Raw genomic sequence first — 57,671 nt, 5'->3', positions numbered from 1 at the left:
AATGGTATTCGCCCCGGTAAACGCCCCTTTTTCATGGCCGAACAGCTCGGATTCAATCAAATCTTTTGGAATGGCCGCCATGTTCAGGGCGATGAAAGGCGATTTTGCGCGCGGGCTATGGCGATGCAGCGCATGCGCGACCAGCTCTTTACCCGTTCCCGATTCACCGTTAATCAGAACGCTGATGGACGATCGCGACAGGCGGCCAATAATGCGAAACACATCCTGCATGGCAGGCGCTTCACCGATAATATCCGCCGTCGGGCCAAAAACGGGCGCGTTGCGGGGCTGCTGCTGCTCCTGATAGTGGCTGATGGCGCGCTCAACCAGCGCAACCGCTTCGTCAATATCAAACGGCTTAGGCAGATAATCAAATGCCCCTTGCTGGTAGGCGCTGACGGCTGCATCCAGATCGGAGTGCGCCGTCATTATGATGACCGGAAGCATAGGATGGCGCTGCTTGATCTGCTTTAACAGCGCCAGACCGTCCATACCCGGCATGCGAATATCGGAGAGCAGCACGTCCGGCGTTTTTGTGGTCAGGGCATCAAGCACGTCGCTGCCGCTTTCAAACGTCGTACAGGTTAATCCTGCCCCCGTGAGTGCGCGTTCAAGCACCCAACGGATGGAGCTATCGTCATCGACTACCCAGACTATCCCTCGTTGCATAAACGTCACCTTTATTTTTTAATCGGCAGGAAAACCGAAAACTCGGTATGTCCCGGCCAACTGGTAAATTCAATTTTGCCGGAGTGTTGGTCGATCAGATTACGGGCAATGGATAACCCTAAACCGGTGCCGCCCTCGCGGCCGCTGACCATCGGGTAGAACAGGGTGTCCTGCAAATGCGGTGGAATACCCGGCCCGTTATCTTCAACGTCGATACGCGCCGCCAGACGATAGCGTTCGCCGTGAAGCGTCAGCTGGAACGCGGTGCGGGTGCGCAGAATGATTTCGCCGCCCTCCGGGCCTAACGCCTGGAGCGCGTTGCGTACAATATTCAGCAGAACCTGTTCAATCTGGTCCGGATCGTGCGCCAGCTCCGGCAGGCTTGGGTCGTAATCACGCACCAGCGTGACGTTCTTCGGCAGCTCCATCGAGACCAGCTTCACGACGCGCTCAGCCACTTTGTGGATGCTTTCAGAGATATGCATGCCAGGCTGTTGCGGCCCGAGCAGGCGGTCAACCAGATTACGCAGGCGGTCTGCCTGCTCAATGATGACGTTGGTGTACTCGGCAAGCTCCGGGTCCGGCAGCGCTTTGGTTAACAGCTGCGCTGCGCCCCGTAATCCGCCCAGCGGGTTTTTGATTTCATGTGCCAGGCCGCGCACCAGATCGCGAGCGGCAATTTGCTGAGCGTGCTGGAGCTGCTCCTGACTCAGGCGTCGTTGGTTATCCATCGGGGCCATTTCCAGCAGGATAAGGCCATCAGGCAGGCGCTGCGCCGTCAGCGATAGAATGTGCGAGCGCCCGTCGATCACCAGCGTCACTTCATTATCGGTAAACCCCTGACCCGCCAGCAGGCTTTCCTGCATCAGTGCGATGTTCAGCGAAAAATAGCTCAGCAGTTCAGGAAGCGGGGTACCAAACAGTTTGCGCGCGCTTTGGGCGAGCAATTGCTGCGCCGCCGGGTTGGCGTAATGCACCGCCAGCTCGTCGTCGACCAGCAAAATACTGTTAATCAAAGAATTGAGGATCTGCCCAGCATCGGGCAGCGTGCCAGTTGCCATTCAGCAGTCTCCTGGAGTTGGCTGCACTAATTTAGTGCAGTATAGCGTTTTAGACGAAAAAAGCGCGTGAGATCAGTTTGTTGGTGGAGAAAAAAGCCCATCCGAAGATGGGCTGAAAGTTTCCACGGCAACTAAAACCTGCGTCTTTCTCGCGACAGCTGCGTTGGCTGCTTTCGTTCACCCCGATCACTTACTGATGTAAGCTCCCGGGGACTCACTCAATTGCCGCCTTGCTGTAGCAAGAAATCCATTGGTTTTTAAACTCTCACGACACATCGTGCAGAGTTTTCATTCTTCATTAAACGCTGTAGTACAGTTCGAACTCAACCGGGTGTGGCGTCATGCGTACGCGGTCGTTTTCTTCGGTGCGCAGTGCGATGTAAGCGTCGATAGCTTCGTCGGTGAACACGCCACCCGCGGTCAGGAACTCACGGTCTGCGTCCAGCGCCTGCAGGGCTTCTTCCAGAGAGCCTGCAACCTGTGGGATCTCTTTCGCTTCTTCTGGCGGCAGGTCGTACAGGTTTTTGTCCATGGCTTCGCCAGGGTGGATCTTGTTCTTGATACCGTCCAGGCCGGCCATCAGCAGCGCGGCGAAGCACAGGTACGGGTTAGCCGCTGGATCCGGGAAGCGCACTTCGATACGACGCGCTTTCGGAGACGCAACAACCGGGATACGGATAGACGCAGAACGGTTACGGGCAGAGTAGGCCAGCATGACCGGCGCTTCGTAGCCTGGGACCAGACGCTTGTAGGAGTTAGTGGTTGGGTTCGCCAGGGCGTTGATGGCTTTAGCGTGTTTGATCACACCGCCAATGTAGTGCAGCGCCTGCTCGGACAGACCGGCATACTTGTCACCAGCGAACAGGTTGGTGCCGTTCTTGGACAGAGACATGTGGCAGTGCATACCGGAACCGTTATCGCCAAACATCGGTTTTGGCATGAAGGTCGCGGTTTTACCGAAACGGTGCGCCACATTGTGAACAACGTATTTGTAGATCTGAATCTCGTCCGCTTTTTTGGTCATGGTGTTGAAGCGGGTCGCGATTTCGTTCTGGCCAGCGGTCGCCACTTCGTGGTGATGCGCTTCAACGACCAGGCCCATCTCTTCCATGATCAGACACATGGTAGAGCGGATGTCCTGTGAAGAATCGACCGGAGGAACCGGGAAGTAACCGCCTTTCACGCCAGGACGGTGACCTTTGTTACCACCTTCGTATTTGGTGGAAGAGTTCCATGCGCCTTCGATGTCATCGATAGCCACGTGGGAACCCGAAATGGTCGCGCCGAAACGAATGTCGTCAAACAGGAAGAACTCTGGCTCTGGCCCAAACAGAACGGTGTCTGCAATACCGGTAGAACGCAGGTACTCTTCAGCACGTTTCGCGATGGAACGCGGGTCGCGGTCATAGCCCTGCAGCGTGCCTGGCTCAAGGATATCGCAACGGATGATCAGCGTAGACTCTTCGAAGAACGGGTCAATGAGCGCAGTCGTGGCATCTGGCATCAGAACCATGTCGGATTCGTTAATACCTTTCCAGCCACCAATGGAGGAGCCGTCAAACATTTTGCCTTCTTCAAAGAATTCGGCGTTTACCTGATGAGCAGGAATTGTGACGTGCTGTTCTTTACCTTTGGTATCGGTGAAGCGCAGATCAACAAACTTCACTTCATGTTCGTTCAGCATCGTCAAAACGTGTTCAGCGGACATACTTAACTCTCCAGATTGGTCATTGTCGTCGTGGTAACGAGGTCTTCAAATTCTGCTTTGGCCTGGCTGCGAGCCATTTTTTTGGCGTATTTTTGTAAAGCGAAATCTGTGCCAACTTTTAAAACACCCCCAAAAGGCGTTATCATGCGCACCATAGTGCAAAAGACCTGCACTACAATGGATTTGTTGCACCAGTATAGTGCTTCAATGTGAACATTGAGCACCATATTGGTGCAATTTACGTTAAAGTGCCCTGTTACCGCTCCGTGAAAGCGATCACAAAGCATCTCTGCAATACTTGTTTGCGGGGGATGTTTGTGATCCTGTTTTGTAGTGCGATTAATCCGTGTACAATAACGCGCTATTTCTAAATGCCTGAGGCAAAGTTGTGATCGAAAAATTGCGTAACATCGCCATCATCGCGCACGTTGACCATGGTAAAACTACCCTGGTTGATAAGCTGCTGCAGCAGTCCGGTACGTTTGATGCTCGTGCCGAAACTCAAGAGCGTGTGATGGACTCCAACGATTTGGAGAAAGAGCGTGGGATTACCATCCTCGCCAAAAACACCGCCATCAAATGGAATGACTACCGTATCAACATCGTTGATACCCCAGGCCACGCCGACTTCGGTGGTGAAGTTGAACGTGTAATGTCCATGGTAGACTCCGTTCTGCTGGTCGTTGACGCAATGGATGGCCCAATGCCGCAGACGCGCTTTGTGACCAAAAAGGCGTTTGCCCATGGTCTGAAGCCAATCGTCGTTATCAACAAAGTTGACCGTCCGGGCGCGCGTCCTGACTGGGTTGTAGACCAGGTATTCGACCTGTTCGTTAACCTCGACGCGACCGACGAGCAGCTCGACTTCCCTATCGTTTACGCGTCTGCGCTGAACGGTATTGCAGGTCTGGACCACGAAGATATGGCGGAAGACATGACCCCGCTGTATCAGACGATTGTTGACCGTGTTCCTGCACCAAACGTTGATCTCGACGGCACCCTGCAGATGCAGATCTCTCAGCTCGATTACAACAACTACGTTGGTGTTATCGGCATCGGTCGTATCAAGCGCGGTAAAGTTAAGCCTAACCAGCAGGTCACTATCATCGATAGCGAAGGCAAAACCCGTAACGGTAAAGTGGGCAAAGTGCTGACTCACCTGGGTCTTGAGCGTATCGATAGCGACATCGCTGAAGCGGGCGACATCATTGCCATCACCGGTCTGGGTGAGCTGAACATCTCCGACACCATCTGCGACCCGCAGAATGTTGAAGCGCTGCCAGCCCTGTCCGTTGATGAACCAACCGTATCCATGTTCTTCAACGTCAACACCTCTCCGTTCTGTGGTAAAGAAGGTAAGTTCGTTACCTCTCGTCAGATCCTTGACCGCCTGAACAAAGAGCTGGTGCACAACGTTGCGCTGCGCGTTGAAGAAACCCCAGATGCGGACGCTTTCCGCGTTTCCGGTCGTGGTGAGCTGCACCTGTCAGTTCTGATCGAAAACATGCGTCGTGAAGGTTTCGAGATGGCGGTTTCCCGTCCGAAAGTTATCTTCCGCGAAATCGATGGCCGTAAACAAGAGCCGTTCGAGAACGTAACGCTGGACGTTGAAGAGCAGCATCAGGGTTCTGTCATGCAGGCTCTGGGTGAGCGTAAAGGCGACCTGAAAAATATGAATCCAGATGGCAAAGGCCGCGTACGTCTCGACTACGTGATCCCAAGCCGTGGCCTGATCGGCTTCCGTTCTGAGTTCATGACCATGACCTCTGGTACCGGTCTGCTGTACTCCACCTTCAGCCACTACGACGACGTTCGTCCAGGCGAAGTTGGTCAGCGTAACAACGGCGTTCTGATCTCCAACGGTCAGGGTAAAGCGGTTGCGTTCGCCCTGTTCAGCCTGCAGGACCGCGGTAAGCTGTTCCTGGGCCACGGTGCAGAAGTTTACGAAGGCCAGATCATCGGTATTCACAGTCGTTCTAACGACCTGACTGTAAACTGCCTGACCGGTAAGAAACTGACTAACATGCGTGCGTCCGGTACTGACGAAGCGACGGTTCTGGTTCCACCGATCAAGATGACGCTGGAGCAAGCGCTGGAATTCATCGATGACGACGAACTGGTAGAAGTGACCCCACTGTCTATCCGTATCCGTAAACGTCACCTGACCGAGAACGATCGTAAACGTGCTATGCGCGGTGCGAAAGAAGAGTAATACGGTCTTCCGTAGGCCGGGTTAAGCGTACGCGCCACCCGGCAAGTAAAAAGCCGCTGATCCCTCAGCGGCTTTTTTTATGGCTAAACGCTGGTGGCGGAAACCCGCTTTTCCGGACCGTACGCGGCCATAACTTCCGCTGTTTTTTTCCGTTTGCCGATCTCCTCGATAATAAACGCGAAGCGCGCTTCGTTGAGTTTATAGAAGAGTCCCATGGTCACGACGGCGATAATCGCCAGGCCGCACGGCCAGAGGAAAATTAGCTGGCGCAAGCCGAGCAGCGTACTGGCGCTCTGCACGGCATGAGGAATATACCCAATCTGCGTCAGCATTATGCCCGGCAGGAATCCGGCGAGGGCGGCGGAGATTTTGCGCGAGAAGGTATAGCCGGTATACACCGACCCTTCGGCGCGAATGCCCGTTTTCCATTCGCCGTAATCTACCGTATCCGGCACCAGCGCCCAGTTCAGGCTGTTCACAAACGCCGTGCCGAAAAAGGCCATACAGGAAAAGAGCACGAACAGCAGCGAGCTGGTCCCCCAGAAGAAGTTCAGCACATCGCCTATCGCCCACAGCGCCAGCCCGCCCAGATAGACCGGCTTCTTGCCAAAACGCTTCACCGCACCGGGCACCAGAAACACGCCAATCAGAATGCAGCCCATGCTGAAAAAACCCATCCACGACAGCAAATGCAGATCGTTGAGCACGTACTGGGTGTAATAGACCTGAATCGCCAGCTTGATGTTAAACGCCGCCAGGGTGCAGAGGTTCGCGATGCACAGCACCAGCAGCGGTGGGTTGCGGAAGATAGCGCAGAATGACTTCAGGATGCCGGGCTTATGGTGATCGGGCGAGATCTCGACATACCGCTCTTTTACGCCGCTGTAGCACCACCACATGCAGAATAAGCCGCCGGTGACAAATACCAGCGCGGCCACCAGATAGCCGAGAGAGGGCTGGCTGACGAACAGCGCCTGAATGGGCATAAAGCCGACGGTGCAGAGTAACAGCCCCACCGTCGCGCCGCCCTGACGCCAGGCCGCAAGCTGCGCACGTTCGTTCGGGTTTTTGGTGATGGCCGGCACCATCGCACCGTAAGAGCAGTTCATCAGGCTATAGCACAGGCCGAACATCATAAAGAGCACGGTGGCGAGGGCCGTTTTCACCGTCAGGCTAAAATCGTTGGCCATAAACTGCGCCGTGGCAACCAGCGCCACCGGTACGGAGGCATACAGAATGAATGGCCGGAACTTTCCCCTCGCGCCGATATGACGCCGGGAGTCCAGCAGCACCCCGGTCAGCATGTCGGTAAAGGCGGTAAAAAACTTCGCAACCAGAAAAATAATGCCGCCGTAAAAGGCGGGCATACCCAGCTCGTCGGTATAAAACTTCAGCAGATACAGCGTGCCGATACAGAGCATCAGGTTCGAGCCAAAATCGCCCATCCCATAGGCGCACTTCTCGCGCAGGCTCAGCTTCAGGGTTAACGGATCAGGAGTGTGTGTCATGGTCGATCCTCAACGCGCCCCGCAGGGCGCGCACTCAAGTCATTCAGGCCGTACGTTTGCGCAGTTCAATTTCTTCCACGATGCGCACATACATCTTCTCGTTGAGGTTGTAGAAGCAGCCCATCGCCACGATGGTGATGACCGCCAGCAGGCTCGGGTAGATAAATATCAGCTGCCGTAGCCCTTCAACCGTTCCGTCAGACTGCACCACGTTGGGCACATAGCCGATTTGCGTCAGCATGATCCCCGGGAAAAAGCCCGCCAGCGCCTGGGAAACCTTACGGAAGAAGGTAAACCCGGTATAGACCGTCCCTTCGGAGCGCACGCCGGTGCGCCACTCGCCGTACTCCACGGTATCGGACACCAGCGCCCAGTTCAGGCTGTTCACAAACGCGGAGCCGAAGAACGCCAGGCATGAGAACGCCACAAAGCTCACCGAGCCGCCGCCGAAGAAGTAGTTGAGCAGATCGCCGGCCACCCAAATCATCAGCCCGCTGATGTAGACCTTTTTCTTACCGAAGCGACGCACCGCGCCGGGCATCATAAACACGCCGATAAAAATACAGCCCATGCTGAAGAAGCCCATGTACGACAGCAGGATCGGGTCGTTCAAAACGTACTGCGTGTAGTAGACCTGGATGGCGAGTTTGACGTTAAAGGCCCCCAGCGTGCAGAGGTTGGCAATGCAGAGGATAAACAGCGGGCGGTTGCCGGCGATGGCGCGAAATGACTGCAGCAGGCCCGGTTTTTGAGCGGGGTTAGCGGGCTGCGCCTCGACGTAGCGCTCGGTCACGCCCTTATAGCACCACCACATAAAGAACAGCCCGAACAACGAGAACAGGGTGGCGGCAAAGATATAGCCCAGCTGATCATTGCCTTCAATCAGGTTCATCACCGGGACAAAGCCGACGGTACACAGCAGCAGGCCCAGCGTCGCGCCACCCTGACGCCAGGCCGCCAGCGCGGCGCGCTCGTCCGGGTTTTTGGTAATGGCGGGCACCATGGCGCCGTAAGAGCAGTTCATCATGCTGAAGAACAGGCCGTACAGCATGAACAGCACCGTCGCCATCACCGTTTTGCCGGTCATCTCAAACGGTGTGCCGACGAAGTTTGCAATCGCCAGCAGCGTGACCGGAAACGCCGCATACAGCACGAACGGGCGGAATTTGCCCTTCGGCCCAATCTTGCGCCGGGAATCAAGCATGATCCCGGTACCCATATCGGTAAAGGCGGTAAAGAACTTGGCGATGAGGAAGATAATGCCGCCGTAGGTGCCCGGCAGGCCCAGCACGTCGGTGTAAAATTTCAGCAGGTACAGCGTGCCGATATCCAGCAGGATGTTAGAGCCGAGATCGCCCATCCCGTAGGCGAGTTTTTCTTTAAACGGCAGGCGTAGGGTTGCCGGATCAGAAGTATGTTGACTCATTATTGTTCTCCGTCTGCCCGCAGGTCTCCCTGCGGGCGAGCCTTATCAGATATGACGTAAGGTGCTAAACAGATCTGCCCATTCGCTTTGCTGGCGATAGAACACCGGCGGTTTGCCGAGCGGGGCTTCAACGGTCACGTCACCGCCCTGACAGGTTTCTCCCGTCCAGGCATTCACCCAGGTGTCCTGTGGCAGGTACAGGGTCCAGTCGGTGCGGCCCTCTTCGTGAACGGGTGCCACCAGCAGATCGCGGCCAAACAGGTACTGATACTTCAGCGTGTAGGCGCGCGCGTCGTCTTCGTAGTGCAGGAACAGCGGGCGCATCACCGGCAGGCCCGTTTTAGCGTTCTGCGCAACCGCGGCTTTGATATACGGCTTCAGCGTGGTGAAAACCCTGGTCATCCGCGCGAAGTGGGCGATGGTTTCGGCGTCGGCGTCGAACTGCCAGTTATCGCCAGGGCGATTGCCTTCGTGGGTACGCATCATCGGCGTGAAGGCGCTGAAATCGCACCAGCGCAGCAGCAGCTCTTTGCTGCGCTTCATCCCGAACAGCGTGGTATAACCGCCGATATCGCTGTGGTGCAGGCCGTGGCCGGTCATCGCCAGCGAGAGCGCCGCGGGAACAACCGAGGCCAGGCCGTCGTCGAGGCTCCAGTCGACGTTCTGATCGCCAGCCCACATCATCACCGAGTGCTTCTGGCTGCCGGTATAGCCCGCGCGCATAAAGAACAGGATCTCACCGAGCTTGCCGGTCTCCTCCAGCGCCTCGTAGTTACATTTCGCCCACAGCGCAGGCCAGGCGTTATGCATAATTTCCGCGCTTACGCCGTTATGCAGGAATGTGTCGGTCGGCAGATACTCGCCGAAATCGGCCATCCAGCCGCCGCAGCCCAGTTCGATCAGGTTCTTTTTGATGACCTCTTTGTACCAGTCATAGGCTTCGGGGTTGGTCAGGTCGATAACGCCCGCGTAAAACTCGCCGAATTCGACGTGGTAATCCTTACCCTCGGCGTTTTTGGTCAGATAGCCGCGTTTCGCTGCTTCTTCGCACAGGTCGCGATCGCTGGCGACGTACGGGTTGATGTAGGAGAGGAACTGCACGCCCTCCTGCTTCCATTGCGGAATGTGGGTATCCAGCTGCGGATAAAGCTCGCTGTTCCACTTCCAGTTCCACATCACGCGTTTGCCGAAGGAGGTCATGCGAATGCCGGACCAGTCCTGCGCCCAGATACCGTTCACCTTCACGCCACCGTTACGCATGGCGTCGAGCTTCTGCTGACACACGTCGGTGCCGCCCTGAATGCCGAGCGTCACGCCATCATAAACCCAGTCCGGCAGTTCCGGCTGACGGCCCAGCAGGGCGGTGAGTTTTTCCAGCAGATCGACATAGGTTTCTGCACATTCGAAGCGCAGCGTGGCGTTATCTTCCCAGAAGGCCAGCTCATGGTAGCCCGGCGCGCTGAAGTCGAAATTCATGTAGCAGCTGTTATCGACGTGGCAGTAGTACTTTTGGGTGCTCACAAAGGTGGGCTGCGGGAAGAAGGTCCAGTAGTAGTCGCCCCCGGCGTTCTCTTTACAGTCGGCCTGCCAGGTCACGTAAGTTTGCTTGTTACGGCCCACGCCTTGCTCGCTGGTCCACAGCGGGAACGGCTTGCCGCGCAGGTCAAAGTAGGAGAACTGCTCCCCGCAGCCGTAGATATGATCCTCCGGCTGCGCTGCCAGCCGCAGCCAGATGCGGTTATGGCTGGTGGCGTCGTTTTGCAGCTTTAGCTCCAGACGACCTTCTGCATCCACACCGATCCGCAGCGTGGCGCTCACCGCGTCGCCGCGGGTGAAGCGGATCGCCCAGCCCGCGTCTTGCTGCGTAACCGTAGCCTCGGTCAGCGCGATCTTCTCATTGAGGTTATCTTTGATGCTGAAGTTGCCGCGAAACATCTCAATGTCCGCCTCACCCGCACCGATCCACAGGCAGGGCGCATCGGCGGAGTGGGACACAATCAGGCGATCCTGCCAGCGCAGGGTGAAACCTGTTTCAGTATTCTTTAAATCAATATCATGTAGGGTACGCATATAAACTCCGTTTTTATTATTTAGCCAGGCTGTCCAGCAAACCGGCGGCTACGGCAGGGGCTAAGCCCGGTGCCAGCGGCAGGCGGGGGATCACCAGGCAGTGCAGCAGATGATAGATATCCTGCTTGCCGTCCCAGACTTTGGTGGTCACTTCGTTATGGATGTCCAGCTCCTGCCACCAAGACCCGTTTTCGTAATCCATCAGGTATTTGATGCAGTAATCCCACCACGTCTGATACCACGTCTCGTACTGCGCCTCGCCGGTGACCGTATAGAGCGCATAGGCCGTGCCCATCGCCTCGACGATCGGCCAGCGCACGCGTTCGCGCACGATAGGCTTGCCGTCCCAGCCCACGGAGTAGACAAAACCATCGGCCCCGTCGGGCGCCCAGGCGTCGCGGATGGTGGCGTGGAACAAGCCTTTCGCATCTTCCAGCAGCCACGCTGGCGGTGTTTCAAAGCGCGCTTCCAGCGCGGCACGCAGGTGCAGCATCAGGCGGCCCCACTCGATCCAGTGGCCCGGCGTGCCGCCGTAGGCGCGGAAGCGGTGGGCGGGGTTATCGATGTTGTAATCGCGGATCGGGTTCCAGTGAGTGTCGAAATGCTCGTTAACGCGATAATCTCCCTTGCGCGCCACGTCGTGAATAATCACCGAGGCAATGCGCAGGGCGCGGTCGAGCCATTTACGATCGTGCGTCACGTCATAGACGATCAGGAAGGCTTCCACGGCGTGCATATTGGCGTTACCGCCGCGGTAATCTTCGGTCTTGCTGAATGCTTCATCCCAGGATTCGAGGCACATCTGCTCCTCTTCGCTCCAGAAATAGCGCTCGATCACTGCAATCGCCTCGTCGAGAAGCGGGCGCGCCTGCGGGTGGCCGGTGGTTACGGCGCTTGCCGCACCCAGCAACACGAAGAAGTGCTGATAACCCTGCTTGGAGGCGTCGACCACGCCCTCGTCGTTAACGCAGGCGTACCAGCCGCCGTGCTGGCTGTCGCGCAGCGGGCCGTTAAGGGCGTTGATGCCGTGCTCAACCAGCGCATACGCGCCGGGACGCCCCATGTTGGCGGCTACGGCGTAAACGTGCAGCATGCGGGCAGTGATCCACAGGTGGGTGCCCATATCGCTACGCACCTGGCCGTTATTGCCCAGCCAGCCGAAGCCGGTCGGCACGGCGGCGTTTTTACCGAAATCGAGAATGCGGTCAGTCTCTTGCTCAAGCCAGCGGTTGTGGCTCAGGGTGTTAAACCATTTCATGTTCAGGTCCTTTCTTAACGGCGAGCCATCATTTCGTCGACGATCTCACCCAAACGCTGCAATTTCGGTACAGAAATATCGCGAAGCATCATTTCGGTGTCCGGCAGACCCACCACCGATGACCAGACGGCCCGACCAGCGAGGAAACCGGATGCGCCCGCCTGCATGGCAACCTGTACCGCGCGGGGGAAGAGTTTGTCGTCCACGCCGGAGGAGAGGATCACCCACGGCATGGCGATGTTCTCGTTCAGCTTCTGCGAGGCGGTCAGCAGCGCCTGCTGAGAACCCTTGCCGAACAGGGGCATCTCCACCTTGTAGAGATCGGCACCGCTGTCGCCGAGCTCTTTTGCCGCCTCGATAATCGCCTGTTCGCGATTAAAGGTGGCCCCGCGACGCGGCGGGCGAACAACGGGCTCGATAATGCTCAGCAATCCGTTGTCGTGACACAGCTGGTTAAACGCCTTCACCATCTCCAGACGCTGCTGCGCATCTTCGTCGCTGCGCCAGAGCACCAGCAGTTTCAGCGCCTTACCGCCGTCGCGTTTAACCGCCTGTGCGTCGATATTTTTATCAATCACCACGCTGTCGACCGGAATACCGTTCCCCGGAATAAACTCGTCGGCGGCCACAATCATTGCGCAGCTTTTGGCCACCGCCTGCTGCTCGATAATCTGGCGATAGCAAAACTGCTGGTCGACCAGGATCGCAGAGGCATACGGCGAGAGAATTTTGGCCGCGTTGACCTTAAAATCGGTCAGGTGTTGGTCGCTGACCGGCACCGGGGCACCCGCCGCGGCAAACATCAGGCGCATCGCCTCGCGCTGGTCAACGGCCAGCATTGCAAAACCGCCGGAAGGCCGGGTGATATCGTTCAGGGTGTACGTCGTCATTTCTCAATCCTTTCCTGTCAGTGTGTTTTTTTCAGCCCGGCGGATGCGCGAACCTGTTCAAGAATGGCCGTCCAGTCTTCGCGCCCGCGTCCGGCGGCGCGCGCCTGGTTATAGACCTCACGCGAGGCGGCACCCAGCGGCATCGGGACGTGCAGCTGGTTTGCGACATCCAGGGCGATCCCCAGATCTTTATGCGCCAGGTCGATCATGAAGGCGGGCGTAAGATCGCCTTTCAGCACCTTGTTCGGCCAGGAGGTGGTGAAGTGGCCTTTACCCGCTGGCGTACCGCTCATCACCTTCAGCGCGACATCGAAGGAGAGGCCGAGCGCTTCACACAGCACGGCCGCCTCGGCGGAAAGCGCATTGAGGGCGATGCTCATGTAGTTGTTGATAAGCTTCACGCGGATCCCCATGCCCGGGCCGCCCGCGTTGACCAGTTCGTTGCCCATCGCCATCAGCACCGGGGTGGCGCGCTCAACCTGCTGCGCCGTGCCGCCCGCCAGCAGGAGTAATGTCCCGGCGATGGCATGGTCGGAGGTACGTCCGACGGGAACATCCATCATGCTGAAACCTAACTCAGCCATTTCGCCGATCAGGGCGTCGGTCTGCAGCGGGTGAATAGTGGACATATCAATGACCAGCGCGTCGCGGGATAATCCTTCACACACGCCCAGCTCGCCAAACAACACCGAGCGCACCAGGTCGCCATTTGGCAGCATGGTGATGACAAACTCGGCCCCTCTTGCTGCCTGTTCAGGCGTTTCTGCTGCCTGCGCGCCGCAGTCCACCAGCGCCTGTACGGCCTGCGGGTTCACGTCGAAGACGCGAAGCGAATGGTCGTGCTTCAGCAGATTCTTCGCCATTGGCGCGCCCATCTGCCCTAAACCGATAAATGCGATTGCTGACATCTCTCTCTCCTGTCACATCGTGTCAAGTATTGCGCGTTTTTGTTGTCTGTTTTTGATCGTATTTGTAATTTATGGTCAAAAAATTGACACGGGTCACTTTTTAAACATTTGGTGAAATTAAAATGAGAGCATCAAAAACGCATAAGGATTGACCATGACTCGCATCGTTTGTGTCGGCATTACCGTGCTGGATCGCATCTGGTATCTCGATGATTTGCCGAAAGAAGGGGGGAAATATGTCGCTCAAAACTATACGGAAGTGGGCGGTGGCCCGGCGGCTACGGCGGCGGTGGCGGCAGCGAAACTCGGGGCAAGCGTGGACTTTATTGGCCGGGTGGGTGATGACGATACCGGCAACCGACTGCTCGCGGAGCTGGAGTCCCTGGGGGTGAAGACGCGTTTTACCCGCGTGGTGAAGGGGGCGCGTTCTTCGCAGTCGGCGGTTCTGGTGGATGCGAAAGGGGAGCGGATTATCGCTAACTACCCCAGCCCTGACCTTCCGCCAGACGCAGACTGGCTTGCGGATATCGATTTTTCACAGTGGGATATGGTGCTGGCGGACGTGCGCTGGCACGACGGCGCAAAGCAGGCGTTCACCCTTGCGCGCCAGCAGGGGGTGCCAACCCTGCTTGATGCGGATATCACGCCGCAGGACATTGCTGAGCTGATTGCGCTAAGCGACCATGCGGCCTTTTCCGCACCGGGCCTGCGGCGTTTAGCGCAGCGGGAGGAGACGGAGGAGGCGCTCAATAAAGCACAAACGCTCACAAACGGTCACGTCTACGTTACGCAGGGCAGTGAAGGGTGCTACTGGCTGGAGAACGGACAGCTTTGCCATCAGCCAGGATTCAGCGTGGACGTTGTGGATACCACGGGCGCGGGGGATGTTTTTCACGGTGCGCTGGCGGTCAGCCTGGCGCAGCGCGCGCCTGTACAGGACGCCGTGCGCTTTGCCAGCGCGGTCGCGGCGCTGAAGTGTACCCGCCCCGGCGGACGTGCGGGGATCCCTGACTGTGATCAAACCCGCTCTTTCTTGTCACTTTTTGTATAAAATGCTCAATGTGATGGTTTTCAAAGGACAACCCATGAGCCTTACCGAATTGACCGGTAACCCGCGTCACGATCGGCTGCTTACGCTTATCGCCGAACGTGGCTATATGAACATCGATGAACTGGCGCAGCTGCTGGATGTCTCGACGCAGACGATACGACGGGATATTCGTAAGCTGAGCGAGCAGGGGCTGATCACGCGTCATCACGGTGGCGCGGGGCGGGCGTCAAGCGTGGTCAACACGGCCTTTGAACAGCGCGAAGTCTCCCTGACGGAAGAGAAGCGGGCCATTGCCGAAGCCATAGCTGATTACATTCCCGATGGGTCTACCGTGTTTATCACCATTGGTACAACGGTGGAGCACGTTGCGCGGGCGTTGTTAAACCATAACCACCTGCGCATCATCACCAACAGCCTGCGGGTGGCGCACATTCTCTACAAAAATCCGCGCTTTGAGGTGATGGTGCCGGGCGGGACGTTACGCCCGCATAACGGGGGCATCATCGGCGCTGCCGCCACGGCGTTCGTCTCGGGCTTTCGGGCTGATTACCTGGTCACCAGCGTCGGGGCGATTGAGCAGGACGGTGCGATGATGGAGTTTGATGTCAACGAGGCCAGTGTGGTGAAAACGATGATGGCCCACGCCCGACACATTTTGCTGGCGGCCGATCACACCAAGTACCACGCCTCGGCTGCGGTCGAGATTGGCAACGTGGCGCAGGCGACGGCGCTCTTCACCGACGAAGGTCCGGGTGCCGCGCTGCAAAACTATCTCAAATCCAGCAAAGTCGAGGTGGTGGTCGTTAACGACCACGTGCCGGGTTAATTCCTTTCACGGCCCGACGGTGTGGTCGGGTTGTGCCTTTCCCGAAGCTGAATCTGGCGCATAGCCAAACCTTATCTTTCCCGCTACAGTTACTTTTCCACGGCGAAAAGGAGATAAACATGCTTTATATCTTTGACTTAGGAAATGTAATCGTCGATATCGATTTTAATCGAGTGCTGGGCGCATGGAGCGATTTTAGCCGTGTACCGCTGGCGACGATAAAACAGAATTTTAAGATGGGTGAGACTTTCCATCAGCACGAGCGCGGTGAAATCAGCGACGAAGAGTTCGCTGAGCGTCTCAGCCATGAAATGGATCTGCCGTTAAGCTATGAGCAGTTTTCTCACGGCTGGCAGGCGGTATTTGTGGCGATCCGCCCGGAAGTGATCGCGATCATGCAAAAACTGCGCGAGCAGGGGCACCGTGTGGTGGTCCTGTCGAACACCAACCGCCTGCATACCACGTTCTGGCCTGATGAGTACCCTGAGATCCAGACTGCTGCAGACAAAATCTACCTGTCTCAGGAGATGGGCATGCGCAAACCGGAAGCGCGGATCTATCAGGCCGTGCTGCAATCGGAAGGTTTCACTGCCGCCGATGCGGTCTTTTTCGACGACAATGCCGATAATATAGAAGGCGCTAACCAGCTAGGCATCACCTCTATTCTGGTGACCGGAAAAGAGACGATACCGGACTACTTTGCGAAGCAGTTATGCTAAAAACCGTTCATCAAAAAGCCACGCACCACACGCGTCCGCTGCGTGCGTGGCTGAAACTCCTCTGGCACCGCATTGATGAGGACAACATGACCACGCTGGCGGGTAATCTCGCCTATGTGTCATTGCTTTCGCTCGTGCCGCTGGTGGCCGTTATTTTTGCGCTGTTTTCCGCCTTCCCCATGTTTTCGGACGTCAGCCTGCAGCTTCGCCATTTCGTGTTTGCGAACTTCATTCCGGCAACGGGCGATGTGATTCAGAACTACATCGAGCAGTTCGTTGCCAACTCCAGCAAAATGACCGCCGTCGGCGCATGCGGGCTAATCGTCACGGCGCTGCTGCTGATGTACTCCATTGATAGCGCGCTTAACGCGATCTGGCGCAGCAAAAAGGTTCGCCCCAAGGTTTACTCCTTTGCCGTGTACTGGATGATTTTGACGCTGGGTCCGCTGCTGGCGGGGGCCAGTCTGGCCATCAGCTCGTATCTCCTTTCACTGCGCTGGGCGAGCGATCTCAACACCGTGATTGATAACGTTTTGCGCATCTTCCCGCTGATTTTGTCGTGGCTGTCGTTCTGGCTGCTTTACAGTGTCGTTCCCACGACGCGCGTGCCAAATCGCGATGCGGTTGTTGGGGCGCTGGTGGCGGCAGTGCTCTTTGAATTGGGCAAAAAAGGCTTTGCCCTTTACATCACGATGTTCCCGTCTTACCAGCTGATTTACGGCGTGCTGGCGGTGATCCCCATTTTGTTTGTCTGGGTTTACTGGACCTGGTGTATCGTCTTGCTAGGCGCCGAAATAACTGTCACTCTCGGGGTCTACCGCGAACTCAAACAAGAAGCACTGGCTGAAAAACAACGAGAAGCAGACCAACCATGATTGCATTGATTCAACGCGTAACCCGTGCCAGCGTCACCGTGGAGGATGAGGTGACGGGTGAAATTGGCCCGGGACTTTTGGTGTTGTTAGGTGTCGAAAAGGATGACGACGAACAAAAGGCTAATCGCCTGTGCGAGCGCGTGCTGGGCTACCGCATCTTCAGCGATGCCGAAGGTAAGATGAACCTGAACGTTCAGCAGGCGGGTGGCAGCGTGCTGGTCGTTTCCCAGTTTACGCTGGCAGCTGATACCGAACGCGGCATGCGCCCGGGCTTTTCCAGAGGCGCTGCGCCCGATCGTGCTGAAGCGCTTTATGAATACTTTGTTGAACGTTGTCGCCAACAGGATATGCATACGCAAACCGGACGATTCGCTGCAGATATGCAGGTCTCGCTGGTGAACGATGGCCCCGTCACCTTCTGGCTGCAGGTATGAGCCAGCTGGCGGCGTGGCCGCGGTTAACAAGAGAGAGTACACCTATGTATCACCTTCGAGTACCGCAAACGGAAGAAGAGTTAGAGGTCTACTACCAGTTCCGCTGGGAAATGCTGCGCAAGCCGTTACATCAACCGAAAGGTTCAGAGCGCGACGCCTGGGACGCCATGGCGCACCATCAGATGGTGGTTGATGAAGAGGGCAACCTGGTCGCTGTCGGACGTTTGTATATCAATGCTGATAACGAGGCCTCCATCCGGTTTATGGCGGTACATCCCTCCGTTCAGGACAAGGGGCTGGGAACGCTGATGGCGATGACCCTGGAGTCCGTCGCGCGTCAGGAAGGGGTAAAGCGCGTGACCTGTAGCGCCCGCGAAGACGCCGTGGAGTTCTTCGCCAAGCTCGGTTTTGTTAATCAGGGCGAAATCGCCGCGCCGCAAACCACGCCAATCCGCCACTTTCTGATGATCAAACCTATCGCCACCCTGGACGATATTCTGCACCGTGCCGACTGGTGCGGACAGCTGCAGCAGGCCTGGTATCAACACATTCCGCTCAGCGAAAAGATGGGCGTGCGTATCCAGCAGTACACCGGACAAAAATTCATCACCACCATGCCGGAAACCGGCAACCAGAACCCACACCACACGCTGTTTGCCGGCAGCTTGTTCTCGCTGGCGACGCTCACCGGCTGGGGGCTGATCTGGCTGATGCTGCGCGAGCGTCATCTCGGCGGCACCATCATCCTGGCGGATGCCCATATTCGCTACAGCGCCCCTATCAGCGGTAAGCCAGGCGCGGTGGCCGACCTGGGTGCCCTCGGCGGCGATCTCGACCGCCTGGCGCGAGGCCGCAAGGCGCGCGTGCAGATGCAGGTCGAGCTCTTCGGCGATGATACGCCGGGAGCGGTGTTTGAAGGGACGTATATCGTTCTGCCCGCCAGGCCCTATGGCGCGTTTGAAGAGGGCGGGAACGAGGAAGAGTAGTCGTTTTATGGCTAACGCCCGGCGGTTTTGGTCCGCCAGGCGATATCCCGAATTACGTCTCGGGCTGAAGGGCTAATGCCGCCAAGCTGAAAGAAACCATGTATTACACCCAACCAGCGCTGAGCCGTACACTCTACGCCCTGTTCCGTCATGCGCTGATGGAGCGCCTCACCCTCATCGCATAATGGATCACACTCAGCCGTAATAATGTGTACAGGCGGCAGACCGCTGAAATCGTCTCGCCATAGCGGGCTGGCTTCAGGGTGCAGGCGGTCGGTATCAGCCAGATACATTTCATAGCCGCTAAGTAGCGTGTCGCGGGTGATAACGAAATCTGTCCCATTACGGACATAGCTTTCATAACTGGCCGTGGCGTCCAGCATAGGATAGATAAGAATAAGCTGCGCAGGTTGCCAGGTACCGGCAGCGTTGAGGCGCAGCGCGGTTACCAGTGCCAGATGCCCACCTGCACTGTCTCCGCACAGGCTGATCCGGTTCTTATCCACCCCCAGTTTGTTTGCATAATGCCAGACCAGATTTGCGCCTTTCTCAGCATCATCATGCGCGGCCGGGAATACATGCTCGGGTGCCAGGCGGTAGTGAACCGCAATAACCCGGCAATCACCGTAAAACGCCAGTTGGCGGAGCTGATTATCATGGGTATCAAATCCACCGCTAACAAAGCAGCCGCCGTGATAATAGATAACTGCCGGCAGTGTTTCCTTCGCATTGTGCGGTGAAAACAGCCGCAGGGTAACGCCCTCCAGTTCCAGTGTTTCTACTGTGACGCGTTTCTCTGTTTTTCCGGCGAGTATGGCGCTGGCAACATACCCTGCTCGTCGGTCAACAATTGTCTGATTACGAGGAGAGGGGCGACCTGCCGCAATAAAATCCTGAACCAGTGTGGCGATACCTTTTTCCAGTGCCATAAAAATGTCTCTTCAACTGTATGAATAAACAGTTTTATAACCTGGTTTATGACCAATGAAAACAAGGTGCGTTGGCGAGTGTAGAGATCTGGAAAGCGGCTCGCAAATGTGTGAGAAGCATGGAATGAAACTGCCAGATGCCACTGTTCTGGCCACTGCGCAGAGCAAAAATTGCCCGTGAATTTCACGAAATACTCAGGATTTTTCGGGGATCGCTGGAAAGGGAGCTCCTTATCACCTGTGGGCCGGGCAAGCCTGTGCCGCCCGGAACTGATGCCCGCGCTCTGGTACTCTACATCGTATTCAGCGTCATGTCCTGCCCGGCAATCAGGTCGGCGCTGTGAACGTTCAGGTTAGTACCTGCGTTCGCGTGACGTTTCCGTTGATGGAGCCGATAGTACTGTTATTGAGGATGTAATGACGGGCAGAGCGTTTCAGTGCCAGATTATTTTCCGTCTGCGTTTCTTTCCCTGAACATATTTAGCAGATCTATTAAGAATGAATCGTTAATGCTTCATTTATTAATTTCGCAAGTCGCCTTGCATTTATTAAACGGGTGGATATACGCGTGATGCCCGGCTGTCTGGTCATCATCACGCTTCCCATGGAGAGTCCACTGATGAAGGTACTGACCCGGACCTCCACCTGCCTGCCCGCGAAAGAGCAGCAACAAGTGCTGGCGTTCTTTGAGGGCGTGAAAGTCAGATTGGCCCTTGAGAAGGGCTGACGGTTAAAAAGAAGATCCCGGCTCGGTGGCCGAGATCCAAAACTAAAGGTATCTTGCTGGTATATGAGATAGCTGCTTTTCCAGGGACCAGTTTTCAGGCTCAGATTTTTTATGGCTCCACTTAGCACCACTATCTAACCATTGTGCCCGGTATTTCTTGATACCTTGCAAAGTGGAATCTTCGTAACCGAACTCTACCCCACAACAATCACATATATCGTATGTTGGAGATTCCCCATCATCACCCCAAGGTGCATCTAATTGTTCTGCACCACATACTCGGCAGATATATAGCTCATTATTTTTGTGCATTGAAATAGTCCAAATTTGTTGGATAACCATGATCTACGGGATCTGGTCTGAACATTGTTTTAGGAACACCCTCTGCATTTTTAACGGCAAATGTATTGGAGGATGGGTTGTAATAAATCGTATCACCGTTTTTCCTTGTTGTAGTGAGCGTACCTGCTGGCGGATTTGTGACAAAGTTATGCGAAGCATCCACATATTGCTTCGCATTCTGATACTCAGGAAACTCTTTCCCATGTTTTGTCCAGTGCCCATAGGCATTACCCACAGGTTCTGTTTTCTTGGTTTCTGTCCAAATCTGAGTATCTTTAGATTTACCACTTTTAGCTATTCCACCACCACCTTTCAGCGGATCGCCATTCTCATCTATCACACCCATCTTCAGCATCGGGTTGATATCAAAGATTTTGTCCTTGCTCAGAGAGTTATTCTCAACCACCGTCTTCCCGGCCTGTGCTCCCGCAATGGCGCTGGCCGTGCCGTCTCCCGCGACGCCACCCGCAATCCCTGCGGCCAGGGTTGCCAGGGCGCTGATGGTCTGCTTTTCACTTTCGCTCAACGCAGTAACATCCTTGCCGTACATCTCCAGCGCAATACCGCCTGCCAGCTCCCCGGCGGCGGCGCCCGCCGCACCCGCAAGCGCATCTTTCCCCTGTATCGTCGCCAGCACGGCATTCGCCACTGCGTGGGCAGCGGCTTTTTCCATCGTTTCGTCCAGCCCGGAACGGTGTCCGATAATTTCCGCCACATACGGTGCGGCTGCCCCGGCCAGTGCGGCGCTGATGTCACCACCCGTCAGCCCCTGAGCGGCGGCGGTGGCTGCCTGAATGGCGCGCTGCATGCCGCTGCCCGTGCCGTATTCTGCCTGCGCGTCACGGTAGGCCTGGGTTTCTTTCAGCTGTTCGGTGGTCATCTCAGGATGCACCCTGCGCGCCTCCTCCAGCGCGTTCAGCTCTCCCTGCGTCCGGGCAATATCCGCCACCTGGCTGCCGATGTCCCCGACAAGCTGCGCTTCCTCCATCCTGCGCTGTTCTTTCTCCCTGTCGAAGATGGCGTCGATGCTGCCGTTTGCATTAGCCGTGTCGCGGCTCAGGTCCGCCACGTCCTGTGCCTGACGCGCCTTGTCGCGAACCACCAGCGTGCCGTTTTCAATGGCCGCGCGCGTCGTGCCCTCCGCGCTGTCGCCGCTGTCCGCCCCGACCAGCAGGTTACTCGCCATATTCCCCGTGAACTGTCCGGGGAGGTTGCCCCCGGAGCTGATGCCCGCGCTCTGGTGCTCCACGTCGTATTCAGCGGTGTTGTGGATATCGCGCCAGCCGAGCGTCCCGGTGTCGAGGCGGTTTTTATCCGCGGTGGCGGTGGAGGCGATAATCGCGCCGTCGAGCTGCATGTGGCTGCCCACGGAGATATCGAACCCGCCGTTGCCTGCAAAGATGCCGGTCTGCTCCTTCACGGAGGCATAGTCACTGGACATTTTATCCCGGCTGTAATTAACACTGGCGGAGCCGCTCATGGAGCCGAACGTGAAGCTGCCCCCGGCGCTGGCGTTCTGCTGTGTGCTGTCGTAGCGGTCGGTGTCCTGCTCGCTGGCAAGGGTCAGGTTGCGGCCGATGTCTGCCACAACGGTATTGCCGCTGACCTGTGCCCCGGCGAGCGTGGCGTCACGCCCGCTGACGATGCTGAGCGTCTCCCCGGCCTTCACGGTGGTTTCGGTGTGGGTGGTGCCGTTCCCGCTCTCCTTGCCTTTGCCGCCGTTCACGCTGGCAGAGGCGGTGATACCCCAGCCGCCGGAGCCAGTGCCGATACCGACGCCCGCGCTGCCGCCGTGGCTTTCGTTTTTGCCGTCCAGCCCGGCGGTGTTCAGCGCCGATATCAGGTTCACGTCCTGGCTTGCCTGCAGCAGCAGGTCGTTTTTCGCGTCAAGCTGGCTGCCGTGGACAAGCACGTCGCCGTCCGTCGCCACCACCGTGAGGTTATTCCCGGCGGTGAGGCTGCTGCCTTTCGCCGTGGTCTGCGTGCTGGTCTGGGTGGATGTTGACGACTGGCTGCCGTAAGAGAGGCTGATGCCGACGGTGTTGTCATTGCCTTTCTGGTTGCCGGTGGCCTGGTCGAGCAGGACGGACTGCGCGCCCTGTCCGAGGGTCAGCGCGCCTTTCACAGCCTGCAGTGCGGCCAGTCGGTCGTTATCGGTCTGACCGGCCTGCTTCAGGGTGTGGACGCTGCTGTCGAGTGCACCGCCCGCCGCGCCGGACAGCGCAAGCGTCAGGCCGGAGGATTTCTGCTCCACGGTGTGGGTCTGCGTGCCGCTCTCCGTGGCGGCGGTGATGTTGACGTTTTTGCCAGCCAGCGTCATGTCGTGCCCGGCAATCAGGTCGGTGCCGTGGACGTTCAGATCACTGCCTGCGCTCAGGGTGACGTTGCCGTCAACAGAGCCGACGGTGCTTCCGCGCAGGGTGGTGTCCTGCGCGGTATCGGTGACCTTCAGGCTCTGGCTACCGTAGCTGAAACCGATGCCGCCCGTGCCGGACAGGCCCGATTTTTTCTCCTGCCGCTGATGGCTCTCCTGACTGTGCTCTTCCGCCGTGGTCAGGGTCAGGTTGTTGCCCGCGGCCAACCGGACATCATTATCGCCAACGATATCACTGCCCTGAACAAGCAGATTATTACCCGCCTGCAGGGTGACGGTGTCGCCGCTGAACAGGGCGCCCTGTGCGGTCTCGCGGTTAACTACATCGTGGGTCGTCACGGTCTTTTTCGACAGTGCGCCGCTGCTGCCGCTGGATTTATGGTGCGACTCAAATTCACTGCTGTCAGTCGCGGCCGTGATGGAAAGATCATGCCCGGCACTCACGATGAGGCGATCGCCCGCGTCGACGGAGGCCGCCTGCGCATTCACGTCGCGTCCGGCCATCATCAGAACATCGCCCGCGCCAGCGACCTCGCTTCCCACCTGCTGCGTGGCGGATTGCTTCAGCCAGTTGTCTTTATCCCAGGTCAGGTTATCGCTGGCCGAGGTGGTGACGGTCGACAGGTTTAGATCCCGCCCGGCGTTGAGCACCGACTGACTGTCGCTGCCGCTGTTCACCACCTGCGCACCGGTCAGGCTGAGATCGCGCCCGGCGTTCAACACCAGCTTACCGCCATCGCCCTGAACGTATATCCCCGCCACACGCTCAACGGTGGTTCGTTCAAAGCTGTTTTCCCCGGGGGTGCTCTCTGCACTACGGGTGGTGGTGGTGATGTTGATGTCCCGTCCGGCAGAGGCCAGAACGGAATGGTTGCCGGAAATCGTGCCGCCAATGTTGCTGATGTCCGTGCGAGCGAGCAGGCTGACGTCTGCCCCCTGAATCGTCCCGGCCTTGTTGGTGATGTTGTCGGCGCTAAGCTGGACTGCTTCGCGGCCATGAAGGGTGCCGCTGTTGACCAGGTCGCGGTTCAGGTTCATCACCAGGTTCTGGCCGCCCATCAGTGCGCCGCTGCCGTCAATGTCGCCAGGCTGTACGCGAACATATACCTGCGGCACCGTGACCGTTTGCCAGCTTCCGTCTGCAAGCTGCACCCGGGTGTTGACCAGCCAGACCATGTCCTCTGTCAGCAGGCTCATCTGTTCAGCGGTGAGTGCCACGCCAGGAATCAGCTGATGCGCTTGCCCGAAAGCAATACCCGCATCCATCAGTGCCCTGAACTGGGTCTCATCATCACGGTAGTCACCCAGATAACGCCCGCCAGTGAGGGCGATGATCTGCTCGCGCACCAGTCGCTGCTCGTAATAGCCGTCGCCAAGCCGCTTGTGCACGTTGTTGGGATCCGTCGTGAACGCATTCTGCATGTAATCACTGCCGAGCCATGTTTTGTCGTTGGTGAAGCGTGGGTCAGTTTCGATCAGATAATGCGCGTTCGGGTCCGGTAACGTATTAAACAGGCTGCTGTCCGGCAGGCGGGTGTCTGGCCCTGCCGCACGGATTACCACGTCCTGCGCATCGCTGGCGGGCGTTTCGATCCATTTGCCTGGAGCCATTCCGGCAGGCAGTTCAGGGGACGAGGTATCCTGTCCTGGTGAGCGGGTCTCCACGCTAACCGTCAGGCTGCCCGCCTCATTGAGCGTGGCGTCCGTTCCGCGTGCGGTGGTAGGTGAGAGGGTAATATCGCTGCCCTCAGCCTGGCTGTTGCCTTCCATGCGTCCGGGATTCAGGGAGATGGACTGGATCACCACTGGCGGCACATAGTCTGAGGTGCTCTTGCCCTGAGAGTCGCCCCCCTTTTTAGATTTGCGGCTGTAGTGCGTCACCGAGCCTGCATCGGTGATCCAGCGGCTGCCTTCCGGCATCACGTTATCTACCGAATCGGCGAAGATACCGAGCGTTCCTCCCGCCACAATCTGGCTTTTATCGTTCAGTACCTGGTCTGCCGCGATCAGCATGTTCCCACCGGAAAGGATTTTGCCCGGGTCACTCTCGGCAATGACCTCTTCTTCGATGGTGCGGGTGTAGTTGTACTCGTAAAAGTTATCATTATTGGCCCCGGTATCGTCCGGGGTATTGAGGTTCAGCAGGCTGTCGGCAGAGTTATGATCGACAAACACCCCTTCGGCATCGGCATCCCATCGGTCAGGCGATCCCTTGTGCTGATACTCGTGTATCTCTTCCGTGGAGATCAACGCCACTTCGGTGCTGAAGCGATCGTTGACGTTGTTGATCTGGCCGACGGACAGCGCCATATCACCTGCGGATTCAATGGTCGCGCTGTGGTTGTTCAGCGTCTTTGCCTGGCCGGTGGCAAAGCCACTGGCATCGACCTGTCCGCCGATAGCCAGCGCACCGTCGCTGTAGATTAGCGCATGATCGCGGTTGTTAATGGTGTTAGCGCCAATATCCACGCGCTGACGCCCGGCGATGGTCGCCGCTTTTCCGCCCTGAGCCAGGTTATTCAGCGTTGTCGCCTGAAGTGAAAGATGGTCACCGTAAATGCGGCCAGTACCCGCGTTCGTTATGGTTCCGGCATGCAGCCACGTCTGGCTACCATCGATAAGACCATTGTTGTCGAGCGAACCGGCAACCGATAGCCTGGTCGCACCCGCAGCTATTTCACCGGAGGCCGTGTTGATGAGGCTTTCGGCAGAAAAGTCGAGTGTTGTACCAGCCAGCAGGTTACCGGAGTTGGTCACGCGGCCTGGGGTGGTAAAGGTCATGCTGCCGTTGGCAATGACATCACCCGTATTGTTGAAGGCCTGGCGTGTGCGAAGGGTCATGTCACCAAGTGACAGCAGCTGGCCGTCACCGGTAATGTCGTACGCGTCGATATCCGTGTTTTCACCACCGATGACCACGCCGTCGGTGTTGATGAGGCGCATGGCTGCCCCACTCAGCGACAGTGCGCCAGCGGCGGACAGCTCACCCTCGGTGTTATCGAGGGTTTCGGCACTGGCGATGGTTAACGTATTGCCTGCCAGCGCCGTTCCCTGAGCATTATCAAACTGCTGGCTGTTGATAGTCACATCCAGCCCTTCAATGCCCTTTTCTTCGGCCTGAGTATTGCGGTTGATCAGAGAGGCGGCGTTCAGCGTCACCGTTGCGCCACTGCGTATCAGGCCCAGCGTGTTGTCGATTGCGCCCGATACGGCGTTCACCACCAGGTTGCTTAAAGACTGGATCTGCCCCTCCTGGTTATCAAGACGATCGAGGGTGAGGGCTATCTCCTGCTCACCAACCAGACGCCCGCCGGAACGGTTATCCAGCGAGGTTGCCCACAGTGTGAAATCACCCTTTGCCCCCAGCGTACCGGCCTGGTTGTTCAACCCGGCGGTCGCCAGCTGCATAGCCGCCAGACTGTAGAGTGTCCCCTCGCGGTTATCCAGCTGATAGCCATGTGTATCCAGGACAATCCCGCTCCCCTGAATGATCCCCTGACGGTTATCGGTATCGCTGTGTGTGGCGAGCGTTAGCGTATCCAGGGCAAACAGCGTTCCGGCGATATTGCTAAAGCGTGCGGCGTCCAGTGTGGCCTGTTTTTCGGCGAGCAGTACGCCTGCATCATTTTGCAGATCGGTCGTGGTCATCGTCAGGTTTCCCTGGCTCACGATGCCGCCCACATCGCCGCTGTCGCGGTTGCTGATATGTTCAATGGCCAGGGTAATATTGCCCCCGCTCTGTACCAGCCCGCCGCTGTCGTTATTCAGACGTTGCCCGGTGATGGCGAGATCGCGCTGGGCGGCTATCATCCCTCTCTGGTTGGTTATCCGGGCCGTGTCTATACGCGCATCTTTACCGGATACCAGCGTGCCTTGCGTGTTATCCAGCGACCCGGCATGAATATTCAGCGAGCCAGTCGCGCTAAGGGTACCGTCGCGGTTATCCAGGTTATCAACCAGCGCCAGCGACAGGTTGTTGCCCGCGCTGAGCGTACCGCGCTGGTTGTCAACGGCGTGCACATTCAGTTGCAGGGTAGAATCAGAGGCCAGCGTACCGTCGCGGTTATCTACGTCTTTGGCCCAAATGGCAGTCTCTTTCGCTCCGGCAAGCATGCCGTGCTGGTTGTTAATGCTACCAGCGTTTACGTGCAGTGTGCCAAAGCTGACGATGCCGCCCGTCGTCAGGTTATCTTTGTTTGAAATGCTGATGCCGTGGGTGTCGACGAACATGTCCGCGCCGGACTGAATCAAACCTTCGTCGTTATTCAAACCGGTGCTGTCGAGCGTCAATGCCTCATGGGCGGCGATGGTCCCACCGATGTTAGTCAGCGCTTTGCTGCTGGTCAGCCCGATGCGGCCTTTTTCAGCGCTGATAAAGCCCCCGCTATTGTCCAGCCCATCGGCGGCCACGCTGATGCTGCCTGCCGCAGCCAGTTCGCCCTTACGGTTATCCGTCAGGCCCGCCGCTTTTATCGTCAACGTGCCGGTATCAGCGGCGATAATCTGGCCCTGGCGGTTATCCAGCGATGCGGTGTTGACAGTCACCGTGGCGTTGGCGGCAATGCTGCCTTCGCGGTTATCAATACCGTCCTGATGGTTCAGCGTCAGTTCACGTGTGCCGCTCTGGCTAATCTGACCTTTCTGGTTTTGCAGGCGTTTAGCGGTGAGCGTGAGTTGATCGGCTGCGAGCAGGCCACCCTTGTTGTTGAGTGTGCCTGCGGTCGTCGCGCGAAGCGTGTCCCGGGCAACGATCTGCGCGCTGTGGGTGCTGAGATCGCCTTGTCCGGCGTTAAGGGTGATGGTGTTACCCTGCGTCACGCTGCCTGATGCATCCAGCCCCCGGCCTGTTGCTGTGATATTACCTCCCGCTGCATTCACGCCGTGCATCTCCAGCTTGCCGCTGGCGCTTAGCGTCAGGTCACCGCTGCTGCCCGTTCTGCCGTCTGGTTGCACCCCGGATGCCAGCGTTCCGGTGTTGGCGATGTCCGTACCGGTCAGGCTGACGTTATGTTCAGCGGCAATCGAACCGCTGTTTTGCACGGAGGCCGTGCTGGAAAGCGTCGTATCCGTGGAAGCCCAGACGGCACCGCTGTTTTCAATACGTCCGTCGGCGGAGAGGGTGACTGTCCCGGCTTGTGCACCGATACTGCCTGCATTGCGCACCCCGACGCCTTTCTCCGTTCCCAGCAGGCGGATTTTCCCGGCGTACATGCCGCCGACCTGTGAGACATCCAGCGCCAGCACGGGCTTCGCCGCGTCGTTACCGGCGAGGGCTGTAACCTGTTCGTGGGCCGCATCCACCGCGTTGCGCCCGGTGGTGACGCGTAAATCCTGGGCGTGAATGGCGGCATTCACCTGTACCGCCCGGGCGATGATATCGGTGTGCTCCTGGCCGGTGGAGTCCAGCCCGCTGCCGTTCACGGTAACGTCGCCGCGCTCCACCTGATATCCGGTTATCCGGCCATCCTGCATCTGCGCGGTGCCTGTCGTCAGCGTGGCGCGCCCGGCATTGATAAAGCCGCAGCCGTTGCAGGTGATGCCCGACGGGCTGGCGATCACCACGTCAGCCTTCTGTCCAGCCACCTCAATGTAGCCGTTGAGCTGGCTCGGGTTGCGCGCGTTCACCTCGTTGAGGATGACTTTAGCCTCGCCTTTCGCCAGCCATGGGTTGGCGGTCACCATCCCGCCGAGCTGGGTTGACGTGTTTTTATGGGAGTTGTTCAGAATGGCCCCGTCCTGGCCGACGTCAAACCGGCTGAAGGTGTTGCGGGATACACCCCCTGCCGATGGGGTCTGGATATTCACCTGCGTCGTGCCGTTAGCGGTGCTGATGACGGTGGGCTGTTGTTTACCGGGTGCGGAGGCGTCCGCCACAATCCCGGCAGCCTGCACCGTTATCGCACCAGAGGCCAGCCACAGAGCAAGGCTGAGGGTACCTACGCGGCAGACTAGGCGCTGAAGGCTCCGCCCGATGCCGCAGTAGGATGCGCTGCCCGAACAGCTCCGGGCAAGCTCAGAAACGACCATCAGCATGCCGCGGGCTTTATTAAAGACGATGCGATACAAACGTTTGTTCATGGTGAAATCCTTTTATTTTTATCCGTGCAGGGGATGCATCTTTTTCCAGTTCAGCAGCGCATCGCGCGTGACCCGTTTGCCATAAAACGTGTTGATGCGACGGCCTTTCTCCGCGCCCCGGTGCCAGAGTCCGCGGGCAATTTGATGGGGGAAAATCTCCTCGCGCAGAAGGTGGAACATGGCTTCTGCGTGGCCAAACGGCGCGATAAAATCGCGAAACCACATCCGATCGCCGTTACACCAGTCCTCTTCCGGGAGAACAACCGGCGATTGGGTGAGATAGCGGTGTTCGGCTTCTTCACTCATCCATGCCCAGCTCAGGAAAAAGACCGGGCGGCCTTTCTCCTCGACCAGCACGTACTGCTGGCGTTTAATAATGGGCAGCAGTACCACGGGCAGGACGTGCAGCGGCGCGTCACGGTGGTTGAGTGAATGCATCCAGAGCCAGACCGACGCGCCAAGCACTTCTGCTTCATTCAGCGTCACGGCGTGGAGCAGTGGACAATGAACCGTCAAATCGCCATAGCGCATGGTCAAAAATCCATATTCAGGTTGAAGCCGAAGGTCGCCGGGCTGGTTTTAAAGCCGTCAGGACGGGAGAACGGCACGCCGGCGAAGGCGTCGTATCCCACCTTCCAGAGCGCACCGCGCAGGCCGGCTGCGCCACCGGCCAGATGATTGCCCGTGAGGTACTCCGTCCCCTTGCCTGCAACCTCGCCGTAGTCAGCAGCCAGATAAAATTCACTTCCCCCAAGCGGGGTCTGCCAGGAGAGATCGTTTCGCACCAGCCAGCCGCGATCGGCGTTAAGCGTGCGTTCGCCGTCAAAGCCGCGCACCGTCCAGCGCCCGCCAATGGAGAACTGATCCTGTGAGGTGAGCGGCGTGTTGCTGCTCTGACGCTGCCAGGCCACGTCGTAGCGGAAGTGCTGTGTACTCAGTTCAAACGGCAGGCTCAGGCGTGCATCGGTGCGAAGAATGCGGCTTAGCGCCGTGGCTTCTTCGAACACCTCCTCGGGGGCGGGCTGGGCGCCAAACCACCGCGTGCCGCGCTGATAGCTGATGCCCGCATCGAGCGTGGCAGGGCCAATGTAGTGACGATGCTGAAGCCCGGCCTTCCAGGCGGATACGTGACGACGCTGAACCTCAACCTCGGTGTCATTGATGTAGTTCTGCGTTGTCCGGCTCTCTACGTCCCAGGTGAACGTGGTTTTCTGCGCGCTGCTGCGGTGCAGAACGCGGCTGGCCTGCGCCACCAGACTCTGGCTTTTACCGCTGTAACGAATATCGCCGTTTAGCCCCGCCACGGTCTGGTGATAGTGGTAATCGCTGCCGGTGACTGAAAATGCCCACCAGCCCACGGGGACAGACCAGTGGGCGCTAAGGTTCTGGTTGCCTTTTTCCGGCCCGGTCTGGAGGTCATGATTAATGGAAAACCAGAAGAGATCGCTCAGCGCCAGCGGGTTATCCAGCGAGAGCGTTAGCCCACCCTGATAGCGGCCCGTTGATGAGGTGCCTGAATCATCAAGCGACAGACCCAGCCGCCAGAACTTGCTCTGCTGGCGGGTGATAACAATATCACTCTCGCCCGGCTGTTCCGCCGGAACGATATCCATCTCGACCTGAACGGTGGGCAGACGCTGGAGGTTCTCCAGCCCTTGTTCGATATCCCGCAAATCCAGCAGATTACCGTCATGCGCCGGAAAGGCGCTATAAAGCCACAGCCAGCGGTTACTGTTGTCGGTTAATGAGACGTGGCGGATTTTCCCTGGGATGACGGCCAGCGCTAAATGCCCGCTTTTTACATCCTGCGCGGGTGCCAGCACGCGTGCTGTCGTCCAGCCATGGGCGATAAGCCGGTTTTGTAGCAGGCTCATAACGTGGTTAATACCCTGTGCGCCCAGGCATTTACCCACGGCCTGATTGGCAATGCGCTGTAGCGGCACCCAGTGCGGGAGCGTGTCATGTCCAGATAACGTGACATCATGGATCGTAAAGCAGGGCGTTTCGGCGACGAACTTCCCGCTATCGTCACCTTTCGCAGAGATTTGCAGACGAACGTCGGGTGTTTGTGGCGTCAGCTGGGTTTCCAGCGCCTGTTGACGCTGCTGTTGCAGGATAAATTGCTCATCCCCCGGTGCCGCAGCCGCTGAGAGGCAGAGAAACGCACAGCATAAAGAAAGGCGCGTATGGGGCGTAAAGAATCGAAATTCCATTTCGATATATTCCCTTGCAGTTTGTAATAGTTTGTTAAGGCGGGAATAGTGGCGAAGAAAGGTCGATTTATCTACGTAAGGAGGGGTAAACGAAATCCGAAAATGGAGCGAAATGGCTGGGAATTAGTGCGGAAACGGAACGTGGCTCGCAAAAGTACGAGCCACTACAGGAGATTACTCCCCTTCGCCCGGGAACAGGAACGGGTTGATCGAGCTACGGGCAAAGCCCTCCTGCTCCATTTTGGCGTCCAGAATCAGCGAGGCGAGATCGTCCGCCACGGCTTCGACTTTCGGATCTTTTTCCTGATACAGAATCTTCAGGTACGTCCCGCAGTCGCCGCAGCTTTCGGCTTTCACCGCCGCGTCTTCGTTTTCCAGCGACCAGTAGTTGAGATCGCGGGTCTGCTCGCAGTTGCTGCACTTCACTCGCACTACGTGCCACTCGGTTTCACACAGGTTGCAGTGCAGGTAGCGCAGCCCCTGGGTGGTACCGATCTGCACCATGCTGGTGACCGGCATTGAGCCGCACACCGGGCAGAACTGACGCGCTTCGCCGTATTCGGCGCGGGCTTTGCCTGGGATCAGACTTGCCATTTGTGCCCAGTAGAGCGACAGCGCAGCCCAGATAAACGGCGCTTTGTCGCTGCTGACCTGCGAGAAGTCGGAAGCAAACAGCGCGCTCGCCATCTCTTCCAGCTCCATGTCAGAGGCTTTTTCCAGGTTTTCAATCACCGCCAGCGCGGTGCCGCTCATCTCCGGCTTCAGCTCGGCAATCAACGAATGCAGCAGCCTGTGCCAGTGTTTATCACGCGGCAGCACGTGAATATCCAGCGGCGGTTTGCCCTGCGCATTGGCTTCTTTAATGCGCGCGGTCAGGTCGATTTGCAGCGGGTGGTCGTACAGCACCACTTCCTGTGCGTGCGCGATGAGCGCGGCGAAACGCAGAAAATCGCCCAGCGGGTTATTCTCTGCCAGCTCGCGCAGACGCTCTGCGCGGCGGTTATAGAGGTTCTTGAGTCTGGGGAATAACAACGGCGGAATGTAATCCGCCGTGCGTTTCTCGCTCGAACCCAGCTCATCTTGCGGGATTATGCGAATACTCATTCAGATGACTTTTCCTGTTTCTGGCGGACTTCACGGTACCAGCGCGGGTGATGTTTCTTCGCCCACGTCTTTGTAACCCATCCTTCCACCATCGCGGTAATGGTGCCTTTAACCCAAAGGGCGGCGTAAATATGCACCATGATAACCACAATTAACGCCACTGCGGCAAATGAATGCAGCATCAGCGCGAATCGGATCACCGGGATTGAGAAAGCAGGCGCAAAATACGGACGCCAGATGATCACGCCGCTGACCAGCAACAGGACCAGGAAGATAATCGCCGCCCAGAATACGCATTTCTGGCCGAAGTTATAACGCCCGGTGTCACCCACTTCCTCGTTGACGACGATCTTACGAATATTCTTCGCCCAAAAGATATCATCCCGATTGATTAGATTATGGTGCCAGTATCGGAAAAACATGATGATGAACGACGCGAACATGATGACGCCAACAAACGGGTGCAGTATACGCGCCAGCTGCGGTGTCCCCATGATCTGCATCAGCCAGTTGAAGGACGGGAAGAAGAATCCCAGCCCGCTTATCGCCGCCAGCATGAAGCAGAAGGCGGTGACCCAGTGGTTGATGCGTTCCGGCGCGGTATAGCGCACGATGGTGTCACGTCTTTTCATTTGCGCACCTCGTCTTTCTCTTCATGCAGGTTATCGTCTTCCTCTTCCGCACGGTTCGGACCAACACCGACGTAGTGGAAGATGCTCGCGGCGAAGGTAGCAGCAAAACCGACCGCTGCCAGCGGTTTCCAGATGCCTTTCCAGAACTTCACGGTAGCGCTGATTTCCGGATTCTCCGGCAGGCCGTGATACAGATTCGGCTTGTCGGCGTGGTGCAGTACGTACATGACGTGCGTCCCACCCACTCCGGACGGATCGTACAGGCCTGCGTTATCGTAACCACGGGTTTTCAGCTCGCCCACGCGTTCTGCCGCCAGCGTTTTCATATCCTCTTTGGAGCCAAAGTGGATTGCACCGGTCGGGCAGGTCTTCACGCATGCCGGTTCCTGGCCGACGTTCACGCGGTCAACGCACAGCGTACATTTATAGACGCGGTTGTCTTCCGGGTTCAGACGCGGCACGTCGAACGGACAGCCCGCAATGCAGTAGCCGCAGCCAATACACTGCTCGGACTGGAAGTCGACGATGCCGTTAGCATACTGAATGATCGCCCCTTCCGACGGGCACGCCTTCAGGCAGCCCGGGTCCGCGCAGTGCATACAGCCGTCTTTGCGGATCAGCCATTCCAGCTTGTCGTTCTGCTCCACTTCCGAGAAACGCATCACCGTCCAGGACTTGGCGGTCAGATCCGCCGGGTTATCGTACACCCCGACGTTATGACCCACTTCGTCACGGATGTCGTTCCACTCAGAACAGGCCACCTGACAGGCTTTACATCCGATACAGGTGGTCACGTCGATAAGCTTCGCCACTTCCTGCTGGTGGTCCCGCGCCTGAGGCGCGGGCGTGAAACTGTTAGTCGCGGAACGACGGATAATGTCTTGAGATTGATAAGCCATAGGTCGTCTCCGTTACACCTTTTCCACGTTCACGAGGAAGGCCTTAAACTCCGGCGTCTGCGTGTTCGCATCACCGACGAACGGCGTCAGGGTGTTCGCAATGAACCCTTTCTTCGCCACGCCCTCGTAACCCCAGTGAATCGGGATGCCGATGGTATCCACTTCCTGACCGTGTACGTTCAGCGTGCGAATACGCTTGGTCACCACCGCCTTGGCCTTGATATAGCCGCGGTTGGAGGAGACTTTCACGGTATCGCCATGGGTGATGCCGAGCTTATTCGCCAGTTTCTCGCCGATCTCCACAAACTGCTCCGGCTGCGCAATGGCGTTCAGCAGCGCGTGCTTGGTCCAGTAGTGGAAGTGCTCGGTCAGACGGTAAGTGGTGCCCACGTACGGGAACTTGTCTTTTTTACCCAGCGCTTCAAAGTCGCCTTTGAAGATACGCGCGGCCGGGTTAGAGACCACGTTCGGGTGCAGCGGGTTGGTGCCCAGCGGCGTTTCAAACGGCTCGTAGTGTTCCGGGAACGGACCTTCCGCCATCTTATCGATAGCGAACAGACGGCCCATCCCTTCAGGCTGCATGATAAACGGCCCGACGTCGCTGCCTGGTGCTGCGGTGCTGTAGTCCGGTATATCCACGCCGCCCCACTTCGCGCCGTCCCACTTCAGCAACTGACGCTTCGGATCCCACGGATTACCCTGCGGGTCTGCGGAGGCACGGTTATAGAGGATGCGGCGGTTCAGCGGCCACGACCAGGCCCAGCCCAGCGTATTGCCGAGGCCCGACGGGTCGGCGTTATCGCGGTTGGCCATCTGGTTGCCTTTTGGCGTCCAGCTCCCGGCAAAGATCCAGCAGCCGCTGGACGTCGTGCCGTCGTCGCGCAGGTGCGCGAAGGTACTGAGCTGATCGCCTTTCTTCGCCAGCACGGCGCCGGTCGCCGGGTCGATAACGTCTGCCAGCGCCTTACCGTTGCTCTCCATCGCCACTTCTTCCGGCGACGGGTTCTCCGGCGTCGAGTAGTTCCAGGTCATGTTCAGCACCGGTTCCGGGTTCGCACCGCCTTCAGCAGCGTACATCTTACGCATGCGCAAGAAGATACCGGCCAGGATCTCGCCGTCGTTCATGGCGATGCCCGGGGCGTCCGCGCCTTTCCAGTGCCACTGCAGCCAGCGTCCGGAGTTGACGATAGAACCGTTCTCTTCCGCAAAGCAGGTAGACGGCAGGCGGAACACTTCGGTCTGGATCTTCGACGGATCGACGTCGTTCGATTCACCGTGGTTTTGCCAGAAGGTTGACGTCTCGGTGTTGAGCGGGTCAATCGTCACCAGGAATTTCAGCTTCGACAGCGACTCAACAACCTTGTTTTTGTTCGGGAACGAGGCGACCGGGTTAAAGCCCTGGCATAAGTAGCCGTTGACCTTGCCCTGGTGCATCATCTCGAAGTACTGAAGGACGTCGTAGCCTTTGTCCCACTTCGGCAGCCAGTCAAAGCCCCAGCTGTTTTCCGCCGTCGCTTTATCGCCGAAGAACGCCTTCATCATCGAGACGAAGAACTTCGGATAGTTGCCCCAGTAGTTCACCTGTCCTTCGAGCAGCGGTTTTGGCGTGCTGGCCGTCAGGTAGGTTTGCAGATCCGTCTGTTTTTCGCTTGGCAGGTTCATATAACCGGTCAGGCTCTGCGACAGCAGGCCGAGGTCGGTCAGGCCCTGAATGTTGGAGTGACCGCGCAGGGCGTTCACGCCGCCGCCTGCCATCCCCATATTGCCGAGCAGGAGCTGAACCATCGCCATGGTACGGATGTTCTGCGCGCCGATGGAGTGCTGCGTCCAGCCGAGTGCGTACAGGAACGACGCGGTTTTGTCTTTCGCGCTGGTTTCGGCGATCAGCTCGCACACCTTCAGGAAGTCCGCTTTCGGCGTTCCGCAGATGTTTTCGACCACCTCTGGCGTATAGCGGGAGACGTGCTCTTTCAGCAGGTTCCACACGCAGCGCGAGTGTTGCAGGGTCTTATCGCGCTTGGCAAAGCCGTTCTCATCCAGCTCGTAGTTCCAGCTGGTTTTGTCGTATTTGCGTTTTTCGGCGTCATAACCGCTGAACAGGCCATCTTCGAAGTGGTAATCCTCACGCACGATCAGGCTGGCGTTGGTATAGGCTTCGGTGTACTCGCGGTTATATTTTTCGTTGGTCATCAGGTACAGCAATACGCCTGACAGGAAAGTAATGTCAGTACCTGAACGAATAGGGGTGTAGAAATCCGCCACTGACGCTGTACGCGTAAAGCGGGGATCGATCACAATCAATTTCGCGCCGTTATGGATTTTGGCTTCCATCGCCCAGCGGAACCCGACAGGGTGCGCTTCAGCGGCGTTACCGCCCATCACCACGACAAGGTTGGCGTTCTTGATGTCGACCCAGTGGTTGGTCATCGCACCGCGACCAAATGTTGGAGCAAGACTTGCTACCGTTGGTCCGTGTCAGACACGCGCCTGGTTGTCGACCGCGAGCATACCGAGTGCACGCGTGAATTTCTGGGTTAAATAGCCGGTTTCGTTGCTGGAAGCAGACGCGCACAGCATACCGGTAGAGAGCCAGCGGTTAACCGTTACGCCCTCGGCGTTCTGAGGAATAAAGTTGGCATCGCGATCTTCTTTCATCAGTTTTGCGATGCGGTCAAACGCCTCTTCCCAGCTGATTTGCTGCCATTTGTCGGAGCCGGGCGCGCGATATTCTGGGTACTTGAGGCGGCTTTCTGAATGGATAAAGTCCACCAGACCGGCCCCTTTCGGGCATAACGCACCACGGTTGACCGGGTGATCCGGGTCGCCTTCGATGTGGAAGATAGATGCTTTGGCGTTTTTTGCACCGTCGCCGAGGCTATACATCAACAGCCCACAGCCGACGGAGCAATACGTGCAGGTGTTACGGGTTTCGCGGGTGCGCAGCAGTTTGTACTGCCGTGTTTCCGCCAGCGCTACGCCCGGGGCAAAGCCCAGCGCCGCTGCCGTAGTGCCTGCCATACCGCCAGCGCAGATCTTAAAGAACTGCCTTCTGCTGACCTGCATGGGTCACTCCTTCGTTAATTTCGACATTGCTTTATTGTTTTGCTTTGCGGTCAAAAAATCGCCGCAAAGGTGAAAATTTGCGTTAATCCCGCAGTTCCACGAGGGATATCGTCAGAATACCACAATGTCGGTAAGCCTGTTTCAATAGCGTTAAAACAAAGTGAGCGTATTATCACTGTATTGATTATAAATTGTGATATATGTCACATGGCACCCGATTTATGTTAAAGAGGTGTAGCCGCGCCTGCATTGCGCCTCTCCCTAATGAGTAGGTAAACTGACGGGCAATGGGTGATGAAAAGTTGATCCATACTATGCGTAAGGCCTGCCGTTTGTGATGCAATAGCAGGCTCACTTCTGTGGTTGTTCAGGAATACCGTTGTGTTTAAACAAAACCGTGCTGCCCACGCGTTACCACTGCCTGCTGGCACTGTGGAACGGTCGGTACACAGACCGCCCCACATAACCCATGCCACGCCCGATTATCTGGCGGAAGAAGTACCCGTTGCCCTGGTGTACAACGGGATTTCGCATGTGGTGATGATGGCCTCCCCGAAAGATCTCGAGCTGTTCGCCATTGGGTTTTCCCTGTCGGAAGGCATTATTGCGCGTCCGCAGGATATCTATGGCATGGACGTGGTGCAGGCCTGCAACGGGCTGGAAGTCCAGATAGAGCTTTCCAGCCGCCGCTTTATGGGGCTGAAAGAGCGCCGTCGCGCGCTGGCCGGGCGTACCGGTTGCGGGGTGTGTGGCGTTGAACAACTCAACGATATCGGCAAGCCCATCGCGCCGCTGCCGTTCACCCAAACGTTCGATCTGGCGCACCTTGATAGGGCGCTGGAGCAACTGAACACAGTCCAGCCCATCGGGCAACTGAGCGGCTGTACGCATGCGGCGGCCTGGGTGTTGCCGTGCGGAACAATTGCGGGTGGACATGAAGACGTGGGCCGCCACGTGGCGCTGGACAAGCTATTGGGCCGTCGGGCGCGCGAAAGAGACGTCTGGCAGCAGGGCGCCGCGCTGGTCTCAAGCCGGGCAAGCTATGAGATGGTGCAGAAAGCGGCGATGTGCGGCGTGGAAATTCTGTTTGCCGTGTCGGCGGCCACTACGCTGGCGGTGGAAGTGGCGGAGCGCTGCAACCTGACGCTGGTGGGGTTCTGCAAGCCGGGAAGAGCCACAATCTATACCCATGAACAGCGACTACTTGTTAATCAATAAATTTGAATAACGTGAGCAAATCCTTCCGCTTTTAGTTGGTCGGGATGAGGTCTATTATTTATCTCATCAAGGCACGGTGCCTTACCTAAACAACTTAATGAAAGGGTTTAAACACATGAACAGCATCAAAACTTTTGTCGCAGTTATCGCTCTGGCTACCTCTTTTGGTTCATTCGCAGCACAATCCGTGACGGCTACCGCCTCTACGCTTGATGGTGCAGAAGCTAAAATCGCCGCACAGGCTCAGGAAGCGGGCGCGTCCTCTTACAAAATCACCCAGGCGTTCTCCGGTAACCGCGTACACATGACGGCAGAACTGAACAAATAAGCCGTACAGCCGCTGTCCCAGGCTCTTCGGAGCCGGGACAGGTTCCCTCTCTCAGTGCAGTAACGCAATAAATCCCTCGTAATGCCCCACGCTCTCAATCCGCTGCGACGAATGGCGGCTTAACACGCTCGCTAAAAAGCTAAAAATTTTCAGCTCCTGTCGATTCTCCGCGCTGGCACAGGCGATAAGCACATGCATAACGCTTTCACCGTTCACCCGAATCGCGCGTTCAAGCGTAATAAAATATCCCCGAAAGGGGCGTTGCACCTCGCTCCAGCAGTGGGGGATCGCCACATGATTCACCACCAGATTCTCGCCTTCCCGCTCGCGCTGACAGATGCGCAGGGCTTCATCCTGCGTAATAGCGGTTTTCTCAAGCAGCTGCGTGGTGACGGCGGCGATGATCTCGTCCCAGCTTTCGTCCGGGCCGTTCGTATAATGAAATGAACCTTCAGGCGGGAAAAAACGGTCGGGCTGCTGGCGGATAAACGCCGACGCGAGAAAATCTTTAATCTGCTCGATACCCGCCGCGGTAATGATATTGCGGATAGGCAGCACGTCTCGCTGGCTGTCATCCAGCAAATAGTGGCTGTTATTCACAATCAGGGCTGGCTGGCATTCGTCCTGAACTGCCGCCAGCGCCTCGGGCGTGAGCACCACCACCACCCGGCAGTTCATCACCTCCCGTTCTATGGCCATTTTATTAATGGTCGCAATGGCGTTTTGATCGGCAAGTAAAACGATTGGCGTCCATTCGCTATGGTGCCGCTCAAGCGCGCAGGCAAAATAGAGGCCGGGGAGATCGCTGTCGATAAGCGGTATATCCATCACCTTTCGCAGCTGATTGATAAATTTCACGCTCATATCAAACGCCGCAGGCCAGGCCGCTTTGAGATGATTCATCGAGCCAGGCCGGCTTTCGGGAAACCAGTTTGGCATGGCAACGCATCTTTTCAGGTGCGCGGTCAGTTCGTCCGTGAGCTGCGCATCAATCGCCTGCGGCTGGGCGGGGGAGGCCAGGGTGGTGAGGTGGTCCGCGACGTACTGCGGGGTTATCGCATTTGCACTGTGCTGTAAGCGGTCCAGCCTGCGGGACACCACGCTCAGGACGTCAGGCCCCGGCCAAAGCCCCGCCTGTTCACAGCACGCTTCAAGCGCGTTAATGTCAGGGCAACCGGTCGAAAGAATCGGGTGCTGGCGCAGCGCGTAAACGGCCAGGAGGACGCTGACCAGATAGTCGCCATGAATATCCGGCCAGGCCGTGAGCGTCTGGCAGCGTGCGTGCAGCCTGCCCAGGACCGCCGGGTTTATGCCCGGCAGCGGGTAGACCAGCGGATCTTTTTTGAAGAGGTTCGCCAGCAGGATAATGCGTTTGTCCTGATCGACGTCGACGAAGTACCCGGCGCCTGGCCTGCTGGCAAGGGTAAAGGCGCGCGCGTATCGCTGGCGGAGTCGCGGCAGGCGTTCCGCAATCCAGGCATCGGGAAGATTAAGCGCATCCGCCAGCTGCGCCCGGGTCGTGACCGGGCGGATCAGCAGCAACGCCAGCAACCGGTCATCATTATCATGACGCTGTAAAAGCTGGAAATACTGTTTCCTGTCAAAGATATCCAGTTGACACACCGCGCTGCCGGAGGCGCTGATCCGCGCCTTGCCGCCGAGGGTAAAATTGATGTAGTCGATATCCCGCAGGATGGTGCGGGCGGAAACGCCGGTTTGCTGCGCCAGCGTGCCCGGCGCGGCGGGCTGTGACTCCAGCGCATTGAGTAAGGCCAACTGGCGTTCATTGAGCATGACCGATCCTTAGCGAAAATCCGTGAGCGCGGCGACCTGCCTGTCATCCAGGGACATCAGCAGGTTATGCACCATCTTCAGCGCCGCGTCATAATCCTTTTCAGCGATCATACCGCTGTTGGCGTGCAGATAACGTGTCGGCAAGCAAAGTGCGACGACTGGCCGGCCGCCGCCCATCACGTTATAACGCCCGCCATCGGTCGCGCCGGTTTTCATGGTGCTGAACTGCAGCGGTGCTTGCGCGTTTTCCGCGCTCTGTTTGAGTAAAGCGAGCAGCTTCTGATTAGCAAAATAGCGTTTATCGAACAGCATCACGCCGGGGCCGTGGCCGACTTTCAGCGGATATTTCACGCCGTCGATGCCGGGAACATCACCCGCGACGGCGGTATCAAGCACGATCACCACGTCGGGTTTGACGCACTCTGCGGAGGTTTGCGCCCCGCGTAAACCAACCTCCTCCTCGACGCTGCCCACGCCGTACAGGCGGATGTTAGGGTTATTGACGCCGATCAGCAGTTCGGCCATCAGGGCGCAGCCCACGCGGTTATCCAGCGCTTTGGCGAGGATTTTATCCTCTCCCCAGTGGGCAAAGTTGGCCTCGGGGCTGACAAAATCACCCATCCGGATGCCGCATTTTTCCACCTCTTCGCGGCTGTTCGCGCCAATATCGATAAACATATCGTCAATATTCATCGGCTGCTGCTTCTGCTTTTCGCTCAGCGCATGGGGCGCAACGGACCCGATAATACCCGGGATTTTCTTGCCTTCGCGGGTGCGGAGGGTGACCCGATGGTTAAGCATTGACTGGCTCCACCAGCCGCCGACGGTGTCAAACCGAATAAACCCCGCCTCGGTGATGTGGGTGACCATAAAACCCACTTCGTCCATATGCCCGACGATAGCCACTTTTGGCCCGCGTGAACCTTTGCGGGCGATGACGCTGCCCAGCCCGTCGAAGGTGATTTCGTCGGCATGGTGGTGCAGGGCGTCGATCAGAATGGTGCGGACTTCCTGCTCATCGCCGCTGACCGCGCTGGCATCACAGAGCGATTTCAGTAACTCAATGTTCATGTGCAACCTCCTGACGGGCGGCTTTACGCTTCAGCCACCAGCCCTTTAACACGATTATTAACGTAATGTTTATCGCCAGACCGATGCCCAGCACCAGATAGAACGCGCCCGCCGGAGACATCAGGCCAATCAGCGGGTCAAACACGCCCAGCCCCGGCGCGAGACGCTGGAGGCCAAACGAGAGGGTCAGCATGCCCGCAATGCCGCCGCTGAGGGTATTCGCGGTAAGCATCGGCAGCGGCGCCGCCAGCGCGTAGGGGATTGCCGGTTCGGTGGCTACGGTTGCACCCACCACGATGGCGCTGCTGGCTGCCGCTTTCTCCTGTTGGGTGAAAAGCCCAGGAGCAAGATAGGTTGCGATGCCCGCCGCGACGGGCGGCATCAGCGCGACCACGCCGACGATGGCGTACCAGTCGTAGATGTGTTTTTCCAGCAGCGAGAAGCAGAAAAACCACGCGGTTTTATTGACCGGGCCGCCCATGTCAAACGCCAGCATCGCGCCCACGAGGAACGCTGCGCCAAGCTTCATCGACGGCGGAATGGTATTGAGGAGGTGCAGCAGGCCGCCCATCAGATCGGACATCAACGGGCCGATCGCGTAGTAAGTCAGCACACCGAAGACGAGAAGCGTCACAAACGGGATCAGCATAGAGCCGAGCAGCGGCTGCAGCGCCTTGCCAAGTTTGAGCTTGCGAAACCACAGCACGAAATAGCCGATAGCCAGTCCCAGCACGACCGCGCCCAGAAAACCCGCCCCGGACTGTGTGCCGAGCAGCCCTTTATCGTTCGCCAGATAACACACCAGAAAAGCCGGTGCGAACGCCGGTTTATCGCCAATCGACAGGGCGATGTACGCGCCCATAATCGGGATCATAAAGGTAAAGCCGAGATAACCGATGGACTCCACCACCCAGGCAAATGAAGGCGCCCCTTTCGCCATATCGGTATAGGGCAGGCCAAGCTGGACAAGCATATTAGCGAGTGCCACCAGAATACCGCCGCCAATCACAAACGGCAGCGCGGCTGAGACGCCCGCCATCAGGTGGCTCATCACGCTGCCTTTCTGCACATCCTGTTTGCCCAGCTTTACGGCGCTATCGGCAGTGAACCGCTGCGATTGCGTGGATAAGTTGTCAAAAATAGCGTCGATATTCTTCAGCGCGTGTGAAATCGGGATCTGGAAAACCTGTTTCCCGGCAAAACGGGCGCGATCGTCGGCGCTAAGCCCGCGACCGGTTGCCAGAATCACGTAGTCCGCTTCACGGATAGCCTCATCGCTCAGATGATTTTCCACCCCGCTGGAACCCTGGGTCTCAACCTGAATGGTATGCCCTAAAGCACGCGCCTTTCGCTCCAGCGCCTCGGCCACCATATAGGTGTGCGCAATGCCTGCCGGACAGTTAGTAATGGCGACAAGCCGTAACGTCGTTTCCATCGCTCGCTCCTATTCGCTCAACGTCTGGTTGAGCAGCGCCAGGATCTGGTGCCGATCGCCCTGCTTGAGCTGTGAAATAAACGCCGGATGAATGATCTTCCGGCACAGGGTGCCAATCATTTTCACCTGCCCGTCTTCCCCCTGTTGCGGCACGCCAAGGCAGATCCAGCAGGTTACCGCTTCGCCGTCGCTGGCTTTCCAGTCGACGCCCGGGGCGTTACGCGCAAACAGCACGAAGGGCTGCTTCACCACAGGGCTTTTGCCGTGGGGTACAGCGACGCCCGAGCCAAAACCGGTGGAGTGCAGCTTTTCGCGCAACAGAAGCGTTTGTAAGAACGCACCTCGGTCGCTGACGAAGCCATTTTGCCAGGCCATGTCCGCCAGCGTTTTGAGGATGGAATAGGGGGTGTTGCCCTGGATATTGAGGTCGATACAGTCGGCTGTCAGGTACGCCATCGTGTCACTCCGTTGAGAATTGCGTGACCTGATTCTACGGGGGCGGCGGCAGGAGGCTGAGCGTGAAAATGTCAGCCGGGCGTGACAAGACAGCACCGAACGGAAGCGAAAAAGTGTGGGCGAGGCCACATACCAGAGACGATTGATTTTCCTGACGAATATGACATCGTCAGGAAGGGAGGGGGATTAATGAATACCGGCCAGCCGCAGCAGCGCCGTCACGATTGCCGCTGCGATAATCACCACGATCAGCGGCATTTTTCGCCAGGCTAAAAACACCGCAAAGGTCACGCCGAGCACGCGGGCCATGCCGGCGAAATGCTCCCCTTCATAGAAGGTGGTCGCCAGCGCCACGGAAAACAGCAGCACCGTCGCCGCATCCGACAGCAGCGCCTGAGAGCGTTCGGACAAGGCCAGCCGACTGCCAAGCTTCGCCCCGCCAAGGCGCATGAGGTAGGTTCCCGCCGAGAGAATGGCGATGCCGAGAATAAATAGCGTCATGTTTTTCATTATTTTTTCCTCGCGGCGAGGCCCAGTAACGAGAGCAGTACCGGCAAGCCGACCGGGGCAAACGGCACGGCGGCCAGCGACAGCACCGCGCCGCTGCAGGCGCGGATAAGCGTGGTGCGGTTTTTAAACGCCGGTACCACTAACGCCAGCAAAATGGCGGGGAAAACCGCGTCCAGGCCGATGGTTTCCGGGTCCGGCAGCAGTTTGCCGACCATCGCCCCCAGCAACGCGCCAAGCGGCCAGATGATGGCCACGCCCAGACCGCACAGCCAGTAGGCGGCTTTACGCTGCTCGGGCGTGTTTTGCGACAGCCCAAACACCACGCTTTCGTCATTCATGATGTGGCAGCCCAGGAAGCTCAGGCTGCGTTTGCCGACCAGCTCGCGCACCGTGACGCCAAACGGAACGTGGCGGGCGTTAACCAGTAATCCCGCCGCCGCGGCCGCCAGCGGGTTACCGCCGCTCGCCACTATGCCGATAAACATAAACTCGGATGCACCCGCCAGCACGGTGAGTGACAGGACAAAGGGCACCCAGAGCGGAAACCCGTACGCCATCGCCAGCGATCCATAAGACATGCCGACGACGCCAACCGCCAGGCAGACCAGAACGATCGCTTTTATCGTGTCACCTTTGAGGCAAGAGAGAGGATGCGTCATACAATTTTAGCCATATCGAACGTATTTCCATTATAATGAACGGATCAACGATGTTTTACAAGATGAACGAATCGTTCGTTTTAACAGAGTATAGGGCCGTTTATGACGCAGCCAATCAGCGTGATCGCCAAAAGTCTGGTGCGAGAACGCCTGCGAACCGGGCACTCACTGGCGGAAATTGCCCGCCGTGCCGGGATCGCGAAATCCACGCTTTCGCAGCTTGAGTCCGGCAACGGTAACCCGAGCCTGGAAACGCTCTGGTCGCTTTGCGTGGCGCTGGATATTCCCTTTGCCCGTCTGCTGGAGCCGCAGTTGCCCACGACGCAGGTGATCCGCCGGGGAGAAGGAACCAAGGTAATTGCCGGGCAGGCCAACTATGAAGCCATTTTGCTGGCGGCATGCCCGCCGGGGGCGCGGCGTGATATCTATTTGCTGCTCACCCAGCCTGGCGCAGACCGCATTTCCCAGCCGCATCCGCCGGGATCGGTAGAGCACATTATCGTGACCCAGGGTCGCGCGAAGGTGGGGTTACTGGATAACCCGGAGGAGTTGGGGGAAGGGGACTACATCTGTTACCCGGCAGATCAGCCGCATATCTTTAAGGCGCTGGAGCCGGACACGCACGCGCTGCTGGTGGCGGAACAAAATTAACGAAGATACGGAAAATCATGTCGCTAAAAGCCATTGCCAAAGAACTTGGGCTGTCTGTTACTACCGTCAGCCGCGCCCTTAACGGATATGACGACGTCTCCCGCGAGACCCGCGCTCGCGTGGAAGCGGAAGCCCAGCGCCGTGGCTATCGCCCCAACACCTTTGCCCGCCGCCTGAAGATGGGCAAAATCGATGCCGTGGGTCTGGTATTTCCGGTCCATCCCGTTCCGCTCAATAACAGCGTTTTTATGGACATGGTCGGCGAAATTAGCCACGAACTGGGGCGACATGAAATCGACTTACTCCTGATTGCCGATGACGATCTGGCGGACAAGCACAGCTATATGCGGATGGTGCAAAGCCGCCGCGTTGACGCGCTGATTGTCGCTCATACGCTGGATCACGATCCGCGACTCGAGCAGCTTCAGAAAGCCGGTTTTCCCTTCCTGGCGCTCGGACGCAGCCTGCTCCCACAGCCGTACGCATGGTTTGATTTCGACAACTATGCTGGCACGTACCGCGCTACCCGCTGGCTTATCGACAAAGGCCATCAGCGCATCGCGCTACTCGGCGAGAGCAACAGCCAGGCCTTCATTACCCAGCGTCGCCAGGGCTATCTGGACGCGCTCCGCGAGGCCGGGCTGTCCAGCGAATGGCTGCGCGCTATGCCGCCGTCGCGCCGCGTTGGGTATGCCACGACCATGGAGTTACTTTCCCTGCCCCAACCGCCGACGGCAATCATCACCGACGGCAATACTCACGGCGACGGCGCGGCGATGGCACTGGCGCAGATGGGGCGTTTGACCGGCGAGCACGGCGTCTCGCTGGTGGTCTACGACGGCTTGCCACAGGACAGCATTGTCGACATTGACGTTGCGGCGGTTATTCAGTCCACCCGCCAGGGCGTCGGGAAGCAGATTGCCGACATGGTGCGCCAGCTGATCGGCGGAGAGGACATCGCGCAGCTTCAGGTTTTATGGCAGCCTGAATTTTTCCCCGGCCAGACGGCATAAAACATCAATTTTCTAAACCCGATCACATAACCGAAACGTTTTGGTTTGTATCCGAAACGTTTCGGATCAACACTCAGATCATCCCGACGACAGGAGATGTCTGATGCAAGATTCCATTTTACGGCTCGAAAGCAGGGCGGTGGATGTGGTGATCAAAACCCATCCATTCGCCGAAATTCTCTACTGGGGGGCGCATCTTGAGCACTTTTCCCCGCACGATGCGCAAAGTCTCTCGCGCCCGGTTGCTAACGGCAGGCTGGACATAGACTCCCCGGTGACGCTGATGGCCGAACTGGGCCATGGATTGTTTGGCTCGCCGGGTATTGAAGGCCATCGTCAGGGGCTCGACGGCTCGCCCGTTTTCATCACAACCGCCGTTCAGCGGCAGGGGCAGACCCTGACGATTACCGCTGAGGATGAACGTGCTGGACTGCGCCTGGTTAGCGAACTCGAACTGGATACTAGCGGCGTGCTGGCGGTGCGTCATGGTGTAACCAACCTTCGTGCAGGGGCATGGCAGGTTGACCGCTTTGCCGTCACGCTGCCGGTTGCCGAACGTGCACGGGAGGTGATGGCGTTTCACGGACGCTGGATCCGCGAATTCCAGCCGCACCGCGTACAGCTTGATCACGACAGTTTTGTGATTGAAAACCGTCGAGGTAAAACCTCCCATGAACACTTTCCGGCGCTGATTTCTGGTACGTCGTCCTTCAACGAAATGCACGGCGACGTCTGGGGCGTGCATCTGGGCTGGAGCGGTAACCACCGTCTGCGTGCGGAAGCCAAAACCGACGGACGCCGCTATCTTCAGGCCGAGGCGCTCTACCTGCCGGGAGAGAAGGCGATTGACGAGGGTGAAACGCTCTGGACGCCGCGCCTCTTTGCCAGCTACTCCGCGAAGGGTTTGAACGGCATGAGCCAGCAGTTCCACCGCTACCTGCGCGACAACCTCATTCGCTTCCCGGAAAACAAACCGCGCCCTGTCCACCTTAACACCTGGGAAGGCATCTACTTTGACCATGACCCGGATTACATCATGCGCATGGCCGATGAGGCGGCGGCGCTGGGCGTGGAGCGCTTTATCATCGACGATGGCTGGTTCAAAGGACGTAACGACGATCGCGCTGCGCTGGGCGACTGGTATCTGGACGAGAAAAAATACCCGAATGGCCTGACGCCGGTGATCAACCATGTTAAGCGGCTCGGTATGGAGTTTGGGATCTGGATTGAGCCAGAGATGATTAACCCGAACGCCGATCTCTACCGCGCCCATCCCGACTGGGTGCTGGCGCTGCCGGGCTACCCGCAGGCCACCGGGCGGCACCAACTGGTGCTTAACCTCAACATTCCGGAGGCCTTTGATTATCTCGTGGAGCGCATGAGCTGGCTTCTGGGTGAGCATGCGGTTGACTATGTGAAGTGGGACATGAACCGCGAACTGGTACAACCGGGGCACAACGGCAAAGCCGCCGCCGACGCGCAGACGCGTCAGTTTTATCGTCTGCTGGACGTGCTGGGCGAGCGTTTCCCGCACATCGAATTTGAATCGTGCTCCTCCGGCGGTGGGCGTATCGATTATGAAGTGCTGACCCGTTGCCACCGTTTCTGGGCATCCGATAACAACGATGCGCTGGAGCGCAATACTATTCAGCGCGGCATGAGCTACTTCTTCCCGCCGGAAGTGATGGGCGCGCACATCGGTCATCATAAATGCCATGCCACGTTCCGCCAGCACAGCATCGCGTTCCGCGGCCTGACGGCGCTGTTTGGCCATATGGGGCTTGAGCTGGATCCGCTCGCCGTGGACGCGCAGGAGCGTGAAGGCTATCGTCACTATGCCGCGCTGCACAAGCGGTGGCGTAACGTAATTCATCACGGCACTCAGTGGCGGGTAGATATGCCGGATGCGACGACACAGGCGCAGGGCATCGTGAGTGAGGACAAGACGCAGGGACTGTTTATCGTCAGCCAGCTTCAGATGCCGGATTACACGCTGATGATGCCGCTGCGCATGCCGGGGCTGGAGCCGGGCGCGCACTACCGTATCACGTTGCTCGATCACCCTAATATTCGCATCACGGGTGAGGGAGGCCACATCATGCGCAAGCTGCCGGAATGGATGGAAACGCCGCAAACCGCAAGCGGAGAGTGGCTGATGCAGGCGGGCATTGCGCTGCCGGTTCTGGATCCGGAAACCGCCATTCTGATTGGCGTTGAACGCGTGTAAGGGTGACGGACCGGGCGACCGGTCCTCCGTTGAGGATAAAAATAATGAATACCACCTGTACCCACAAAGACAACCCTAACTTCTGGATCTTCGGGCTGTTCTTCTTTCTCTACTTCTTCATCATGGCCACCTGCTTTCCGTTCCTGCCGATCTGGCTGTCGGATATCATCGGCCTGAATAAAACTCATACCGGCATTGTTTTCTCCTGTATCTCGCTGTCGGCTATCGCCTTCCAGCCGGTGTTGGGGGTGATTTCAGACAAGCTGGGGCTGAAAAAACATCTCCTGTGGATCATCGCAGTGCTGCTGTTTCTGTTTGCACCGTTTTTCCTGTTCGTTTTCGCTCCGCTGCTGAAAACCAATATCTGGCTCGGGGCGTTGAGCGGCGGGCTGTATATCGGCTTTGTCTTTTCGGCGGGCTCGGGAGCGATTGAGGCCTATATCGAACGCGTAAGCCGCAACAGCTTTTTTGAATACGGCAAGGCACGCATGTTCGGCTGTCTCGGTTGGGGGCTGTGCGCCTCGACGGGGGGGATCCTGTTTGGTATTGATCCCTCGTACGTCTTCTGGATGGGGTCAGGAGCTGCCCTGCTGCTGATGCTGTTGCTGGTGGTTGCAAAACCCAAACCTCATCAGACGGCGCAAGTCATGAATGCGTTGGGTGCCAACCAGCCGCAGATCACCGCAAAAACGGTCTTTAACCTGTTCCGCCAGCGCAAAATGTGGATGTTCATTCTCTATGTGATTGGCGTGGCCTGCGTGTATGACGTCTTCGATCAGCAGTTCGCGACCTTCTTTAAATCGTTCTTCGCGACGCCGGAGGCAGGCACCCGCGCGTTTGGGTTTGCCACCACAGCAGGGGAAATATGCAATGCCGTCATCATGTTCTGTTCGCCGTGGATTATTAACCGCATCGGTGCGAAAAACACGCTGCTGATTGCCGGGTTGATTATGGCGACGCGGATTATCGGCTCGTCGTTTGCCACGACCGTAGTTGAGGTAGTCGCCCTCAAGATGCTGCACGCACTCGAGGTGCCGTTCCTGCTGGTGGGCGCGTTCAAGTACATTACCGGCGTGTTTGACACCCGCCTGTCCGCCACGATCTATCTTATCGGCTTCAATTTTGCCAAGCAGTCGGCGGCGATTTTCCTGTCCGCGTTCGCCGGAAATATGTATGACCGGATCGGCTTCCAGGATACCTACCTGATGCTGGGCTGCTTAGTGCTGACCATTACGCTGGTGTCGGCCTTTACGCTGAGCAGCAGGCGGGAGATTGCTGCAAGCCGGGGCGCGGTGGAGGTGAATTAGGGAAGGGTGCTGCAGCGAATGTGGCAGCATGACTTAGGCTTCAGGCATCTCCATTGAGCGGATCGCAAAAAAGTCCTGTGAGATACCCGCTCCTTTGTCCACCGTCTGCAGGTCGTGTACAAACCATGCGTACATTTCTGGTGGTGCAGTATCCAGAGGTAATGGCCGGGGTTTACCGAGGTGTGCCGCGTGGGAGTATTCCAGAAACCGCTTCGCACGCCACAGTGCGGGTCCATATACGTTCGGGACGATATCCCTGCGTTTGTCCATGGGGTCCTGTTCCATACTGTTTAGCATCCTGAGGGCGGTATCCTTTACGTCATCAAGCCAGCCCCAGTTTTGCTGCAATACGGCCAGTTCATTTGCATACTGCCCGGCGGTCTCTTTCGCCTCCTGCGTGATGCCTGCAAATCCCGCAGATGCGCCAGCAGAGGCCAGCACATCGCCGCGCTGTTTTTCATATTTCATGCATTCCGTACGGTAATGATAGTATTGACGGCCCAGCCAGTCGATATAGCTGTCCAGATGACGGTTCTGGCATGCGGTGCTTAATGAAGTAAAGGGTAGTGCGCTCTGGTACGCCTCTGCCCACTGCAGGACGGACTGGTTTTTAACGTTGTCCTGGACGATGAAATAAGCAGCCACATCCGTATCTGTTTTATCGAGCGACTGAAAATCAGGGAAAGGCACGCCTGCCATGGTCGCCTCACGGTACATCCTGTGGAGCGCAACGCGGCAGAGTTCCGCACTGGGCTTCTGTTCATCCGGTTTCAGGCCCCCGCCGATATCCTCCGCGCATCCGGGATAGAGTTCTTCCTTGTGCGCCGGGTTATTGCCGGTGCGGTACAGGCAGCGCCAGACGCGGGTTTCATGGGCGGCAACCAGATGCAGGCTTTTCTTTACCGCTTCTGGCAGTGAGGTATCCTGGTCGATAGATTTATCCCCCAGTAATACGCTGATCCCTTTTATCGGCCCGCCAAACGCAGAGATAAAGTAATCCACGCCGTTGTTGTTGCTGGCCGACGTGCGTCGCGAGCAGTCAAACAGGCCGGTAAAGACGATATCGACGGGTATGCCCTGGTAGGTGTATTTATCCCCCTCTTTCTTACAAATATCTTTCAGCAGACTGTCCAGGAAATTACGTGCCAGGGTAGCGCCGAGGTCAAAACCGAAAAGGGAGACAGAAATGAGTTTGACGGGGACCGGGTTGGCTGATTTTGCCCTCTCATAAAATTGCTCAAAGCGCACTTTCGCCGAGGCGATACGTGTATCAACGCCTGTTACCAGCATATCTGCGACAGCAGGGTTATCACGAATCCAGGGGGTAGCTTCGATGCTGGCTTTTTTAAGTGCATTCGTGGCTATATTTTTCCCCAGCTTTCTCCACTCTGCGGGTTTAAGCAGCTTTGCACCTTCATTTTTCAGGATCTCATACCAGTTTCCACCTTTCAATAATTCTCCGCCTGTTTCCTTCGCCATTTCAGCGGGCTGAGATTTGAGATCATCCTGCACATTACTTCTGGCACCATCTATTAATGCAGTGAGTTTGGTAGAAAGATCCTCGCTAAAGGGTGTGCCAAGGCCTGATATGTAGAATTTTGAAAAACAGTCTTTACTCGAATTTTGTAGCTCATCAGGAAAAGCTCTGAACAGACGAGCAATATTACTGAGTCGTTGCTCTGGCGCATCCTGTTCAATATTCCTGTGAATACCATCGAAAAAGAAACCCACATGCCAGATGCGTGAACAATTGTGTATGCCGTAATCTTCAGTCTGCTGTGCCCGGTTTGCTGCAGAAATGAGGCTTTCTATATCCATTAATTATTGTCCATTGTATTGAAGTGTGCCGCTTCTGGCCGTTTTTCATAAGGCGACCATGCGTTATCACTCCATCCCAAAAGGACTTTATCGCCCGGGAGGAAATGAACGTGTAAATCATTTTCGCCCTGCTTCCGTACTGGCATAGGCATTTCTGTGCGACGAGTTTCTTTACGAAGTCCGGCGTTGTATTGCTCTCGCGTCGTACTTAGAGTCCATATTATTTCGGCATTATCACCGCTAATACTGCCGCAGCAGGTTGCCCCACCTCCACCAAAAGCTGATGCATTCGCCCCCGCCACGCCATTTACGCTAAACCCCAGGATAGGCCTGTCAATTTCACTGTGAATAATCAGCGTTACCGGCCCCGACGGTGGTCCCCAGACCGCAGCCCATACCGACCAGCCAAGATAAATCACCACTGGCAGTATCAGCGCTCCCCAGAGCCATTTTCCCCAGCGGGCATAACCACGGTTAATTCCATTGTCAATTTTCTTATAAGCTTTGAAAAATCCCATTTTGTGTATTCATCCATGATGTTGGGGGTAGTTAATCAAGAAGCCGTAAAGCAGTGTCATACGCTAACTCAGTACCACCATGTAATGGGGCAGCCCGGAAAAATGTATGGTTCATCTAAAGGTAAGTGGCAGGGTTACCATGCCACAAAATGCGGAGAATCTGACGTGATCGGATAATTTGGTCACGCGGGGTTTTCCTTTGAAATGCTTTCGCGAGTAACCCATCACTAAAACCTGATTTAACTTAAGGTCAATTAGAATGGTTACATGAAGAAGAGATGCTGTAAACGGATGAAGTGCATGTTTAATTCTGAAAAATGCCTCCCCGTAGAGCGACCTCCACGGGGAGTATTTATCAGTCGAGGTAAAACATCTCTTTCAACTCCGTGCTCACAGGGCTGTTGTCCGGGTTCGACGGCATGACGTCGCGCATGTGTTTCCACCAGCGTTGGCAGACGTCGGTACTTGCTACCGCGTTCCAGCGCGCTTCGGATTCAATCTCTACGGTTGCGAACAGCAGGTGGCGTTCCTTGTCGAGATAGATGGCGTAATGGTGCGCGCCGTGGTCTTTCAGCACGGCTTCCAGCTCTGGCCAGATGGGATTGTGGCGGCGCGCGTACTCTTCGTGCGCGTCCGGGTTAACCTGCATGACAAACGCTTTGCGGATCATAATGCCTCCAGGTACAGCTCGCGGACCTCATCGCGGCTGGCGGTTCGCGGGTTGCAAGGTGCGCACGGGTCGGCGAGGGCTTTATCCAGCCAGCCTTCGATGTCAGCTTTGGTCACGCCGAGCTGGCTAAAGCCGGACGGAATGCCGACGCGGGTACTCAGATCGCGAATCGCCTGAATGGCTGACATACTTGCTGCTTCATCGCTCATCCCGCGCGTATCGACACCCATCGCCTGTGCCACGCGGGCAAAGCGCGTCACCGCGTTCTGGCGGTTAAAGTTTTCGATGATCGGCAGCAGGATGGCGTTACACACGCCGTGCGGCAGGTTGTGCGTCGCGCCCGGTTGATGCGCCAGGGCGTGAACCAGACCCAGACCGGCGCTGTTAAACGCCATGCCCGCCAGATATTGACCGAACGCCATCTGCTCGCGGGCTTCAAGGTTATGGCCCTCGTCGACCGCTTTCGGCAGCCACAGGGTGATCAGGCGAATCGCTTCCAGCGCGTTGGCGTCGGTGAGCGGGTGCGCGCCCACGGAAACGTAGGCTTCGATGGCGTGGGTCAGGGCGTCCATCCCCGTCGCGGCGGTGACGGAAGCCGGAATATCAAGCATCACGCTGGCGTCGTCTACGGCAATGTCCGGGATGATGTTCGGGTCGATAATCACCTCTTTCACCTGACGCGCGGAATCAATAATCACCGCGTTGCTGGTCATCTCCGCCGCCGTGCCGGCGGTGGTATTGATCGCCACCAGCGGCACGCCTGCGTTTTTCACCTTGCCGACGCCGGAGTAGGCAGTGGACGGGCCGGGGTTAGCGGTCAGAATTTTGATCGCCTTGGCGGTATCGATCGGGCTGCCGCCGCCGAAGGCGATCAGGTAATCACACTCCGCGTCGCGGAATGCCGCAAACCCCTGTTGCACCAGCGCTTCCGTTGGGTTCGGGAACACCTCATCAAACAGGTGATACGACATCTCGTGGGCATCCAGTGCGGTAAACAGGCTGTCGAGCAGGCCGAGTTTAACCAGCTGGCCGTCGGTGACAATCAGCGCTTTTCCCCACTGCTTGTTCGCCACCAGGTTGACCATATCGCCGATTGCGCCCGCGCCGTGCAGGCTGATTTTAGGAAGCGCCAACATAAAGCTCATGATAATTCTCCTTAATTACTGTGATTTTTATGCCTGGCGGCGCTGCGCTTGCGCGGGCCTGCGATCCGCAGGCCGGGTAAACGTAGTGCCACCCGGCTATGGAATCCGTCTTCGCTGCATCATCCGTCGCGTGATAATCGGCAGTGAAATCACCACGATCAGCATTGCGCCGACGATCACTGACATCACGATGCCGGGCACGTTTAGCAGGCTCAGGCCAAAGGTCACCAGCCCCATCAGGAAGGCGGCGATAATCACGCCGACCATGCTGCCGGACCCGCCTAAAATATTGACGCCGCCGAGCACCGCCATCGTCACCACCGCCAGTTCCCAGCCCATCGCAATCGTCGGGCGCGTGCTGCCCAGGCGCGAGGTGAGCAGCACCGAGGCTAGGCCCGCCATCAGCCCCACCAGCGCAAACAGGATCAGGTTGTGGCGTTTAACGTTGATCCCGGCGTACCACGCGCCGGTCGGGTTATTGCCGATGGCGTACGTGCGGCGACCAAAGTTGGTGCGGTGCAGCACAAAGGCAAACACGGCTGCCAGCACGATAAACAGCGCAAACTCAAACGACAGCGCGCCCCAGACGTAGCCTTGCCCCAGCCACGCGAAGCTCTCCGGGTAGCTGTTCAGCGCCTGATCACCCAGCAGGATGTAGGTGATCCCGCGGTACAGGCTCATGGTGCCGATGGTGATGACGATGGACGACAGGTTAAAGCGCGTCACCAGAATGCCGTTGAACAGCCCGCACAGCAGCCCGACGCCTAATCCCACGCACACCAGCAGGGGCGTATCCATGCCCGCCGTCGCGCAAAAACCCATCGCCGTAGAGCTGAGCGCGATGGTCGAGGCCACCGACAGGTCAATCTCACGGGCGATAATCAGCATCGCCATCGGCAGGACGATGATCGCCTTCTCGGTGAAGTTGAACGTCGCGTCGGAGAGGTTCCAGACGTTGAGGAAGTAAGGCGAGGCGAGGGCGTTGCCCACGAACACCGCCAGCGTAACGGCCAGCAGGAAACCTTCCCAGCACAGCAGGCGCTGGAGCAGGCCCGGCGCAGCAGGCACGTTTTTGATCTCTTCAGTGGTCATCATTTTGCTCATGATTTCACCGCCAGTTTCTGACGCGCCAGCGCCGCGTCGCGCAGGATCAGCCTGCCTTTACGTTTGTTGCCGCGTTCGTTGAGCAACACCGCAATGACGATCACCGTGCCGGAAATCGCCATTTGCCAGAACGGCGAGACGCCGATTACCGGCAGGGCGTTATTGATGACGCCGAGGAACAGCGCGCCGAACAGACAGCCGAGCACGCGCCCGGTGCCGCCCATGGTGCTGATCCCGCCAATCACACAGGCTGCCACGACCTGCAGCTCAAAACCGTTAGCCACGTCGACATACGCAACGGCAAAGCGGGAGATCCACAGATAGCCGCAGAAGCCTGCCAGCAGACCGGAAAGGCAGAAGCTGACGAACTGCATTTTTCCGACGTTGATCCCGGTGTAATACGCTGCGGTAGCGTTGCCGCCTGCGGTATACAGCGCGCGGCCGGTGCGGCTGTAGCGCAGGAAGTAGCCCACCAGCAGCAGCGCGGCAACGGCGCACCAGCTCAGCACCGGCAGGCCCAACACCGCCGCGCGCGGCAGGCCGAGGAAGTCCGCGCTCATCTGGTTGGCGTTGACCCAGCCGCCGCCGGAAAGCAGAAAGATAATCCCGCGGTAGATGCTCATGGTGCCGAGGGTGACCACAATCGCCGGGATACCCAGTTTCCACACCAGCAGGCCGTTAATCATCCCCATTACCAGCCCGAGCGCGCTTGCCAGCATCAGCAGCCCCCAGACGGGCACGTCCGGGTAGTGGAAGTTAATCAGCGCGACGATCATCCCGGTTAGCGCCAGGTTGGCCGCCATGGAGAGGTCGATGCCTTTGGTCAGCAGCACCATCATCTGCCCGAGGGCGAGAACGATCAGAATCGACGTGTCATTGAATATCTCCACCAGGTTGCCCGGCGCGAGAAACGACGGCACGCGGCTGCCGATGGCGACAATCATCAGCACAATGACCGCGCCCAGCAGGGCTTCACGGTGTTTCATCAGTGAGTTAAGCATCACGCCGCCTCCTGTTTTACACCGCTGGCGGCGCTGACGATGGTTTCCGCCGTCGCGTCGCCCGCCTGATATTCGGCCACCATCAGCCCTTCGTGCATCACGATGATGCGGTCCGCCATGCCCATCACTTCCGGCAGTTCGGACGAGACCATAATCACCGCCAGCCCCTGACCCACCAGTTCAGACATAAATTGATGAACGGCGGCTTTTGAGCCGATATCGATGCCTTTAGTCGGCTCATCGAGGATGATCACGTCAGGATGCGTCGCCAGCCACTTGCCGATCACCACCTTTTGCTGGTTGCCGCCGGAGAGGGTTTCCACCGCCTGTTTCCAGCTAAAGGCTTTGACCTGCAGGCGGGTGGCGTATTCGTCAGCCAGTCGCCATTCGCGTTCGTCATGCAGCACGCCGTTCGGGTTAAGTTTGCCGAGCTGCGGCAGGCTGATGTTCTGCGCAATCGGCAGCGCGATAATCGCCCCCTGTTTCTGGCGTTCTTCCGGCACGCAGACAATGCCGGCGTTGATGGCGTCCGCCGGCTGGCGGAAATGCTGCGTTTTACCGTTAAGCACAATCTCGCCCGAGGACGGATGGGTGATGCCGGAAAGCGCCTGCATCAGCTCAGTACGCCCCGCGCCGACCAGCCCGTAAAAACCGAGGATCTCACCCTTGCGCAGGGAGAACGAGATATTGGCGAACTCGGTCGGGTGGCAAAGATTTTTCACCTCCAGCACCGTCTCGCCTTTTTCGCAGTCGACTTTCGGGAAGGTCTGGGTAATGGCCCGCCCGACCATCATCGACACCATCCGCTCCTCGGTGATCGTGTTTATCGATCCTTCCCCGACAAACACGCCGTCGCGCAAAATGGTGTAGTGATCCGCCAGCTCAAAAATCTCGTCGAACTTGTGGGAGATAAACAGGATCGCTTTTCCCTCCTGCTTCAGGCGCTCCACTATCTGATAGAACTCGAGAATTTCATGCTGCGACAGCGCGGCGGTCGGTTCATCAAGGATCACCACCTGCGCCTCAAACGACAGCGCGCGGGCGATGGCGACCATATGACGCTGGGCGATGCTCAGGGTTTTCAGCGTTGCGCGCGGGTCGATCTGCACTTCCAGACGCGTGAGGATAGCCTGCGCCCGACGGTGCATCGCCGGCCAGTCGAGGGTGTTGAAAACGCCTTTACAGAGATACTGGCCGACAAAAATATTTTCGGTGACCGACAGTTCATCGAATAGCACCGTTTCCTGATGAATAGCGGTAATGCCGATCTTGTGCGCCGATTCCGGCGTCGGGAGATGTACAGGGATGGCCTTATAGAGGATTTCGCCCTCGTCAGGCTGATAAATGCCGGTCATCACTTTGACCAGCGTCGATTTGCCCGCGCCGTTTTCGCCGATAAGTGCGGTCACTTTGCCGGGCCACAGCGCAAGCTGCACGTTCTCAAGGGCGCGCACGCCGGGGAAGACCTTGGTGATGCCCGAAAGCTGTAGCAATGGGGTCATGATAGTTCTCCGTTAGATCCCCTCTCCCACAGGGAGAGGGGGAAAGGGTTAGAAAATCTTCGAGAACTTATCAATGTTGCTGGCATCGTAGACGAACGGCTCGGCCATCGCCCCGTTGCCGTCGGCATCCAGCTTCACTTTGCCGAGTTTGCCCATGCTGGCTTCGCCTTTGGTGGCGGTGCCTTTTACCAGGTCATCCGCCAGATAGGTGGCAGCGTAGCCAAGGTCAATCGGGTTCCAGATGGCAAAACTCTTGCTTGCCCCGGATTTCACCGCGCCCGC

At 57.6% G+C, this 57,671-nt stretch carries 45 protein-coding genes (2 of these 45 running past the window's edge); 13 read left to right on the top strand and 32 right to left on the bottom strand.

What is annotated here, in order from left to right:
* The 4 genes from glnG to ACWKX3_RS19905 all read right to left on the bottom strand — a co-directional run.
* A protein-coding gene (gene glnG / locus ACWKX3_RS19920) for a nitrogen regulation protein NR(I) (protein WP_006179104.1) crosses the window boundary here: on the bottom strand, positions 1-669 show its beginning. 744 nt of this gene lie to the left of the window's left edge; 669 of the gene's 1,413 nt are visible here — the first part of the coding sequence; the start codon lies at positions 667-669; its stop codon lies beyond the left edge, outside the window.
* Positions 670-680: 11 nt separating this feature from the next.
* Positions 681-1,730, bottom strand: coding sequence for a nitrogen regulation protein NR(II) (gene glnL, locus ACWKX3_RS19915; RefSeq protein WP_088209358.1), 1,050 nt, complete (start codon positions 1,728-1,730; stop codon positions 681-683).
* A 298-nt stretch (positions 1,731-2,028) separates the two neighbouring features.
* Positions 2,029-3,438 carry a glutamate--ammonia ligase gene (glnA, locus tag ACWKX3_RS19910; RefSeq protein WP_006179107.1) on the bottom strand — a complete coding sequence of 470 codons (1,410 nt, stop codon included), beginning with the start codon at positions 3,436-3,438 and terminating at the stop codon, positions 2,029-2,031.
* Between the two features lie 2 nt (positions 3,439-3,440).
* Entirely contained in the window at positions 3,441-3,725 is a 285-nt protein-coding gene (locus ACWKX3_RS19905) for a hypothetical protein (RefSeq protein ID WP_042322639.1), read from the bottom strand.
* A 101-nt stretch (positions 3,726-3,826) separates the two neighbouring features.
* Between ACWKX3_RS19905 and typA the strand changes: the two genes are divergently transcribed.
* Positions 3,827-5,650 (top strand): ribosome-dependent GTPase TypA, encoded by a 1,824-nt coding sequence (typA, locus tag ACWKX3_RS19900; RefSeq protein ID WP_006179110.1) that lies wholly within the window; start codon positions 3,827-3,829, stop codon positions 5,648-5,650.
* An 83-nt stretch (positions 5,651-5,733) separates the two neighbouring features.
* On the opposite strand, the gene ACWKX3_RS19895 is transcribed toward typA, so the two are convergent.
* The 6 genes from ACWKX3_RS19895 to yihU are packed head-to-tail and all read right to left on the bottom strand — an operon-like array spanning position 5,734 to position 13,710.
* Positions 5,734-7,158, bottom strand: a complete 1,425-nt coding sequence (locus ACWKX3_RS19895) for an MFS transporter (RefSeq protein ID WP_454542277.1) — start codon at positions 7,156-7,158, stop codon at positions 5,734-5,736.
* Positions 7,159-7,201: 43 nt separating this feature from the next.
* A complete protein-coding gene (locus tag ACWKX3_RS19890; protein WP_006179112.1) occupies positions 7,202-8,584 on the bottom strand; it encodes an MFS transporter in 1,383 nt (460 codons plus the stop codon).
* Between the two features lie 45 nt (positions 8,585-8,629).
* On the bottom strand, positions 8,630-10,654 hold the full coding sequence (locus tag ACWKX3_RS19885) for an alpha-glucosidase (protein WP_454542276.1): 2,025 nt from the start codon (positions 10,652-10,654) through the stop codon (positions 8,630-8,632).
* A gap of 16 nt (positions 10,655-10,670) precedes the next feature.
* Positions 10,671-11,912, bottom strand: coding sequence for a sulfoquinovose isomerase (yihS, locus tag ACWKX3_RS19880; RefSeq protein WP_058610705.1), 1,242 nt, complete (start codon positions 11,910-11,912; stop codon positions 10,671-10,673).
* Positions 11,913-11,926: 14 nt separating this feature from the next.
* The gene (gene yihT / locus ACWKX3_RS19875) at positions 11,927-12,802 is read right to left on the bottom strand and encodes a sulfofructosephosphate aldolase (protein WP_454542275.1); all 876 of its coding nucleotides are present in this window, start codon (positions 12,800-12,802) and stop codon (positions 11,927-11,929) included.
* A gap of 17 nt (positions 12,803-12,819) precedes the next feature.
* Positions 12,820-13,710, bottom strand: a complete 891-nt coding sequence (yihU, locus tag ACWKX3_RS19870; RefSeq protein ID WP_006179116.1) for a sulfolactaldehyde 3-reductase — start codon at positions 13,708-13,710, stop codon at positions 12,820-12,822.
* Positions 13,711-13,864: 154 nt separating this feature from the next.
* Between yihU and ACWKX3_RS19865 the strand changes: the two genes are divergently transcribed.
* The 6 genes from ACWKX3_RS19865 to fabY all read left to right on the top strand — a co-directional run bounded on the left by ACWKX3_RS19865 (position 13,865) and on the right by fabY (position 18,601).
* Positions 13,865-14,761: a sugar kinase gene (locus ACWKX3_RS19865; RefSeq protein WP_454542274.1), complete on the top strand. Its 897-nt coding sequence runs from the start codon at positions 13,865-13,867 to the stop codon at positions 14,759-14,761.
* A 34-nt stretch (positions 14,762-14,795) separates the two neighbouring features.
* On the top strand, positions 14,796-15,587 hold the full coding sequence (locus ACWKX3_RS19860; RefSeq protein ID WP_042322644.1) for a DeoR/GlpR family DNA-binding transcription regulator: 792 nt from the start codon (positions 14,796-14,798) through the stop codon (positions 15,585-15,587).
* Between the two features lie 119 nt (positions 15,588-15,706).
* A complete protein-coding gene (gene yihX, locus ACWKX3_RS19855) occupies positions 15,707-16,306 on the top strand; it encodes a glucose-1-phosphatase (RefSeq protein ID WP_042322647.1) in 600 nt (199 codons plus the stop codon).
* A complete protein-coding gene (locus ACWKX3_RS19850; RefSeq protein WP_006179120.1) occupies positions 16,300-17,181 on the top strand; it encodes a virulence factor BrkB family protein in 882 nt (293 codons plus the stop codon). The genes yihX and ACWKX3_RS19850 overlap by 7 nt, the downstream gene beginning before the upstream one ends.
* Positions 17,178-17,615 (top strand): D-aminoacyl-tRNA deacylase, encoded by a 438-nt coding sequence (dtd, locus tag ACWKX3_RS19845; RefSeq protein ID WP_137903751.1) that lies wholly within the window; start codon positions 17,178-17,180, stop codon positions 17,613-17,615. The genes ACWKX3_RS19850 and dtd overlap by 4 nt, the downstream gene beginning before the upstream one ends.
* Before the next feature lie 44 nt (positions 17,616-17,659).
* Positions 17,660-18,601 (top strand): fatty acid biosynthesis protein FabY, encoded by a 942-nt coding sequence (gene fabY / locus ACWKX3_RS19840; RefSeq protein WP_042322650.1) that lies wholly within the window; start codon positions 17,660-17,662, stop codon positions 18,599-18,601.
* A gap of 11 nt (positions 18,602-18,612) precedes the next feature.
* Here fabY and ACWKX3_RS19835 read toward each other — a convergent pair whose 3' ends face one another.
* The 8 genes from ACWKX3_RS19835 to fdnG form a co-directional block, all read right to left on the bottom strand.
* The gene (locus ACWKX3_RS19835; RefSeq protein ID WP_454542273.1) at positions 18,613-19,530 is read right to left on the bottom strand and encodes an alpha/beta hydrolase; all 918 of its coding nucleotides are present in this window, start codon (positions 19,528-19,530) and stop codon (positions 18,613-18,615) included.
* A gap of 1,025 nt (positions 19,531-20,555) precedes the next feature.
* Complete coding sequence (locus tag ACWKX3_RS19830) at positions 20,556-29,051, bottom strand: hemagglutinin repeat-containing protein (protein WP_454542272.1); 8,496 nt, start codon at positions 29,049-29,051, stop codon at positions 20,556-20,558.
* Positions 29,052-29,069: 18 nt separating this feature from the next.
* Positions 29,070-29,582 carry a toxin-activating lysine-acyltransferase gene (locus ACWKX3_RS19825; protein WP_058610700.1) on the bottom strand — a complete coding sequence of 171 codons (513 nt, stop codon included), beginning with the start codon at positions 29,580-29,582 and terminating at the stop codon, positions 29,070-29,072.
* 2 nt (positions 29,583-29,584) lie between these two features.
* A complete protein-coding gene (locus ACWKX3_RS19820) occupies positions 29,585-31,264 on the bottom strand; it encodes a ShlB/FhaC/HecB family hemolysin secretion/activation protein (RefSeq protein WP_454542271.1) in 1,680 nt (559 codons plus the stop codon).
* A 174-nt stretch (positions 31,265-31,438) separates the two neighbouring features.
* On the bottom strand, positions 31,439-32,368 hold the full coding sequence (fdhE, locus tag ACWKX3_RS19815) for a formate dehydrogenase accessory protein FdhE (protein WP_006179125.1): 930 nt from the start codon (positions 32,366-32,368) through the stop codon (positions 31,439-31,441).
* A complete protein-coding gene (fdoI, locus tag ACWKX3_RS19810; RefSeq protein WP_006179126.1) occupies positions 32,365-33,000 on the bottom strand; it encodes a formate dehydrogenase cytochrome b556 subunit in 636 nt (211 codons plus the stop codon). Before fdoI ends, fdhE begins: the two co-directional genes overlap by 4 nt.
* Entirely contained in the window at positions 32,997-33,899 is a 903-nt protein-coding gene (gene fdxH, locus ACWKX3_RS19805; protein WP_006179127.1) for a formate dehydrogenase subunit beta, read from the bottom strand. The genes fdoI and fdxH overlap by 4 nt, the downstream gene beginning before the upstream one ends.
* A gap of 12 nt (positions 33,900-33,911) precedes the next feature.
* Positions 33,912-36,962, bottom strand: coding sequence for a formate dehydrogenase-N subunit alpha (gene fdnG, locus ACWKX3_RS19800; protein ID WP_454542270.1), 3,051 nt, complete (start codon positions 36,960-36,962; stop codon positions 33,912-33,914).
* A 381-nt stretch (positions 36,963-37,343) separates the two neighbouring features.
* Here fdnG and fdhD point away from each other — a divergent pair, with 381 nt between their 5' ends.
* Both fdhD and ACWKX3_RS19790 read left to right on the top strand, forming a co-directional pair.
* A complete protein-coding gene (gene fdhD, locus ACWKX3_RS19795; protein WP_454542269.1) occupies positions 37,344-38,180 on the top strand; it encodes a formate dehydrogenase accessory sulfurtransferase FdhD in 837 nt (278 codons plus the stop codon).
* A gap of 115 nt (positions 38,181-38,295) precedes the next feature.
* A complete protein-coding gene (locus ACWKX3_RS19790; RefSeq protein WP_042322688.1) occupies positions 38,296-38,508 on the top strand; it encodes a YdgH/BhsA/McbA family protein in 213 nt (70 codons plus the stop codon).
* 51 nt (positions 38,509-38,559) lie between these two features.
* Here ACWKX3_RS19790 and ACWKX3_RS19785 read toward each other — a convergent pair whose 3' ends face one another.
* From ACWKX3_RS19785 to ACWKX3_RS19760, 6 genes are all read right to left on the bottom strand, one after another.
* A complete protein-coding gene (locus tag ACWKX3_RS19785) occupies positions 38,560-40,302 on the bottom strand; it encodes a putative frv operon regulatory protein (RefSeq protein WP_454542268.1) in 1,743 nt (580 codons plus the stop codon).
* Positions 40,303-40,311: 9 nt separating this feature from the next.
* On the bottom strand, positions 40,312-41,373 hold the full coding sequence (locus ACWKX3_RS19780) for an aminopeptidase (RefSeq protein WP_454542267.1): 1,062 nt from the start codon (positions 41,371-41,373) through the stop codon (positions 40,312-40,314).
* Positions 41,363-42,808 carry a PTS fructose-like transporter subunit IIBC gene (locus tag ACWKX3_RS19775; RefSeq protein WP_141114091.1) on the bottom strand — a complete coding sequence of 482 codons (1,446 nt, stop codon included), beginning with the start codon at positions 42,806-42,808 and terminating at the stop codon, positions 41,363-41,365. Before ACWKX3_RS19775 ends, ACWKX3_RS19780 begins: the two co-directional genes overlap by 11 nt.
* Before the next feature lie 9 nt (positions 42,809-42,817).
* Positions 42,818-43,264 (bottom strand): PTS fructose transporter subunit IIA, encoded by a 447-nt coding sequence (locus ACWKX3_RS19770; protein ID WP_442779901.1) that lies wholly within the window; start codon positions 43,262-43,264, stop codon positions 42,818-42,820.
* Positions 43,265-43,450: 186 nt separating this feature from the next.
* A complete protein-coding gene (locus tag ACWKX3_RS19765; RefSeq protein WP_442779900.1) occupies positions 43,451-43,774 on the bottom strand; it encodes an AzlD domain-containing protein in 324 nt (107 codons plus the stop codon).
* Positions 43,774-44,433 carry an AzlC family ABC transporter permease gene (locus tag ACWKX3_RS19760; RefSeq protein WP_454542266.1) on the bottom strand — a complete coding sequence of 220 codons (660 nt, stop codon included), beginning with the start codon at positions 44,431-44,433 and terminating at the stop codon, positions 43,774-43,776. Before ACWKX3_RS19760 ends, ACWKX3_RS19765 begins: the two co-directional genes overlap by 1 nt.
* A 102-nt stretch (positions 44,434-44,535) precedes the next feature.
* On the opposite strand from ACWKX3_RS19760, the gene ACWKX3_RS19755 reads away from it, so the two are divergent.
* From ACWKX3_RS19755 to ACWKX3_RS19740, 4 genes are all read left to right on the top strand, one after another.
* Positions 44,536-45,084: a helix-turn-helix domain-containing protein gene (locus ACWKX3_RS19755; protein WP_006179139.1), complete on the top strand. Its 549-nt coding sequence runs from the start codon at positions 44,536-44,538 to the stop codon at positions 45,082-45,084.
* Between the two features lie 17 nt (positions 45,085-45,101).
* Positions 45,102-46,097, top strand: coding sequence for a LacI family DNA-binding transcriptional regulator (locus ACWKX3_RS19750; protein WP_454542265.1), 996 nt, complete (start codon positions 45,102-45,104; stop codon positions 46,095-46,097).
* Positions 46,098-46,200: 103 nt separating this feature from the next.
* Positions 46,201-48,324 (top strand): alpha-galactosidase, encoded by a 2,124-nt coding sequence (locus ACWKX3_RS19745; protein WP_454542264.1) that lies wholly within the window; start codon positions 46,201-46,203, stop codon positions 48,322-48,324.
* Between the two features lie 44 nt (positions 48,325-48,368).
* The gene (locus ACWKX3_RS19740; RefSeq protein WP_454542263.1) at positions 48,369-49,631 is read left to right on the top strand and encodes an oligosaccharide MFS transporter; all 1,263 of its coding nucleotides are present in this window, start codon (positions 48,369-48,371) and stop codon (positions 49,629-49,631) included.
* A gap of 33 nt (positions 49,632-49,664) precedes the next feature.
* Here ACWKX3_RS19740 and ACWKX3_RS19735 read toward each other — a convergent pair whose 3' ends face one another.
* From ACWKX3_RS19735 to rhaS, 8 genes are all read right to left on the bottom strand, one after another.
* Positions 49,665-51,083, bottom strand: a complete 1,419-nt coding sequence (locus ACWKX3_RS19735) for a hypothetical protein (protein ID WP_454542262.1) — start codon at positions 51,081-51,083, stop codon at positions 49,665-49,667.
* Between the two features lie 365 nt (positions 51,084-51,448).
* Complete coding sequence (locus ACWKX3_RS19730) at positions 51,449-51,967, bottom strand: DUF3304 domain-containing protein (RefSeq protein WP_454542261.1); 519 nt, start codon at positions 51,965-51,967, stop codon at positions 51,449-51,451.
* Between the two features lie 355 nt (positions 51,968-52,322).
* On the bottom strand, positions 52,323-52,637 hold the full coding sequence (gene rhaM, locus ACWKX3_RS19725; RefSeq protein WP_454542260.1) for an L-rhamnose mutarotase: 315 nt from the start codon (positions 52,635-52,637) through the stop codon (positions 52,323-52,325).
* Positions 52,634-53,782, bottom strand: a complete 1,149-nt coding sequence (gene fucO / locus ACWKX3_RS19720) for a lactaldehyde reductase (RefSeq protein WP_454542259.1) — start codon at positions 53,780-53,782, stop codon at positions 52,634-52,636. Before fucO ends, rhaM begins: the two co-directional genes overlap by 4 nt.
* 96 nt (positions 53,783-53,878) lie before the next feature.
* Positions 53,879-54,886, bottom strand: coding sequence for an ABC transporter permease (locus ACWKX3_RS19715; RefSeq protein ID WP_236348225.1), 1,008 nt, complete (start codon positions 54,884-54,886; stop codon positions 53,879-53,881).
* Positions 54,883-55,887 carry an ABC transporter permease gene (locus ACWKX3_RS19710; protein ID WP_006179146.1) on the bottom strand — a complete coding sequence of 335 codons (1,005 nt, stop codon included), beginning with the start codon at positions 55,885-55,887 and terminating at the stop codon, positions 54,883-54,885. Before ACWKX3_RS19710 ends, ACWKX3_RS19715 begins: the two co-directional genes overlap by 4 nt.
* The gene (locus ACWKX3_RS19705) at positions 55,887-57,389 is read right to left on the bottom strand and encodes a sugar ABC transporter ATP-binding protein (protein WP_454542258.1); all 1,503 of its coding nucleotides are present in this window, start codon (positions 57,387-57,389) and stop codon (positions 55,887-55,889) included. Before ACWKX3_RS19705 ends, ACWKX3_RS19710 begins: the two co-directional genes overlap by 1 nt.
* Positions 57,390-57,437: 48 nt before the next feature.
* Positions 57,438-57,671, bottom strand: partial view of a rhamnose ABC transporter substrate-binding protein gene (rhaS, locus tag ACWKX3_RS19700; RefSeq protein ID WP_006179148.1) — the end only. The gene runs 753 nt beyond the window's last position; only the last 234 of its 987 coding nucleotides appear in the window; its start codon lies off the right edge, out of view — the gene reads right to left on this strand; its stop codon occupies positions 57,438-57,440.

The organism is Enterobacter sp. UPMP2052 (assembly GCF_053709675.1).
The sequence above is the reverse complement of the archived record's forward strand: the minus strand, read 5'-3'. Positions and strand labels throughout refer to the sequence as shown.

Excerpts from the sequence above, each read along its gene's own strand:
- ACWKX3_RS19755 (WP_006179139.1), top strand. The coding sequence starts at position 44,536 with ATGACGCAGCCAATCAGCGTGATCGCCAAAAGTCTGGTGCGAGAACGC.
- ACWKX3_RS19895 (WP_454542277.1), bottom strand. The coding sequence starts at position 7,158 with ATGACACACACTCCTGATCCGTTAACCCTGAAGCTGAGCCTGCGCGAG.
- ACWKX3_RS19785 (WP_454542268.1), bottom strand. The coding sequence starts at position 40,302 with ATGCTCAATGAACGCCAGTTGGCCTTACTCAATGCGCTGGAGTCACAG.
- ACWKX3_RS19745 (WP_454542264.1), top strand. The coding sequence starts at position 46,201 with ATGCAAGATTCCATTTTACGGCTCGAAAGCAGGGCGGTGGATGTGGTG.
- fucO (WP_454542259.1), bottom strand. The coding sequence starts at position 53,782 with ATGAGCTTTATGTTGGCGCTTCCTAAAATCAGCCTGCACGGCGCGGGC.
- ACWKX3_RS19760 (WP_454542266.1), bottom strand. The coding sequence starts at position 44,433 with ATGACGCATCCTCTCTCTTGCCTCAAAGGTGACACGATAAAAGCGATC.
- rhaM (WP_454542260.1), bottom strand. The coding sequence starts at position 52,637 with ATGATCCGCAAAGCGTTTGTCATGCAGGTTAACCCGGACGCGCACGAA.
- ACWKX3_RS19835 (WP_454542273.1), bottom strand. The coding sequence starts at position 19,530 with ATGGCACTGGAAAAAGGTATCGCCACACTGGTTCAGGATTTTATTGCG.
- fdoI (WP_006179126.1), bottom strand. The coding sequence starts at position 33,000 with ATGAAAAGACGTGACACCATCGTGCGCTATACCGCGCCGGAACGCATC.
- yihU (WP_006179116.1), bottom strand. The coding sequence starts at position 13,710 with ATGTCAGCAATCGCATTTATCGGTTTAGGGCAGATGGGCGCGCCAATG.
- yihS (WP_058610705.1), bottom strand. The coding sequence starts at position 11,912 with ATGAAATGGTTTAACACCCTGAGCCACAACCGCTGGCTTGAGCAAGAG.
- yihT (WP_454542275.1), bottom strand. The coding sequence starts at position 12,802 with ATGACGACGTACACCCTGAACGATATCACCCGGCCTTCCGGCGGTTTT.
- ACWKX3_RS19775 (WP_141114091.1), bottom strand. The coding sequence starts at position 42,808 with ATGGAAACGACGTTACGGCTTGTCGCCATTACTAACTGTCCGGCAGGC.
- ACWKX3_RS19780 (WP_454542267.1), bottom strand. The coding sequence starts at position 41,373 with ATGAACATTGAGTTACTGAAATCGCTCTGTGATGCCAGCGCGGTCAGC.
- ACWKX3_RS19890 (WP_006179112.1), bottom strand. The coding sequence starts at position 8,584 with ATGAGTCAACATACTTCTGATCCGGCAACCCTACGCCTGCCGTTTAAA.
- ACWKX3_RS19825 (WP_058610700.1), bottom strand. The coding sequence starts at position 29,582 with ATGCGCTATGGCGATTTGACGGTTCATTGTCCACTGCTCCACGCCGTG.
- ACWKX3_RS19860 (WP_042322644.1), top strand. The coding sequence starts at position 14,796 with ATGAGCCTTACCGAATTGACCGGTAACCCGCGTCACGATCGGCTGCTT.
- ACWKX3_RS19850 (WP_006179120.1), top strand. The coding sequence starts at position 16,300 with ATGCTAAAAACCGTTCATCAAAAAGCCACGCACCACACGCGTCCGCTG.
- ACWKX3_RS19710 (WP_006179146.1), bottom strand. The coding sequence starts at position 55,887 with ATGCTTAACTCACTGATGAAACACCGTGAAGCCCTGCTGGGCGCGGTC.
- ACWKX3_RS19740 (WP_454542263.1), top strand. The coding sequence starts at position 48,369 with ATGAATACCACCTGTACCCACAAAGACAACCCTAACTTCTGGATCTTC.
- fdxH (WP_006179127.1), bottom strand. The coding sequence starts at position 33,899 with ATGGCTTATCAATCTCAAGACATTATCCGTCGTTCCGCGACTAACAGT.
- fdhE (WP_006179125.1), bottom strand. The coding sequence starts at position 32,368 with ATGAGTATTCGCATAATCCCGCAAGATGAGCTGGGTTCGAGCGAGAAA.
- ACWKX3_RS19905 (WP_042322639.1), bottom strand. The coding sequence starts at position 3,725 with ATGCTTTGTGATCGCTTTCACGGAGCGGTAACAGGGCACTTTAACGTA.
- ACWKX3_RS19715 (WP_236348225.1), bottom strand. The coding sequence starts at position 54,886 with ATGAGCAAAATGATGACCACTGAAGAGATCAAAAACGTGCCTGCTGCG.
- glnL (WP_088209358.1), bottom strand. The coding sequence starts at position 1,730 with ATGGCAACTGGCACGCTGCCCGATGCTGGGCAGATCCTCAATTCTTTG.
- ACWKX3_RS19865 (WP_454542274.1), top strand. The coding sequence starts at position 13,865 with ATGACTCGCATCGTTTGTGTCGGCATTACCGTGCTGGATCGCATCTGG.
- ACWKX3_RS19830 (WP_454542272.1), bottom strand. The coding sequence starts at position 29,051 with ATGAACAAACGTTTGTATCGCATCGTCTTTAATAAAGCCCGCGGCATG.
- ACWKX3_RS19705 (WP_454542258.1), bottom strand. The coding sequence starts at position 57,389 with ATGACCCCATTGCTACAGCTTTCGGGCATCACCAAGGTCTTCCCCGGC.
- glnA (WP_006179107.1), bottom strand. The coding sequence starts at position 3,438 with ATGTCCGCTGAACACGTTTTGACGATGCTGAACGAACATGAAGTGAAG.
- ACWKX3_RS19820 (WP_454542271.1), bottom strand. The coding sequence starts at position 31,264 with ATGGAATTTCGATTCTTTACGCCCCATACGCGCCTTTCTTTATGCTGT.
- ACWKX3_RS19730 (WP_454542261.1), bottom strand. The coding sequence starts at position 51,967 with ATGGGATTTTTCAAAGCTTATAAGAAAATTGACAATGGAATTAACCGT.
- ACWKX3_RS19790 (WP_042322688.1), top strand. The coding sequence starts at position 38,296 with ATGAACAGCATCAAAACTTTTGTCGCAGTTATCGCTCTGGCTACCTCT.
- fabY (WP_042322650.1), top strand. The coding sequence starts at position 17,660 with ATGTATCACCTTCGAGTACCGCAAACGGAAGAAGAGTTAGAGGTCTAC.
- dtd (WP_137903751.1), top strand. The coding sequence starts at position 17,178 with ATGATTGCATTGATTCAACGCGTAACCCGTGCCAGCGTCACCGTGGAG.
- ACWKX3_RS19750 (WP_454542265.1), top strand. The coding sequence starts at position 45,102 with ATGTCGCTAAAAGCCATTGCCAAAGAACTTGGGCTGTCTGTTACTACC.
- ACWKX3_RS19770 (WP_442779901.1), bottom strand. The coding sequence starts at position 43,264 with ATGGCGTACCTGACAGCCGACTGTATCGACCTCAATATCCAGGGCAAC.
- ACWKX3_RS19885 (WP_454542276.1), bottom strand. The coding sequence starts at position 10,654 with ATGCGTACCCTACATGATATTGATTTAAAGAATACTGAAACAGGTTTC.
- yihX (WP_042322647.1), top strand. The coding sequence starts at position 15,707 with ATGCTTTATATCTTTGACTTAGGAAATGTAATCGTCGATATCGATTTT.
- ACWKX3_RS19765 (WP_442779900.1), bottom strand. The coding sequence starts at position 43,774 with ATGAAAAACATGACGCTATTTATTCTCGGCATCGCCATTCTCTCGGCG.